We start from the raw sequence: 57,671 nt of genomic DNA on the forward strand, positions 1-57,671 counted from the left end.
GAGCAGGCGCTGGCCTGGCTGGCCGCGCGGCCCGGGGTGCAGACCGGGCGGCAGCGCTGGCTACTGCGCCTGCTGATGGCGCGGGTGGCCGAGCAATATGCCAGGAACGATCTGGCCATCCACCTGTTGGGCGAACTGGATGCCAGCGCACAGCGCCAGGCCCTGGCCGAGTGGGAGCCCGAGCTGAATTTCGAGGTCAAGGCACGCCTGCTCAAGCTGCTGCGCTTGAAAGCCCAGCGCAACGATGCGGACAAGCCGACCCTGGCCCGGCGGATGGAGGCGCTGCTGGCTGCGCTGGTGGCCATCGACCCGGTACGCGCTGCAGTGCTCTGCGGCTGAACCTTATTCATCAGGATTTTTTCTTTGAGCATGGACAATCTGACACTGCACTATTTCGACGCCGAGATGCGCTATCTGCGCGAGGCCGGCAAGGAGTTCGCCGAAGCCTTCCCGGACCGGGCGGCACAGCTGAACCTGGATAAGCCGGGAGCGCGTGACCCTTATGTGGAACGCCTGTTCGAGGGCTTTGCCTTCCTGATGGGGCGCCTGCGCGAGAAGCTCGACGATGACCTGCCGGAGCTGACCGAAGGCCTGGTCAGTCTGCTGTGGCCGCATTACCTGCGCACTATTCCATCCCTGTCGGTGATCGAACTGGTGCCTGAGCTTCAGCAGATGAAGCGCAGCGAGCTGATCGGCAAGGGCTTCGAAGTGCTGTCGCAGCCCATCGGGCCACAGCGCACCCGTTGCCGCTACACCACTACCCAGGATCTGACGCTGCAGCCGCTGGCCCTGGAGTCTCTGCGAGTTGCCCACGAGGCGGACGGTCGTTCGGTGCTGCGCCTGCGCTTCGCCTGCGGTGCGTTGCTGGACTGGAGCGAGGTCGATCTGAGCCGCCTGCCGCTGTACCTGAATGCCGATGCCCCGCTGGCCAGTGCGCTGCATCAGGCACTGACTCTGCACACTCAGGCGTTGTACGTGCGCCTGCCGGGGCAGACGGACCGTCATGGGCTGGACGGCCATTTTGCGCCCAAGGGTTTCGCCGATGAGGATCGCCTGTGGCCCAAGGGCGACAGCGCCTTCAGCGGTTATCAGTTGCTGCTGGAGTATTTCACCTTCCCCGAGAAATTCATGTTCGTGACCCTTTGTGGGCTGGAACACTTGAGCATCGTCCCAGGCATGCCCTGGTTCGAACTCGAAGCGGTGCTTCGCGAGCCGTGGCCGCACGCATTCGAGCTGAGCAACGAGCACCTTCGCCTGCATGCCGTGCCGGTGATCAATCTGTTCCCGTTGGAGGCCGACCCACTGACCCTGGCGCCCTTGCAAACCGACTACCTGCTGCGGCCCATGCGTTTGCAGGACGGTCATCTGGAAATTTACTCGGTGGATCAGGTCACCGCCTCAAAGAACGCCGAGCGCCAGGACTATGTGCCGTTCACCAGCTTTCGTCACAAGGGCGGCATGCTGCGCTTTGATGCGCCCGAGCGTTACTTCCATACGCGCTTGAAGCGTGGCGCCAATGGTTTGCACGACACCTGGCTGATCCTCGGAGGCGAGGGCTTCGACGAGGATCAGCTGCACCAGAGCGAGAGCCTGTCGTTGCGCCTGACCGGCACTAACGGGCAGTTGCCGCGCAAGGCGCTGCAAAGCACCTTGCTCGATACCCTGGTGCAATCCACCCAGGCGGGTTTGCGGGTGCGCAATCTGTGTGCACCGACCTTGCCGTGCTACCCGCCGAACCGCGATCGTTTTCACTGGCGAGTACTCAGCCACCTGGGGTCGAACTTCTTGCCGATGCTCGATAACGCCGAGGTGCTGCGAGGCACCCTGGCGCTGTACGACTGGACGGGCAGCGAGCTGAATCGACGCCGCCTGGCGGCGATCGTCGAAGTTAGCCACCACCTGATCCAGCGCTTCGAGAAAGGCTTCCTGCTACGCGGAGTGGATATCGAAGTGACCCTGGATGCCAATGGCTTTTCTGGCGAAGGCGACATCAGCCTGTTCGGCGAAATGCTCAATCGCTTCTTTGGCCTGTATGCCGACATTCACTTGTACAACCAGCTCACGCTGATCCTGCAACCTACTGGAAAGTGCCTGCGATGGAACGAGAACCACAGTCAGCGTATTCCCGGCTGAAAGCCGGCGGTTTACTGAAGGCACTGGAGGGACGGGTGGCCGAGGCCAATCTGTTTCGCTTCTGCCAGTTGCTGGAACAGGCCTTGCCGAATCACCCGCCACTGGGCAGCACCACGCACCCGGCGGATGACCCTGTGCGCTTTCGGCCGGATCCTGGCATGGGGTTCCCTGGCGGCGAACTGAAGGCCATCGAAACCGCTGAGGATGACCCGGAGCACCCGGCCACGGTGCGCACCCGCCTGCTCGGTTTGTACGGTGTCGACTCGCCGTTGCCGACGGCTTTTCTGGATGATATCGCCCAGCGGCGGGAGGGGCATGAGGCACTGGAAGCCTTCCTCGACATGTTCAACCACCGGATCTTCACCCAGTTCTACCGCATCTGGCGCAAATACTCGTACCCGGCCACGTTCGAGGCGGGTGGTACTGATGCGACTTCGCAATGCCTGCTGGGGCTGATCGGCCTGGGGATTCCCGGCACCGCCAAGCACATTGCCACACCCATATCACGCTTCCTGGCGCTGCTCAGCGTGATGCGCCTGCCCACCCGCAACGCTGAAGGCATCATCGCGCTGGTCAAGCTATTGGCACCCAACACCGAGGCGCGGGTGACGCCACACTGGCCGCAGAAAATTCCCCTGGCGCAGCCGGCCAGTCTGTCCAGGTGCCATCCGGTGAGCTTGTCCCAAGGCACGCCTCTGGGCAGTGTCGGGCACGACGCCAACAGTCAGTTGCACCTGGCGCTGTTCACCGAGGACCCAGACGAGGCCCGTGGCTGGTTGCCGGATGGCCAGTTGTGCTGCGACCTGCTGGTGCTGCTGCGGGTGTACCTGGGCTGGCGTTGCACCGCCAAGCTGCAGTTGTCGTTGCCGGTGACCAGCCTGCCCGAGCCGGTGCTGGGGCGAGCGCCGATCCTCCTGGGCATGACCGCTGTACTGGGCCTGGGTGGCGACGCCTGGCAGGTCGCGGAGCACGACACAATCACGATCAACCTCGGCCGCTATCAAGGCCTTTCGAACAACCCCCGGGACAGGGAGATACAGCATGTCGCGTACCTTTTTTAAATCATCGATGCTGGCTGCTATCGGTGCACTGCTGGGCGGTTGCGGACTGACCCAGACCGTGACCGACAGCACCACATCCACCGCCAAGGCGATCTTCTACAAGCAGGTGGAAACCCTGCACCTGGACTTTAGCGGGCGAGCAGCGATGAACACCGATGTGGCGAACATGGGCGCGTTGTCAGTGCCGACACTGGTGCGGGTGTACCAGTTGCGTGATAGCAAGGCGCTGGAGAAAGCCACCTACGACAGCTTGCTGAGCGATGACGACAGTGTGCTCGGAGTCGATCTGCTGGACCAGCGAGCAATGGTGGTCAAACCCGGGGAGGGGGCGCAGTTGAACGTGCCCATGGACAAGAACGCGCAGTTCGTCGCGGTGGTCGCGTTGTTCCGCCAACCCGATACCCGGATGCATACGTGGCGCCTGACTATGGCCCGCGATGACCTGGAGCCGGACCGGGCGCGGGTGATCGAGCTGGGGGACAACCGGCTGGCCCTGCGACCTTTGGCGAAGGAGTAAGCAATGCCCGAACTCAATCCTTCCCTCTACGAAATGCTCCTGCAGAATTTCGACGGCGAGCTTGACCTGTATCGAGTCGGCGAAGAGGACCAGTACACCCTGTCGGTGCTGGACAACCTGCAACGCATCCTCAACAGCCGGGCTGGCACGCTCAGTCATTTGCCGGACTACGGTCTGCCGGATATGGGCCTGATCCTGCAGGGGTTACCCGCCACGGCCCATGGGCTGATGAGGACCATAGCCGTCACCCTGCTCAAGTACGAGCCGCGGTTGCAGACTGTGAACATTGAACTGCTGCCGCAGGCTCAGCCGGGTCATCTGGAATACGCCCTCGACATGCAACTGAAGGGAGGCAAACGGGTGACCTTCGGCACCACCCTGGCGCCCGAGGGCAAAGTATTGGTGCGCCACCTGAAGCGGCAGAACTACCTGTCGCAGTCGTGAAACCTCTAACGGAAAGCATGCGCGATGACGGCGTTGTTTGAAATGCGTATTCGACTCGGCGGTGATCCGCGTGGCTTCGCCGAGTTTATGGCGCTGCACGATGAACTGGCCAAATTGAGCCACCCGGCGTGTCCGGACGTGGACTGGTTAAAGGTGGAGCAGTTGTGCCTGACGTTATTCCAGAAGAACGGAGCGGAACTGCAAACCGTGACCTCCTTCGCGCTGGCTCGCAGCCAACGCCATGGTCTGGATGGCCTGGTGCAGGGAGTGGCGCTGATAGCGACGCTTGTCTGCGAGTGGCCGAACGTGTGGCCAACTGTGGCGTCAGTGCGCCTGGATATCCTGGCCTGGTTGTTCGCTCAACTGCAGCCGTTGCTGCGCAGCCTGGAGCTGAATGCAGGTCGTCTGCCAGCGCTGGTGCAGCTGGACACCGAGCTGGAGCGCTTGAGCGATCGGTTGGATTGCCAGGTCCAGGTCCCTCAGGTCGCGCTGCAGGCGCTGCGCCAGCAGGTCGGCAGCCTGATGCAACGCCTGGAGCGAAACATCTCTTCGGGCGAGACAATGCCACAGTCGATGAGGGTGCCTGAACCGGCATTCGTGATGCCTGTGGTCATTCTGCCGATCCTCCATGAGCCTGAAGTGTCGGCCTCTCACCTGAAAACCAGGAGGCGTCGTATCGCCCTGTGGTTATTCGCAGTGGCGGCGACTATCGCCTTGGCCGGCTGGTTTGGGTGGAAGGTCTGGCTGGCAGGTCCGGACACTGAGGGTTTATTGCCCGATCCGGTGCGCCTGGACAGTCTGTCGCTATTCGATGCAGGCAGCGCCGAACTCAAGCCTGACTCGACCAAGGTGCTGATCAATGCTCTGGTCGACATCAAGGCCCAGCCAGGCTGGCTGATCATGATCGCCGGGCATACCGATGCCACGGGCAACGCTGAGCAGAACCTGCAGCTGTCCCGCGCCCGCGCCTTGGCAGTGCGTGACTGGATGCAGCGCATGAGTGATATCCCCGACAGTTGCTTTGTTGTCCAGGGAATCGCGGCCAGCCAGCCGATCGCCAGCAATGATACCGAGTCCGGGCGAGCGGCCAACCGTCGTGTCGATATCCGCCTGGTGCCGCAAGTGGGGGCGTGTGGACCAATGCCAGTCAGTTAAGCACTGGATGCCCCCAAAAGATCGCAGCCTGCGGCAGCTCCTACACGTTTTGCGCACACCCGTTATCACAACGGTGAATCGGCGCAGCGTAGGAGCTGCCGCAGGCTGCGATCTTGGCGATATTACACTCGCCGAAAGGCTCTGGTTTATGTCGAAGTACTGTGCATTTCTCTTAACTGACCGGCCTGTGGACAGCCAATAATTTTGGGTTGGCTTTGAGGCGAAAAACGCGAATCCCGCCATAAAGGCGGGATTCGTTTGCAGCCATACGTGCTCCCGAGGCCGGGAGCCGTGCATTCAGGCCGGGAACAATTCGCTCAGCTTCATCGCCAGCATCATGTCGCCTTCAGCGCGCAGCTTGCCGCCCATGAACGCCTGCATGCCATCGGTTTCGCCGCTGACGATGCCTTTCAGGGTTTCGCTGTCCATGACCAGGGTCACGCCGGCGTCCGGGTTTTCACCTTCTTTCAGCTCGCACGTACCGTCTTTGACGACCAGCGAGAAGTTCTGTTCTTCGTCGATGCGAAAACCGAATACCAGGTCCAGGCCCGCAGCAGCGGCTGGGTTGAACTTGGCTTTCATTGCTTGTACGGCGTCAGCTACGGAGGTCATGGTTCGATCCTTTTTATGGGTTGTTACAACAGGGTCACAATGGCCCGGTACTCAACGGAAGGTGATGAGTTCCGGGGTCTTCAGCAGTTGCAGATGCGCATGACTGTTGAAGGAAGCCAGGGCCACCTCGCGACCGCGAAACTTGAGCAGATTGAGCGAGGTGTTGACGATTTGCCAGTTCAGTTCAAAGGCCTGTGCGGCAGGCATTTGGGTGATCAGGTGGAGCAGGGCGGTGATGGTCCCGCCGGAAGTGAACACGGCGATTTTCTGGGTGTTGTCCGCTTGCTCGAGGATACGCTGCAAACCGGCCTGGACCCGACCGACAAACCCCAGCCAGCTTTCCAGTCCTGGCGTGTCGTAGGTGCCATTGAGCCAGCGCTCGATGATCAAGGCGAAGATACGCTGGAACTCTGTGCGGTTCTGCGTGGCATTGCGCAGGATGTTCAGCGCCTCGGGTTCGTCCGGTAGCAGGCCGGGAAGCAGGGCACGGATGATGGCGTCGGCATCGAATTCATTGAAGGCCGAATCGACTTCCAGCAAGGGTACCGGCATACCGACGGCACTGAACTGCTCGAGCGCGCTGGTGGCGGTGTGCTGTTGCCGGTGCAAGTCGCCAGACAGACAGCGATCGAAGCTCAGGCCCAGTTCAGCCAGGTGCCTGCCCAGCACTTGGGCCTGGCGCACACCGGTCGGCGACAGGACGTCATAGTCGTCTGCACCGAAGGAGGCTTGGCCATGTCGAATCAAGTAGATGCTGCCCACGTGCGCGTCATCCCGGTGCGTTGTAAGTTTTGCGAGGTTATGGGGATGGCGGTGGGCTGTCAATAAAAAAACATACGCTTGTTTGAAATGTCCGTTAGAGGCCAGTAACAGCAGGTTTCACGGCTGGCCGCGAGGCGGGCGCATGAGTATGCTTGAGGTATCCCGCGACCGATTGTCCAGCGGCGCACAGTATTTAAGGAGTCCCTGTGGAGTTTTTTGCGGAGTACGCAACTTTTTTGGCTAAAACCATCACCCTGGTGATCGCTATTCTGGTGGTCCTGGCCAGTTTCGCGGCCCTGCGCAGCAAAGGCCGGCGCAAGGCTGCGGGCCAGTTGCACGTCAGCAAGCTCAACGATTTCTATAAAGAGCTGCGTGAGCGCCTGGAGCAGGCCTTGCTCAGCAAGGATCAACTCAAGACCCTGCGCAAAGTCGAAAGCAAGCTCGAGAAAAAACAGAAGAAACAGCATGACGCCAAGCCTCGGGTGTTCGTGCTGGATCTCGATGGCGACCTCAGGGCTTCCGCCACTGAAAGCCTGCGTCACGAAATCACCGCGCTGCTGAGCCTGGCGACGCCCAAGGATGAAGTAGTGCTGCGTCTGGAAAGCGGCGGCGGCATGGTCCACAGCTATGGTCTGGCCTCTTCGCAACTGGCGCGGATCCGTCAGGCCGGGGTGCCGTTGACCATCTGCATCGACAAGATTGCAGCCAGTGGCGGTTACATGATGGCTTGCATCGGCGAGAAGATCATCAGCGCGCCGTTTGCCATCCTCGGCTCGATCGGCGTGGTGGCCCAGTTGCCCAACGTCAATCGCCTGCTGAAAAAGCACGACATCGACTTTGAAGTGCTGACTGCCGGTGAGTACAAGCGCACCCTGACCGTATTTGGCGAAAACACCGAGAAGGGTCGGGAAAAATTCCAGGAAGAACTGGACATCACCCATCAGTTGTTCAAGAACTTCGTTTCGCGCTACCGCCCGCAATTGGCCATCGACGAAGTGGCCACCGGCGAAGTCTGGCTCGGTGTCGCGGCGCTGGACAAGCAACTGGTCGATGAACTGAAGACCAGCGATGAATACCTCGCCGAACGGGCCAAAGGTGCCGAGCTGTACCACCTGCACTACGCCGAGCGTAAAAGCCTGCAAGAGCGGGTCGGTCTGGCGGCGAGCGGCTCGATTGACCGTGTATTGTCGAGCTGGTGGAGTCGATTGACTCAGCAGCGATTCTGGTAAGTACAGGGGCCGGCTGGTGGAGTGGAAAATGGCCAGCCGGCCATTTCATTTGAGTGTTCTGTCTGCTGTTATCTTCGGCTGTACTGCATCTACTATCGATAAATCCTACGGACTCCATCTCTACGGAGCAGGGTTTATTATTTTTTGATTTAGTTAAACTCGGTTTTACCTAAATAGCAGCAAGGACGTTGCAATTATGTTGGAATCAAACAAGTACAATACCAATGAGGATGTTTTTCCGATCTTCGAAAAGGCCCTGCCCAGGCCTTCCATGTTTCTGATCGATAGCGTGTTGACCCATGATCCCAAGGTCGTCTATCGCTCGCGATCGGGTGACCTCGAATACACCTACATCAGGTACCATCGAAAAAATGAGTGGGAGTCTGATATCAAGATTTTTATTGAAGGTGAATACTGGGGGAGCTTGAACAGGAAATTATTTGATGATGTGCCTGCCTTGGCCGCGGCGCTCAGAAAACGTGGACTGGAACAGGTCGAATTATAAGATTTTGCAATTTAATGTTTTGATCGTCTGAGTGGATAGCAGACTTTTTTGGTCAATCGTAAGCCCTGGATTCAAGAGATTATCATGTTTCAGGGCTTTTAATGTCTGCCGGCCTGTGGTGGTATTTGTATATAGTCAGTATCTCTATTGTTGATGTGTTAATGGTTGTTTTGATCGGCTTTTAGATCTTTTATTTGAAGGTTCGGGCGATAGACTGATTGCTCTTATCAGTCGCAAGGATGCTCAATCATGCCTACTGTTGCAAACAATCCAATTACTGCCCCGATGACGCCAGAGCAACAAGGTGTCTTTTATGAATTGGTTAAAGCTCAAAGTCCTCAATGGCTGATGGCCGCCAGCGCTCAAATGCGCAACGCGCTGTATAAAAGCCTCACTGCCAGCCATGCCTCAAGGGCCGAGGTTGTCAACGCCCTGAGTCAAATGAAGTCCCCCGAAGATTTTTGTGCTCCGCTGTTGGCCAAGGCAATGTCCGACAAACTGGGCGAGGAGCTGGATATTGCCGGTATTGTTTTTCAGCATATCCGGTCCACCTCGAGCCTGCTGGGTTTGCGCAAGAAACTCATTACCCCCATCGACAGGGATCTATTGAGCGCTGCGTGCGAGAACTTTGAGGTCGGCGAAACACTTCCAGGCAACTATCACGAGGATTCATTGATTTATCAGCCAGAGAGGATCTCTGGACATGGCAATAAAATCCTCGCGATCAAACCTTATGAATTTGCCGGTCTCTGCAGAACGCTGGATTTGGGGAAGCAATATCAAACGCATCTGAACAGCCTGTTCGCACCGGAGCCAGCCACGGGTGAAGTCCGTGACAAGTGTATCGCTCATTCACAGCGTTGCTTTGAAGTGGATAGGCACATTGCGCTGATGAAAAAACACATCAGTGCCGACGTTTATAAAATGCTGGAATCGGTGCGCAACAATCAGGGTCAGATCAAGCTGGGTAACAATTCCCTCGCTTATCAGAGACTGGAGTTGCTTGACCTGGAACTGCGAGGAGCGATGTTCATCGGTCCGGTCAGTGACCATGCCGATGATGACTATCGCTGTGTGGTTTATCTGCCAGGTGATCCGCTGCAGCCGCTGAAAGAGTACGCATCGTTCACGCATTTTGAGGTGGAGTTAAGCAGGCGCCTGCGAGTCGAGGAGTTCCGGGCTTTTTTTATTCGTTTCATTGCGCTGGGCGACAGGTTTGCGTTTCTACAGGGGCTCGATAGCGGACTGCTGAATCCACCCAACAATCCGCTTCCCTCAGACTCCCTTTATCTGTCGTTGTCAGGCTTCGATGTCAAAGGTGATTTGTTCAGCGAGATGTATCGCCAACATATGGCCCGGGTCATGGCTGACGCGCGACTGCTGGTGGTTCCCACCGACGATGAAGACCAGAAAACCCGTCTGGACCGGCTTGAGCGCTACAAGGGAATCGGGCTCAACCTTCTGTTGCTGGGTGCTTCGTTTGTGCCCCTGTTGGGTGAGATCATAATGGCGGTGGGCGCCGCTCAATTGTTACTTGAAGTTTATGAGGGAATAGAGAGTTGGTCTCAAGGCGAACAGGAGCAAGCCACGGATTATCTGTTCGACATCGTCGAAAACCTGACGCTGGCTGCAGCGTTCTCCGCCGGGGCTGGCGCAGTCGGCAAAACCTATAAAAGGATCAGGAATTCGACATTCATCGACGGCTTGAGGGAGATCCGGCTGCTAAACGGCCAACGACGATTATGGAAGTCAGACCTTACAGCCTACCGCCACAGCCTGGTGTTGCCACGCAAGCTTAAGTTCGATGAAAGAGGGCTGGGCTGGATTAACGGTCAGGCCTATCTGCCTATTGGCAACGATGTCTACGGGGTCCGCCCCAGGCCGGAAACCGATCTCTGGGAAGTGCGTCAACCTGCCGGACGCGATGGCTATGCTCCGCTGCTTGAGACCAACGGCCTGGGAGCCTGGCGTCACGACTCCGAGCTACCGCAGGAGTGGGATCGTCTGACGCTGTTCCGTCGGCTGGGTTATTCGGCGGTGGATATACCCGACGAAACCGCGCTCCAGGTTCTGGCAGCCAGCGGGATCGAAGAGAATCACTTGCGCCAGATACTCCTTGACCGAACCAGCCCCCCGGCATTGCTGGTGGATACTGTTTATCGCTTCCGTGCGGACCACGCCGTCAGCCAGTTCATCGAGCAGCTTCAGGTCGCGGAGTCCGCGTCATTGGCTGACAGCGAGTTACAGCTACGCCTGCTGACATCCCTGGGCGACTGGCCAGGCGATACCAGCCTGAACATCGTCGATACTGCCGGGAAACAGTTGAAAGGGTTCGGCCCTGCCAGCGCAAGCAAGAAAATCAAGCTTGAGCAGGGGCTGGTCCGCAAGGGGCAATTCTTCCCGGTCATATTGGCGGCCTTGAACGCCGCGCAGCGTGAAAGACTGCTGGGTTCGTCGATCAATGATTCGACTGCACAAGCGCTGGAACTGGCCCGGTTGCTCGCGAAGGAGGCAGACCTCCATAGGCTCGACCTGTTCGCTTGGGTTTATCAGCGAAACGAAGCGCTCCAGGGCACTCAGGCGGCTCCCTTGCTGGCCGAATTCCCTGGTCTGCCGGTCAGCATCGCCGATGAGCTTGTGCGCAATGCCGACACCCATGAATGGAATGAACTGGACGCTGCCAGGGTGCCTTTGCGCCTGGCAGAAGAGGCCCGCCGGTACATGCAGGTGGTGCGCCAGAGTCGAGCCTACGAGGGCCTGTATCTGAACGCCACGGGATGGCTGGACACTGACCGATTGGTGTTCGCCACCCTTGAGCAACTGCCTGGATGGTTGGGGGGCATCTACGTCCTGATGTTTGAAGGGACGTTCTACGTGGAGGAAGCGGCGAGTATCGGAACCAAGGATGCGCCGGAGCGGCTGGTGATCTATGCCAACGCGGATAGTTATAGTGCCCGGGATGACGATTCCACATTGGCCTTTCTCCCCAAGCGGACCCGTGAACATTACTTCGAGGCGCTCTGGAAGGGGCTTTCGGCGCAACGTCGCAAGGCCCTGGGGGTAGAAGCCGAGGATCAGGGTGTTGCCTTGAGGGAAAAAATTACCGCCCTTGTCCTGCAACGGCGTCTGTCGGCGGATTCCATTCTCGGCATTCAGGCAGTGCGGCCGGGTTACATTTCACCCATGCGCCTGGCCGACCCCGTTAATGACATTCGCTTGGTTGAATCCTCAACCCACCTGCAGGCCCCCTCGCCGAGATCGCCCGCAATCGTACACCGGGCAAAAGAGCTTTACCCGATGCATTCGCCAGAACAAATCAACAGCTTTCTGCGCACTTTGGGGAAGGACGAGGTGCTGGCGCTGAGGAAGCTTGAAAGTCTGCGGCTCGAGTTCCAGACCCTCAGGGAAGCGCTGGAAACCTGGATCAATCGGCAAACCTGGCAGCAGGACCCTGACGGCCCGCGACTCAAGGTTCCCAGGCTCGGCAAGTCCCGAGCGGCGCAAGCGATTATCCGTAGCTGGCGCAGGGAAACCCCTGGCACGCTCACCCGTGAAGGGATGCTCTATGATCTCCGGTTCCCCGCGTTGCGTCTGGGGGAGTTGCCGGTTATCAAGGGGGATTTCAGCCATGTCGGCACGCTGGTCATGGAGCGGGTCGGAACGAGCGCAGGCATGAGCGTTTTCCTGCAGAACTTCAGCAATCTGCGAACCTTGTCCCTGACCGGTAACTTCCTGACGCGCTTGCCGCAGGCGATCGGCAGCATGTCCCGGCTTGAGCAGCTGGACCTGAGTGAGAACCAGATCCGCTTGACCGTGGAATCGGTCAAGCTATTGGCCGATGTCAAACAGTTGCAGGCATTGAACCTGAACTTTAACCCGGCATTGAATCTGGCTCCGGACGTCACCCATCTGCAGCACCTCGAACTGCTGGCATTACGTGGCACGGGCATCAGTGAATGGCCAATCGGCACCTCCGGTCTGTCCAGACTGCGCACTCTGGATCTGCGTGACAACCAGATCGGCCGTATCCCTGAAGAGGTGTTCAAGGCCTCCCTGGAGTTGAATCGGGGGACCAACATTCAGGGCAACTTGCTGGTACCTGGAAGCCTGCAGCGCGTAGCGACCTATCAAGAGTTGAGCGGGATCAGCCTCGGAATTATCACCTCTGATTTTCGTCGGGAAGCGGCGCGAGTACTCAATGGTCTGGCGCAGCTTGCGCCATGGCTGGCTGGCGCGAGTACCGAACAGGTCTTGCGTAAAAATGCGCTATGGACTGCTCTGGCCGCCTATCCGGACTCCAGGGCATTTTTCAGTCTTTTGGATCGCCTGCGCGGTACGCTCGATTTTCGGGCGGTCTACGTTGACTTGAACCAGCGTGTCTGGGACGTGTTGGAGGCGGCGGGTGAAGACGACGCGTTGAGGCGATCGCTGTTTCGGATGGCCAGTATTGGACGGATCAGCGCCGATGGGGCCTCATTGCTGTTCAGTGATCTGGAAGTGCGGGTCCTGTGTTTTCGGGCAATGGCTGCCGCGACAACCGACAACAGGGTTCTGGAGGGGGCAATGATCGTACTGGCACGGGGCTTGTTCCGTCTGCAGGAAGTCGAGAGGCTGGCCTTGAGTGAAATCAACGCGCGTGCCCGTACCGAGCCAGAGACCAACGAGCAAGCGCTGGAGATAAGCCTGGCTTATCGCGTGGGATTGGCTGCACGCCTGGATTTGCCCGCTCAACCACGAGAAATCAATACCCGCTTGAGTGTCGAGGTCACACCTGCCCAGCTCGATGAGGCTTATGACGCAGTGTTGGACGCTGAGCAAACCTCTGCATTGCTTGAATCGATCAATGCCCAAGGGTTCTGGATCGAGTTTCTGGAGCGCGCCTACAGCGACCAGTTCCTGGCTATTTCCGATCGCTCGGCGTTGGCTTTTGTACAGCTTGACGGCCAGCTTGAACTGACACGGGAAGCGTCTGCGCAGCGGATGAACAGGATAGTCGATAACTTTAAAAATGAACGTCGCGAGTTGTTGAAAAGCTTGACCACTCGCGCCCTGACCAGGAATCCCGGCCCCCAGATACCGGGAGCGGTCGGAGGGTGAGCGGCTCGATCGAGATGGCGTTCGCTCAAGCTGAACACTCGTGGATCAATTGCAAAGGAATTGCACAATGACGGACTCACAAGAGAATGACGTTTTCGGCAAACACTTGTTACCTGCCGCGCCGATGCGCGAAAAACTGAAGGCAATCGTCGAGACGGCGCTGCCTCTATCGCCTGGCCAGTTCGGTGGTCGACTGATTCAAACGAAGTGGGGCAACGACATCGATCCCCAGACTGCGCAGTTGGTGACACTCGACTACAACTACAATGGCCACCCAGTGCACAATGGTGTTCAGCAGGGGCGGGTAGCCAGCTGTCAAAACCTGACACAAATGTTGTTAGCCAATTTTCAAACCGTGGGTGATGGACGTTTTGGGGAAACCGCTTTCGGTTTGTACACCCCCCCCGACATCGGCCCAGAGGTGCGGATGGTCGATAAGGTCGATGAGTTTGCCTATGTTGGCAGCGGCAACCATCAAACCTATGAAGGCATCTATCGTCGAACCGACCCGCAAATCTATGGCCCGCTTACGCAAATTGCGCTGCGGCCCGCCGACTTCAAACAGTGGATATGGGAACTCGGGTTCAAGGATCAATACCGTGACTATGTGCGCCAGGCCTGGCCGTCGGATGAGGTGATCGTTGCACCTGCAGCCTATGGGCTGCGGACATCGGTCAAAGCGGCGTGGGTCATGACGGCTTTTTTGCAACGCCAGGAGCACAGCCTCACCCAGGAGGGTCTTGAAGTGGCGCTGCGCGCGGCAGGGTTGGCGCCCGATCAGCAATGGCAGCACCTGACTGTCGAGCAGTTGCGGGCCCCGACACGCGCCTCCCATCTGCTCGAAGTTTCCCGGCTGGTTGTCTATCGCTACACCGCCAGGGATATCTGGAGCTTGCGTCACCGCACAAGCGCCAGGATCCTGTTGTACATTCCGGGCAACGCTTCGCCATTACATTACTTTGCCGATGCCAAGGCGTTGCGCGACTGGATGGTGGAACAGGGCAGGGACCCGGACAAGAAACAGGCATTGGCCGCTCACTTTGCCGAAGATGATCGCAATGACGGCACCTTCCATGCCGGTGTGCTGACGGCACTGGAGGGCATGGCCATTTATCCTCGCCAGCACCATCTGAAGAAAGGAGCTGGTTTTTTCAACGATGATGGCTATTGGGATCCTGCCGACTATATCCATCTCGAGGAGGCACCTGCAGGCACCGATCCTTTCGCGCAGCTGGTGCTGACCATGAAACAGGCAGCGCAAGCCAGCATTGAAACCATCCGCGATGATGCCCAGGTCAATCGGGATAACCTGAGTGCAGTGGTCGAGCCCATTGTGCAATGGGTCAACCAATACGGAGCATTGGCCTTGTTTGTTCCCGGAGGCGAAGGTTTGCTGGCGCTGGCCGGGCTGATCGATGCGGGTTACGGTCTGGACCAGGCGCTCAACGGCGAGCAGCCGAACGATCGATCGGCAGGCGTGACGCGTACGATATTTGGTTTGCTTAATGCGCTTCCTCTATTGGGCGCTGGTGCAGCACTCAAGGGCGAAGGTACTGCCGAGGCGCTGACAGAGGCTGGAGAAACCCCGGGGGAGCCCGTGATCAAGCCGAAAACAGGTGAAACACCGCAACTCAAGGATGATTTGTCCGGTGATGTGGCGCCTGCGGCACCAGCACCTACGGGACCCAGGACGCGCCTGGAGTTGCTGCGAGGAATCGGCTCCAGCGTTGCGTCATTCAGCGATGAGGTGCTGGCACAAATAGGCAAAGTCAGTGCAGTCGACGACGACATGTTGCGCCTGATGCAGGCCGGACGCCCACCGACACCGTTGTTGGCCGACACCATCAGCCGCTTCAGGATTGATCAGGAACTTCAGCGTTCTACCCAGCAGATGAGTCTTGGGGCCCGGGCTGAGCGCTTCCAGACTCGTTACGAGACTCTCCAGCACTCCGATCATGCTTGGGTCAGGGTGTTTCAACGCCAGTACCCAGGCCTGCCGAAAAATGCCATTGAGCAAATGCTCGACAGGTCAGGCGTGGACATTCAAGTGCCACCTACCGTGGCGGAGACCAGGCGCCTGCTCGGTCGGTTGAATGGCAAGGCGACTCAGTACCAGCAACACGTAAGGCTCAATCGCGCCTATGAAGGGCTTTACCTGCAATCAGTGGACAATCCGGAAACCGACACACTGGTCCTGCATTCCCTGAAAGCGCTACCCGGGTGGCCCAAGGCGGTTCGTTTCGAAGTACTCGACGGTTCGGCGTTCGGTAAAGTCCTGGACCATATCGGGCCAACTGATTCGCCCGTTTGCAGACGCCTGATCAAAACGGGAAATCGATATCGCGGGTACGACGTTCAGGGGCTTGGTCCACAAGACCCAAGCGATATCTATCAGGCCGTTCTCGATTCTCTGCCTGAGCCCGAACGCGCAGCGCTGCAGTTGCAGCCGCTTGATGCAGTGCGCGACCTGAAGCTGAAAATCAGCGAGCGAGCGCTCTCGCGTTCCGAACTCATTTCCGGCTTTCACCGAATGGACTCCGGGTTGTCCTTTGACGCTGAAGGGCTGCGAGGCGGTGGTTATCCGAGTACCTCGCAGGGAGAGGCGTTATCACGCGATGTGGTGATACTGCAGATCAAGGAGCTTTACCCCGAATTCAGCACCGCGCAGGCCGATGAGTTTCTGCAAAACCTGGGTGTCGGGGCTCCGGCGGGGCTGACGCGCCTGCAAATCCAGTTCACACAACTCGACCTCGATTTACACGGATGGATCAACCAGGTCCTGCAGGAAGTTGGCGATATGGAAGTTGAGCTTCTGGTCGAGGGCGAAGAGGCGGCACAAGGGATGGATGCTGCGCAGATCGAGGAGGAGAACCTCGAGCGAGTCGAAACGGCAGTACATTATGAGCGGAAGGCGAGAATTGAACTGGCAACCGAGCTAATGAGCTTCTGGCAAAAGCGCGGCCATGAAAGCAGCCGCGTCTATGCGGGGGAGCAGTTGCTCGGTTTCAAGCTGGAGATGGACTTTGAGGAGTTTCATCGCCTGCCGACATTGACCGCGAAGTTCACCGACGTCGTCGAGCTGTCCATGAAAAACTTCCAGCTGACCCGCCCTGAAGGACTGAACGCTTTCCTGGAGTATTTTCCCAATCTTCGAACGCTGAACATGGAGGGTGTCGACCTGCGCCTGTTGAATGGGCAGGGTGTGTGGCAAGGCGTTTTGCCGCAGGCCATTGCTCGTATGCTCGACCTCACCACACTGAACCTCAAGTCGACCAGGTTGGTGTTGACCGAGCGAGCAGCAGGCCAGCTGTCTGACCTGGTTCGCCTGCAAGTACTGGACTTGAGCGATAACCCGTTGGGTGATCCTCCGCTGATCCAGGGGATGACTGAGTTACGCAAGCTGAACCTGAGCAACACCGGCATCACTCGCTGTCCGTCAGGTATCCCCGACCAGCCGCAGCTGGAGTCGCTGGACCTGCGCAATAATCAGATCACCCGGATACCTGCGGCTGTTCTGACCCAGGCGGTGGACAGAGACCATGTTCAGTTGTGGGGGAATCCGCTGACGGATGAAGACAGTTTGCGGCGCATTATTGCCCATCGAGAACAAACCGGCATCAACCTCTGGTTGAGCGCGCCAGCAGCGGATTTCAGTCAACCCGCCGTCTGGTTGCAAGGCCTTGCGAAAAAGCACGTGATACTCAAGCGCCTGATGTGGCAACGTCTGGAAGCGAGGCTTGGGTCTACACGTTTTTTACGAGTGTTCGAGGGCCTGAGCCGCACCGCCGATTTCCAGGTGAGCTACCCGGTGCTTCAGGCACGGATATGGCGCTTGCTGGAGGAGGCAGATGCCTCGGAGGAATTGTGGGGCCTGTTAAGCAGGGATATGGCGTTATCGACTCTGGATGCTGAGAATCCGTTCGCGAGCTTCACGCGTCTGGAAAACCGGGTCAGGTTGTACAAAGACTGGGTACAGATGGGCAGGCCCATTCCGATAGATGATCTGCAGTAGGACTGATTCGTGCAGCAGGCCTTGAACCCGGGGCCGGGTTCAAGGTTTTACCCATTAACGTCGACGAAACAGCGGCAGCGGTTCGTCGGCGGCGGCCTGATAGGTCACCGAGAAGTCCCGGAGGCTTTCCAGGGCTTCGTACGGATCTTTGTCTGCGCGCAGGGCGTAGGCATCGAAGCCGCAACGGTGCAGGTAGAACAGTTGGTCACGCAGCACGTCGCCGATGGCCCGTAGTTCGCCCTTGAAACCAAAACGATCGCGCAGCAGGCGAGCGTTGGAGTAGTTGCGCCCGTCGGTGAAGGCCGGGAAGTTCAAGGCTATCACCTGGAAGAATTCGACGTCGTCACCGATTTCCTCGGCTTCTTCATCGGCATCCAGCCACACCCCCAGGCCGCCGTCGCGGGCCTTGAGGGCGTGAGCGTGGTCACGCCACAGGGCCAGCGGGACGATCAGGTCGTCGCAGTTGGAGATGCCGTCGAAGGTCGCGTCCTTGGGCAACAAGTGCCAGGTTTCGTCGATGACCTCGTTGTTCTTAATTATTCGCTGCATAGACGCGCTCCTTGAAGAGGTCAATGCCGATACGTTGGTAAGTGTCGATGAAGCGTTCGTCTGGAGTACGTTGTTCCAGATACACGTTGATCAACTTCTCGATCACGTCGGGCATTGCATCCTGGGCGAAGGAAGGACCGAGGATCTTGCCCAGGCTGGCATCGCGACTGCCACTGCCACCGAGGGAGACCTGGTAGAACTCTTCGCCTTTCTTGTCGACTCCGAGAATGCCGATGTGGCCAACGTGGTGGTGACCGCAGGCATTCATGCAACCGGAGATGTTCAGGTCCAGCTCGCCGATATCGAACAGGTAGTCCAGGTCATCGAAGCGACGCTGGATCGACTCGGCAATCGGGATCGACTTGGCATTGGCCAGGGAGCAGAAGTCACCGCCCGGGCAGCAAATGATGTCGGTCAGCAGGCCGATGTTCGGCGTGGCGAAACCTTGCTCGCGCAGCTCGCCCCACAGGGTAAACAACTGGCTCTGCTCGACGTCGGCGAGAATGATGTTCTGCTCGTGGGAGGTACGCAGCTGGCCGAAGCTGTAGCGATCGGCCAGGTCGGCAATCCCGTCGAGTTGCTTGTCGGTGACGTCGCCCGGGGCAACTCCGGTCGGTTTCAGCGACAGGGTCACGGCGACATAGCCCGGCTTTTTGTGCGCCAGGGTGTTGCGGGTACGCCAGCGGGCGAAACCTGGATGTTGCTTGTCGAGTTCGGCCAGCTGCACAGCCTGGTCGTCCAGGGCTTGGTATTGCGGATCGACGAAATGCTTGGCGACACGATGAACTTCGGCGTCGGTCAAGGTGGTCTGGCCACCACGAAGGTGGACCATTTCCGCGTCGACTTTCTCGGCGAACACTTCAGGAGTCAAGGCCTTGACCAGGATCTTGATCCGCGCCTTGTATTTGTTGTCGCGACGGCCATAGCGGTTGTACACCCGCAAAATGGCGTCGAGGTAGCTCAACAGGTCCTGCCATGGCAGGAACTCGTTGATGAACGCGCCGACCACCGGGGTCCGGCCGAGGCCACCGCCTACCAGCACCCGGAAGCCCAGCTCGCCAGCGCCGTTGTGCACCGGCTCCAGGCCGATGTCATGGACTTCGATGGCTGCGCGGTCAGAGGTCGATCCGTTGATGGCGATCTTGAACTTGCGCGGCAGGTAGGCGAATTCCGGGTGGAAAGTCGTCCATTGGCGAACGATCTCGCACCACGGGCGCGGGTCGATCAATTCATCGGCAGCGACACCGGCGAACTGGTCGGTGGTGACGTTGCGCAGGCAGTTGCCGCTGGTCTGAATGGCGTGCATCTGCACGGTTGCCAGTTCAGCCAGGATGTCCGGGATGTCTTCCAGCGCCGGCCAGTTGAACTGCACATTCTGCCGGGTACTGATGTGGGCATAGCCCTTGTCATAGTCGCGGGCAACCTTGGCAATCATTCGCGTCTGACGCGAAGTCAGCTGGCCATAGGGCACGGCAACCCGCAGCATCGGGGCGAAACGCTGGATATAAAGGCCATTTTGCAGGCGCAGGGGGCGGAATTCTTCTTCGCTCAGTTCACCTGCCAGATAGCGTCGGGTCTGATCACGGAACTGCTTGACGCGGTCCTCGATGATCCGCTGATCGTATTCGTCGTATACGTACATATAAGTCCTGTTCTCAGGCTGCTTTGCCACAGCAAATCCGCGCGCACGGCCGCGCACTCCCAACGGAGCCGAGGCACGATACCAGTTTGCAGTTATGCGCAAAAGTGATGTTTGAGTATATGCAAAGAACTAAAACGACTAATGGAGTCCGTGGGGATAAAACCCACATTTGTGGTGCGGGCAATACTGGACTTTACTGTGCTCGAGTCTTCGTGCAATTACCGATAAAACCGACAAGAGGCGTTGCAATGAACAACACGACCAAAGCCAGTAAAAGCGACAGCAGTGTCGATGCATGGGCAATTCTGTTTCTGATCGTCCTGGTGGTCTCGACCGCGGTGTACTGGGTCAGCCATCAATAAGTAACCCGGTCCGGGCCCTGATCCGACCCTTGTCGGACAAAACGGAAATCAAGCACAAGGGCATTTCGCCAGTAACCTGCGCCGCTGATTTTCGGGGCCCGGATGACCTTGTTGAAGTTTTTTTTTGCGGTGTATTGCTGGGGATCGGCGCGATTATCGGGCCGGATGCGGATGCGGATGCGGATGCGGATGCGGATGCGGATGCGGATGCGGATGCGGATGCGGATGCCGCGTCGGTGCTGTTCCTCAATCCGGGGGCCAGGCTACGGGTGCATTGATCTGCGCTTCAGACGCCGGCCAGGTGCAAGACCAGTTTCACAATGCCAAACAGCGCCAGTGCAAAAACCACCGTGAACACAATGCCCAGCACCACGAAATGACTGGGTTTGCCATGGGTGAAATCCCGCGCGCGGTTTTTCCCGCTTTGCACGCCAAATGCCGCGGCCACGATGCTATGCAGCATCTGCCACAGGGTCGGTGGTTTGTTGTTGGCAGGGTCGTCCATAAAGCCCTCGACACAGGTTGTGTGCACAGAGCATAGCCAATTTGTGGCAAGGGTGGTGATTGCAAAAAGATCGCAGCCTGCGGCAGCTCTTATAGAACAAACGCTAATCCATTGATCCTAAAAAGGAATTTTTTCGTCCTTTTTAGGGATTTAACAATGTAGCGTCCCCAGTTCTTTGCGCGACAGCGCGGCGTCGAAGACGGGGCGGACCCTCTTATAGAACAAACCCTAAGTCATTGATCCTGATCGGCAGCAGAAGCAACGGCAAGATCAAAAGATCGCAGCCTGCGGCAGCTCCTACAGTCAGGCCGGCCGGTCGGCCGCCTCGCTTTGGCTTCTGCGGTGCACGCCCCCTCGAGAGGCTGAGCGCAGGTTCTGCGTAGTGGGCAACCCGGTATGGATGCCGGGTTAGCCGCCCCCGGCCATGGATGGCCGATGGCGGCGGGCCCACGGAGCAGGACCGGAGCGAGGGCATGTCGAGCCTAGGCGAGGCACCGAACGAAAGGGGCAAGAGCCCTTGGTTACTTGGGGCTTTTCCAAGTGACCCGCCGTAAGGGCGGAACCCTAAGAAGCTGTGACCGCAGCAACGGATATGCCCACGATCAAAAAGCCGGGACGGCCATCAAAACGTCATCGCGAGCAAGTCGGATCGCCGCACCGCACGCACCCACAGAAAGCGCCCCCAATTCTATGCACGACAGCGCGGCATCGAAGACGGGGCGGCCCCTCCTACGGGGATTTGCGTGCACCCGCGATATCGGGGGGTACGCAAACCCCCGACCGCGTACGCCCGCGATGTCGGGAATGTACGCAAATCCCCTGTAGGAGCTGCCGCAGGCTGCGATCTTTTGATCTTGACCTTAGTTGTCGTAACCCAGGTTAGGCGACAACCAGCGTTCGGTAACGCTCAGGTCCTGGCCTTTGCGCGCGGTGTAGCTCTGCACCTGGTCCTTGTCGATCTTGCCCACGGCGAAGTACTGCGCTTGCGGGTGGGCGAAGTACCAGCCGCTGACCGCCGCCGCCGGGAACATCGCGTAGTGTTCGGTGAGGAACACCCCGCTGCGGCCGGCCTTGAGTTCGCTGGCCTCTGGATCCAGCAGCTTGAACAAGGTGCCTTTCTCGGTGTGATCCGGGCAAGCCGGGTAGCCGGGAGCAGGGCGGATGCCGGTGTATTGCTCTTTGATCAGCGCGTCGTTGTCGAGCTGTTCGTCCTTGGCATAACCCCAGTAATCTTTGCGCACCTGCTGGTGCAGCCACTCGGCGCAGGCCTCGGCCAGACGGTCGGCCAGAGCCTTGACCATGATCGAGTTGTAGTCGTCGCCAGCATCCTGATAAGCCCTGGCCACTTCTTCGGCGCCGATCCCGGCGGTGGTGATGAAGCCGCCGACATAGTCGGTGATGCCGCTGTCTTTCGGCGCCACGAAGTCGGCCAGGGAGAAGTTCGGCTTGCCGTCGGTCTTGATGATCTGTTGGCGCAGGTGATGCAACCTGGCGATGGGCTTGCCGTCGTCGCCATAGACTTCCAGATCATCGTCCTGCACCTGGTTGGCCGGCCAGAAGCCGAACACCGCGCGGGCGCTGATGAGTTTCTCGTCGATCAGTTTGGCGAGCATTTCCTGGGCGTCGGCGAACAGCGAGGTGGCCGCTTCACCGACCACTTCATCGGTGAGGATGCGCGGGTACTTGCCGGCCAGGTCCCAGGAGATGAAGAACGGCGTCCAGTCGATGTATTCGGCCAGCACCTTGAGGTCGATATTGTCCAGGACCTTGGCGCCAGTGAAGGTCGGCTTCACCGGCTGGTAGCCGCTCCAGTCGAACTGCGGCTTCTTGGCGATCGCCACCGGGTAGCTCAGGCGTTCGGTGCGGGCGCTGCGGTTGGCGGTGCGCTCGCGAACTTCGATGTATTCCAGGCGGGTCTTCTCGACGAAGGCCGGTTTCAATTCCCTGGACAACAGCTGAGTCGCCACGCCCACGGCGCGGGAGGCGTCGGTGACGTAGATCACCGCGTCGTTGCTGTACTTGGGCTCGATCTTCACCGCCGTGTGGGCCTTGGAAGTGGTGGCGCCGCCGATCATCAGCGGCAGATGAAAATCCTGCCGCTGCATTTCCCGGGCAACGTGGACCATCTCGTCCAGGGACGGGGTGATCAGGCCGGACAGGCCGATGATGTCGCACTTCTGTTCCTTGGCGACCTGGAGGATTTTCTCCGCCGGGACCATCACGCCCAGGTCGACGATGTCGTAGCCGTTACAGCCCAGCACCACGCCGACGATGTTCTTGCCGATGTCGTGCACGTCGCCCTTGACCGTGGCCATGAGGATCTTGCCCTTGGCCTCCGGTTTGTCGCCTTTTTCCAGCTCGATGAACGGGATCAGGTGGGCCACGGCCTGCTTCATTACGCGGGCGGATTTCACCACCTGCGGCAGGAACATTTTGCCGGCGCCGAACAGGTCGCCGACGATGTTCATGCCAGACATCAGCGGGCCTTCGATCACCTCGATCGGACGGGCGAACGACAGTCGGGACTCTTCGGTGTCTTCAACAATGTGCGTGGTAATGCCCTTGACCAGCGCATGCTCCAGACGCTTGTTGACCTCCCAGTTGCGCCACTCGCCGGTTTCGGCTTCCTTCACACTGCCATCGCCCTTGTACTTGTCGGCGATCGCCAGCAGTGCATCGGTGCCGTTCGGGGTGCGGTTGAGCACCACGTCCTCGACGGCGTCGCGCAGTTCGGCCGGGATCTGGTCGTAGATCTCCAGTTGGCCGGCATTGACGATGCCCATGCTCAGGCCGTTGCGGATCGCATACAGCAGGAACACTGAGTGGATCGCCTCGCGCACCGGGTTGTTGCCACGGAACGAGAACGACACGTTGGACACGCCACCGCTGGTCAGCGCGTAGGGCAGATGGTCGCGGATATAGGCGCAGGCGTTGATGAAGTCGACCGCGTAGTTGTTGTGCTCTTCGATGCCGGTGGCAATGGCGAAGATGTTCGGGTCGAAGATGATGTCTTCCGGCGGGAAGCCGACTTCGTTGACCAGAATGTCGTAGGAGCGCTTGCAGATTTCCTTCTTGCGCTTTTCGGTGTCGGCCTGGCCGGCTTCGTCGAAGGCCATCACCACCACCGCGGCGCCGTAGCGCTTGCACAGTTTGGCATGCTGGATGAACTGCTCGACGCCTTCCTTCATGCTGATGGAGTTGACGATGCCCTTGCCCTGGATGCACTTGAGGCCGGCTTCGATCACTTCCCACTTCGAGGAGTCGATCATGATCGGGACGCGGGAGATGTCCGGTTCACCGGCGATCAGATTGAGGAAGGTCACCATGGCCTTCTTCGAATCGAGCATGCCCTCGTCCATGTTGATGTCGATCACCTGGGCGCCGGCTTCGACCTGCTGCAGGGCGACTTCCAGGGCTTCGGTGTAGTTGTCTTCGCGGATCAGTCGGGCAAAGCGCGCGGAACCGGTGATGTTGGTGCGCTCGCCGACGTTGACGAACAACGAATCGCGATTGATGGTAAACGGCTCCAGGCCCGACAGGCGGCAAGCCTTGGGGATATCCGGAATCGGCCGCGGCGCGTAGTTGGCCACGGCCTTGGCGATGGCTTCGATATGCGCGGGGGTGGTGCCGCAGCAGCCGCCGACGATATTCAGGAAACCGCTTTGGGCGAATTCTTCGATGACCTTGGCGGTTTCTGCCGGCAGTTCGTCGTATTCACCGAACTCGTTTGGCAGGCCGGCGTTCGGGTGCGCGGACACATAGGTGTTGGCCTTGTCCGACAGCTCTTCCAGATACGGGCGCAGCTCGCTGGCACCCAGGGCGCAGTTCAGGCCGACGGAAATCGGCTTGGCATGGCTGATGGAGTTCCAGAACGCTTCGGTAGTCTGGCCGGAGAGGGTGCGGCCGGAAGCATCGGTGATGGTCCCGGAAATCATGATCGGCAGTTCGACCCCCAACTCTTCGAACACACCTTGCACGGCAAAGATCGCCGCCTTGGCATTCAAGGTGTCGAAGATGGTTTCGATCAGGATCAGGTCGGCGCCGCCTTCCATCAGGCCTTTGGTGGCTTCGCTGTAGTTCTCTACCAGTTCGTCGAAGGTCACGTTGCGGTAACCGGGGTTGTTCACATCCGGCGACAGCGAACAGGTCCGACTGGTCGGGCCCAGCACCCCGGCGACGAAACGCGGCTTGTCCGGAGTTTCCAGCGTCTTGGCGTCGGCCACCTTGCGCGCCAGGCGTGCGCCTTCTACGTTCAACTCGTAGACCAGCGCTTCCATGCCGTAATCGGCCTGGGACACCTGGGTGGCGTTGAAGGTGTTGGTCTCGAGAATGTCGGCCCCGGCATCCAGGTAGGCTTTCTCGATCGCCCCGATCACATCCGGGCGGCTGAGAATCAACAGATCGTTATTGCCTTTGACGTCGCTCGGCCAATCGGCGAAGCGCTTGCCGCGGTAGTCCTGCTCCTCGAGCTTGTAGCTCTGGATCATCGTGCCCATACCGCCATCGAGAATCAGGATGCGCTCTTTGAGAGCTTGGTGAAGGGCTTGAAGGCGAGCGCTGCGATCGGACATAGGACTACCTGGTAAGGCCAATACAAAGAGGAGCGATGATAGCAAACCTGTGCGCTTTTAGAGCATGGCAGGGTTTTGCATGAATATCGCTCATGTTGAAGGTGGAGCTGGGCGGTAGAATCGTTCAAACCTCGATCATTTGTAGTTCATCCGTCAGTGCGTCAGCCAGTGCCGCCAGGTCGATGAAGCGTCGATTGCTCACACTGCCAAATTCGAAGTGGTTGACATAGGCTTGAGTGCCATCGGCAAGGACCGGGACATCGACGTGATTACCCTGGGCGTTCATGTAGTGCACAAAAGCCTGGCCGGGGGGCGGGTTGATAATCGCAAACAGGTTGGGTCGATAGACTCGCATGGCAAGAGACGGCCCGTTAGCCTGGTTACCCAGGCTGATGAGCAGATCACAGTGGATTCTGAGCTGGTAAGTTCCGGAAGGGGAACCGATCAGGACGCCTGGATCACTTTTGATCCGCGAAGGCAGCGTCGGGATACGCCCCCCCAGACGGATGCTGGAAGCACCGGTCAGTTCGGCCAGCCCCGGAATACCTTGAAGCGTGTTGCAGTGTGCTGTCCCCACAAGCGCCACCCAGCGGTGTGAGCCCTGGGCCAGTTGATCGAAAGCAATTCTTTTGTAGGCAAAAAAATTGAACAGGGTGATCCGGTCAAGATGATCGGACAGAGTCGGCGTGGCTGCCGGGGGGAGGAGGTCTTGCGGAGTACACAGTGAGCTGGCGGTAATATCCAGGGCCATGACGTGGACCCCCTGGGCATGTGCCACGTCGACCAGCCGCGTGTAGCTATAGAGGCCGGTCTGGGCATTCAGGGTATCTGCCAGCTGCAGTCGGTCTCCCAGTGGTGCAGGCAGTGGAAGCGTTTCTGATGCATTAAAGCGGTCCAGATGCACTTGATGAAGGTCTGTGGTGAAGACCTCGAGGTAGAGATTCCTGAGGCCCTGAGTTTTCAGTGCCGCCATGTTTTCGATCAGTAATCTTCGCGCCAGCGCAAAGATATGGGATTCGCCTATCACCAACCCATTGTGTCGATTGAACAGATGGTTGAACAGTTGCTCGGGTAGCAGGTCCCGCGCCGGTAGCGCAAGCGGCCTGGCAGGCGCGGTGAATGTTCTGAAGTAGCTTCGGGCATGTCGGCGCAATCTTGATTGAATGGCAAAGAGATGCAGCACGCCTGCCGAGATATCCAGCGGTAGGGACGGATGCAATATATCCAGGCTCAAGGACCCGGGACGCGACAGATTGGGCAGCGGGAGCGAGGTCAGGTCCGCGACCGGCAGCTCATAATCCAGGTGGGTGGTTTCCAATGGGCCTTTTTCAATCGGGTCCATGCCGCCCGGCAATCGAGGGCGAGGCTGGGGCGTCCAGTTCTCCAGGGTTGCATCCAGGACCAGCGGGTGACGCAGGGTTTCGGCGCCCCGGCCGTATACGAAACGCTGCTGTTGAGCCACATCGCAGAGATAATGCTTGTCGTTGAGCAGCAAATATTGCTGGGCGGACACCTTGCTTTGAAACAGATTGCCTTTGAGTCGATTCAGTTCCAGGGGATTGACCGTCACTTCCAGGCCTGAGAGATCGGGCCCACGCAGCAGCGATGGAATGGCGGCGGGCCTGGGTCGCAGGAGGATTCGACCGCGGGCGCCAGTAATCGACCATATAGCCCTGGCCGCGGATGTCGAACTGCCCAGTTGTTCGAGGAGTAACAGCGTGCGGATTACGCTGCTTGTCGCCCTGAGGGTTGCCGTCAGGGGAATGAAGCCGATCAGATCGATAGCCAGTTCCACGCCGAACATGATCTTGTTCCAGAGTGACTGTTGTTCGACCTCGGCGTTACTGGTCGATTCATGGTCGGCATTGCGCCGCAACGTATGGACTTGTTGCTCGTACAACGCATCGTGGAGGGGGACGGTAATCGCAAATACATGCAGGGTGTCGAATGGATTGCCGATTCTGCTTCGGGCGCCAAGCACCAGTTCACTCAACAACACTGTGCGTGACAGCTTGCGTTCGGTCAGCGACGCCTGTCCTGGTGTTGACAGGCGTTGCATGAAGTAGCGCTGCCAGGCGGGGGAGGAGGCCCATTGCTGCTTGAGGAAGTCCTGCATCGAATTCATATTGGTAAACTCCTTGAACACCTGTGCAGTGGGCGCTCCGGGGGTATACAAAACGACATTGGGCACAGATTGGCGTTTTTTGACGCTGATCATCAAAACGTCATTGAGCTCGTAACCGTTTCTGGCGCCACCTGAACCGGCAATGACCAGCGCGCTCGCCACGATCTTGTGGCCATCCACCGTTTTGCGCCCGGCCGGACTATTTCCATCAATGAGTGTCTGGATCCATTGGCATCCACGGTTTTCCCGGTCTTCGATAAATGAACTGTTATCCAGCCGGGCTGCCAGCGCATGGGTCGCCATGCTTGCCCGGTGGCTATCGATCCAGGCCTGGCGCAGAGCTGCCCTATCATCAATCAGGCGTTTTTGCAACAACACGTCGTAACCCGTGCTCACGTCCAGATCTCCTATCAGTGACCTCAGGTAGCTCTCGTCCAGTACTGTAGTGTTCCCGGCCTTGTCCATGATGGATGCGGACATCGAGGTTTCTTCTGCGGTATACAGCTTGAAAAAGGTGAAATCCCAAGGATTGCTGTTTCTTAATGCCAGCTCTGTCAGTGACAAGGTTGATGTGTAGCTGATTCTGGACGTCTGATCGTCCGAGACGGCGACGTGATCGGGTCCAACACCACCGCCCAAGCTGGCGGGGTTGAGGCTGGTAACCATCTCGACGGTCACTTGATCCGGGTTGATTGCCCTTTGCGGATAGTCGATGTCCAGTCGCCTGGCCAGTTCCTGTTGAGCAAATGCGCGCAGTGAGGGAATAGCTGCCTGCTTGAGCCGGGTCACCAGAATGTTGCTGGACTCCTGTTCGGCATTCAGCAAGCGATTCAGTGCCTGCTGGTCCTGGGTGCTCGCGTCCTGATACCACTTCGGCAAAGTCGCGCTGACAAACCGCCTGATGCGCTCCACCACCAAGTCCTGGATATCCAGGAATGAACCGATATGCGCCAGGCGATTGAATCGTTCATCGAGCTGCTCTATGTCGACCGAGTGTCGAGGCAGCAAACGCCAGATGTGTTCGATGTCCTGCTTCTGCAAGTCCAGCAGTGAGCGCACGCTGTTCTCGAACAGGTTTGCGTGGATCAGTGTGTAACCGATAAGGGGGGCTGCCTCCTGGTATCTTTGGGCGCGCGCCTGGTCTTGCCAGGCGATGTTGAGCCGCAGGTATTTGCCTGAGTCGATGTTGGCGAGCCTGATGCGCAGTGCTTGATCAAGGGCCCGGAGCGAGGCGAATGACTCAATACCTCTGTTGGGGGTATAGAGCGCAACCGCACCGATATCGGCACTGGCGTCCATCTCCCCAGGCGGGGTTTTGCACGAAAAGACCAGAATCCTGGTTAACGGGATATCAGGTTCGTTGTTCTGGCCCTTGAGGCTCAGGGCGAAGGCCGCGGGCCGTTGCTCGGCGGGCAGGTGAGCCCGTGAGTCGCGTGACGGGCTGGCAACCAATTGACCGATCAAGGCCTTGCAGGGGGCGTCGAGGGTACGATCCTCCACACGCAGGGAAGCTTCGGCCAGCAGGGCCTTGCCCAACTGTTCGGCCAGCCATTGGCTGCGGGTCATCGGGCTGCCGGGGGTAAAGGCCCCGCCCCAGAAACGGTCCAGTTGGGCCTGGTAGTAGCGATCCGGGCTGTGGAGCAGTCCTTGCACGAAGGTTTCGAACTCGGGGGTGCTGCCGGTTGTGCGCTTGATCGTGCGCATTGCGTTGAGACCGGACGGATCTTTCACGGCGTAGGTGGCTTTGGTGTAATAGCGGTAGAGCCGGTTGGGCGCCTCGAAACTTTCTCCACCCCAGGGTTTTTGTTTGAAGAGGTCGGACAACAGGCACTGTGGCGTGTGGGGCACTTCCACCCTTTGCGAACCTGAATGGGTAGTGATCCGGATGCTCTCTTCAACGGTCACCGCATCCAGGGCAATGGGCAGGGGATGGTCGGAGAACGAGCGCTGAATCGTTGCATGGAGCAGGTCCGTCAGGGCCTTGCCGGCCGTGGGCTGCTGTTCGAGCAGTTGCTTGAGCGTCTTCTGATACTCGAGCAATTGTTCCAGATAATCTTGCTGTCGAGCCTCGGCTGAAGATGCCTGGACAGTGGAAAGGGTCATGCTGCCTCCTGGGGGCGAGTGCTTTAAGAGGAGGCTAGCGACAATGCTCACATCAGCGGTTATACATACATACCGCCAGAAAACTGAAGAGCCATGGTTTCACAGTCGAGGATTTCCTGACCTAAATACTAGGACTTTGTCCGGCGCGATGATTGGCGTAAACTGCGTCCAAGCCTGTGAGGAGTCTCCATGACCGCCATAACCATTACCGACGCCGCCCACGATTATCTGGCTGATCTGCTATCCAAGCAGAACACCCCGGGGATCGGGATCCGCGTTTTTATCACCCAGCCGGGCACCCAGTACGCCGAAACCTGCATTGCCTACTGCAAGCCGGGTGAGGAAAAACCGGAAGATACCGCGCTGGGGCTCAAAAGCTTCACCGCTTATATCGATGCCTTCAGCGAAGCCTTCCTCGACGATGCCGTGGTTGATTACGCCACTGATCGCATGGGTGGTCAGCTGACCATCAAGGCGCCAAACGCCAAAGTGCCGATGGTCAACGCTGATAGCCCGATCAACGAACGCATCAACTATTACCTGCAAACCGAAATCAACCCGGGGCTGGCCAGCCACGGCGGTCAGGTCAGCCTGATCGAAGTGGTTGAAGACGGTATCGCCGTGCTGAAATTCGGCGGTGGTTGCCAGGGTTGCGGCCAGGCCGATGTCACCCTGCGCGAAGGCATCGAGCGCACGCTGCTCGAGCGCATTCCCGAGCTCAAGGGTGTCCGTGACGTCACCGACCACACGCAGAAAGAAAACGCCTACTACTAAGGCGTTCGCTGCAAACAGAAAAAACGGCTGTGGCGAGGGGGCTTGCCCCCGCTGGGGTGCGAAGCAGCCCTAAAATCTGCGACCGCGATTTGTCAGGTAAAACGCGTGCCTCTGGTTACGACTGCTTCGCAGCCGAACGGGGGCAAGCCCCCTCGCCACAGGTTCTGCGCTCACTCGGGCAATGGCTTACGGCCTGTACAAATGCGCATGCCCGGCGCGATACAGCGACGACTCGCTGAAATTGTCACTGGCCAGCACCCGACCCACCAGAATCAGCGCTGTACGGCGAAAGCCCTTGGCCTGAACCTTTTGCGCGATATCTGCCAGCGTCCCCACCACCCAATCCTGATCCGGCCAGGTGGCGCGATGAATCACCGCGATCGGGCAGTCCAGGCCGTAGTGCGGGAGCAATTCGGCGATGATTTTTTCCAGGTGATTGACCCCCAGATGAATCGCCATGGTCGCCCCATGCTGCGCCAGGCTGGTGAGTTCTTCTCCGGCCGGCATCGCGGTTTTGTCGGCATAGCGGGTCAGAATCACAGTCTGGGACACATCCGGCAGCGTCAGCTCCGCACCCAGCAGCGCCGCGCAGGCGGCCGTGGCGGTCACGCCCGGGACGATTTCGAAGGGGATGTTCAGCTCGCGCAAGTAACGAATCTGCTCGCCAATCGCGCCGTACAAGCTCGGATCGCCGGAATGCACCCGGGCCACGTCCTGGCCTTTGCCATGGGCGGTCTTGATCAGTTCAATAATCTGTTCCAGGTGCAGCTCGGCGCTGTTGACCACCTGTTCGGCCTGGTGGCCATCCAGCACGGCCGCGGGCACCAGTGAGCCGGCATAGATGATCACCGGGCAGCTGCGGATCAACCGCTGGCCTTTGACGGTGATCAGTTCCGGGTCGCCGGGACCTGCGCCGATAAAATAGACGGTCATGCCGGTCTCCTGTGCAAAGTCGGGTCGGCAATGCTTCAGATGAAGATTGCTCATGATCGAGGGCGGGGATTATCGGGATTCTACGCGCTGGAGGCTAATGCCAGGGTTGCCTGGCCATATTTTTGTCGCAGGATCAGCAACCTGGCCGGGGTCTGCGCCAGTTGTTCGGCCAGTGCCAGGGCTGCGCTCTCGGCCACGCCGTAGCAGCCGGTGCGCTCGAAGGCGATCTGCGAGTGATGGCTGAGGTGTGGCTCATAGGTGGCGAGTTGCGTGCTATTGAACAGCGTCAGTGGCAGCGCCAGTTGCTCGGCCAGTTCCAGCAGGCCGGGCTCATCGCGTTTCAGGTCGAGGCTGGCCAGCGCCCGGATCGCTCGAAGCTCGATGTTATGAGCCTGCAACGCCTGGTCGAGCAGCGCCCGCAACGTGCTGGCGGGGCAGCCGCGCTGGCAGCCCAGTCCGACCACCAGGGTCGGCGCTGTGCTGATTGCAGTCATGAGTGTTACTGACCTGCGCTTTTGCGGCGGAACAACCAGGCGCTGATCAGGCCAAGGGCCAGCCAGAACGCCGCATTGGTCAGCTGCGAGGCGATTTTGAATTGGGCTTCGAGCGCTTCCGGGGCGAGCATCGAATGCACTTCAGGCTGTGGCGCGCCAATGATGTGCGGCACGGCCAGAGTCGCCACGCCGAGGATTTTCAGCGCCCAATGCTTGCCGAATACGATCAGCGCAATACCGACAGCGGTGGACGCCGCGGTACCGACCCACCAGATCTGCCGCTGTGCCAGGTCGGCGGCGGCGGTACCAGGCAGTTCGGCCGGCAGGCCCAGGGTCGGCGCCAGGCAGAAGGTCGCGTAACCGGCCAGGCCCCAGAGCAAGCCCTGAGAGGTACGGCTCGGGGTGCGCAGGGTGTAGAGACCGGCGAGCATCAGGGCGAAACCGACCGCCACCACCAGATTGCCACCGGTGGTCGACAACACGCGCTGCCAGCCGTCTTCCGGCCCCCAGGCTTCGGCGTCATGGGTGTGAGCGGCAACCGCGCCTTCAGCATGTTCGTGAACTTCGCCAGCCGGGGCATTTTCGTAGGTTTCCGCCTGGAGAATCAGCGGCGCGACCCAGAAGCTTTGCAGCAGGGTCAGCAACAAGGCCGCGAGCAGCCCGGTGAAACCTGCGGTTTGCGCAATACGCTTGATCATTTAGGCAGGTCTCAGTGGCACGGAAAGGCGGAGCTGTGACGGGTGTCGTGGGCGGCATTGTGCACCGCTTCGATGTGCGAGAAACCGGCGAAATACACCAGGCACGCGCCGAGAATCGATGCGCCGATAGCGGCAATCAGGCGTTGGCTCAGGGTGGAGGTGGTGCTGCTGGTGCCTGCGTGGCGGGTGCTGCTGATGATCGACATGGCGCTTCCCTCTGGTGTGTCAGCGGGTGAGTCGAGCGCGTGAAAACCCCGCGAGACAGGCCCGCAGAGATCCGAACAGCGCCCGCCCACCGCGGGTTTTTGATCTATCTATTGCGGGCCGGTCTCCGGGCTCGCGAGGGGCGGGCTGGCGCCCGAACCTGCAAGAATCACCTTCCCATGCCGAACTGCTGGCACAGTGGATCTGACTCTTCGCTCGCTTACCGTTGCGGGGGCAGCACCGGACTGATCAAGGCTTGAGTAAAGCACATGACTCACCGGTTTCCCGTTTCACCCTGTGAAGGGCACCCGTAACAAGGCGTGTAGGAGAGCATGGGCGGGGGCTGGGAGTCAATTGGCAAGGGTTCTCAACTGAAGATTGCGCAGGTCCCCTGTGGCGAGGGGGCTTGCCCCCGCTCGGCTGCGCAGCAGTCGTAAAACCGGCTGATGCGTTGTACCTGAAAAACCGCGACTGCCGATTTCAGGGCCGCTGCGCGCCCCAACGGGGGCAAGCCCCCTCGCCACAGGGGAGCGCAATCGCCGATGGACATTGACCCGCCCTCAAGCGATGCGTAGCCTTGCGCTTTCGAGGTTCTTCGGCACTCAAACCGAAGCTAAGAAGGGAACGCGGTCAATGCCGCGGCTGCCCCCGCAACTGTGAACGGTCAGGTTTTCTGCCATGCCACTGCTCTCTCTCTATCCGTAGGGCGAGCGGGAAGGCGCAGAAATCGCCAGTCGAAAGACCGGCACACCGTCAGCCAGGAGACCTGCCTCGTACCAGATTCTCACTACAACCGGGCGGGGTGATCCGGTGGCGAAATCTTCCGCGCTTGTGCGCGCGGTCAAGTCGTCCCGTATGCCCGCCACCTTGCCAAAGGGCATCCGATGAAAACACTGGCCAAACTTCCCGTCACCATCGTTACCGGCTTCCTCGGCTCGGGCAAGACCACCTTGCTGCGGCATATGCTCGACAACGCCCAGGGCCGGCGCATCGCGGTGATCGTCAACGAATTCGGCGAGTTGGGCATCGACGGCGAAATCCTCAAGCAGTGCGCCATCGGCTGCACTGAAGAAGAAGCCAGCGGTCGGGTTTACGAGCTGGCCAACGGCTGCCTGTGCTGCACCGTTCAGGAAGAATTCTTCCCGGTGATGCGCGAGCTGGTTGCCCGCCGCGCGGACCTGGACCACATCCTCATCGAAACTTCCGGTCTGGCTCTGCCAAAACCCCTGGTGCAAGCCTTTCAGTGGCCGGAGATCCGTAGCGCCTGCACCGTCGATGCGGTGATCACCGTGGTCGACAGCCCGGCCGTGGCCGCCGGCACCTTCGCCGCGTTCCCGGACCAGGTGGATGCCCAGCGCAAGCTCGACCCGAATCTGGACCACGAGTCGCCGCTGCATGAGTTGTTCGCCGACCAATTGGCCAGTGCCGATCTGGTGATCCTCAACAAAGCCGACCTAATCAGCCCTGAAGACCTGGCCCGTGTGCGCCTGGAAGTCGCCGAAGAACTGCCGCCGGCGGTAAAAGTCATCGAAGCCAGTAGCGGTCGTGTGCCACTGGACGTGTTGATCGGCCTGGGTGCCGGCTCCGAAGAACACATCGACAGCCGTCACAGCCACCACGACCATCACCACGGCGACGCTGATGGTGCAGGGCATGATGACCATGACCACGACGCCTTCGACTCCATCTCCATCGAACTGCCGCAAGCCGACGAAAGCCTGCTGCTCGACGCCCTGACACAACTGGTGGTCGAACACGGCATCCTGCGGATCAAAGGTTTCGCCGCGGTGCCGAACAAGCCGATGCGCTTGCTGATCCAGGGTGTGGGCACGCGCTTTGACAAACACTTCGACCGCGCCTGGCGCGCCGAAGAATCCCGTGCGACCCACCTGGTGCTGATCGGCCAGCAGCTGGACGCGACCTTGATCGAAGCGCAATTGCGCGCCGCGCTCAGCGTCTGATCCATGCACCTGCTCAGGACCCAACCCGGCGGTTTCGTCTCGGATGACAACATTGCCGACCTTGGCCAAACCCCCGCCGAGCTGGTGATCCTGTGCAGCGGCGATTCCAGCCTGGCACTGCTCGCCGAAGCCGCGCAGCAGTTGCCGGATGACTATCCGAGCCTGCGCCTGGCCAACCCGATGCAGGTGCAGAACCACGCCTCGGTCGACCTGTATGTCGATGAAGTACTGCGTCACGCGAAAATTATCCTGATCTCGCTGCATGGCGGGATCGGCTATTGGCGGTATGGCGTGGAGCGGCTGGTGCAGCTGGCCGAGCGGGGCGTGCAACTGATTCTGGTGCCGGGCGATGATCGCCCCGACCCTGAGTTGAGCGACCTGAGCACCGTGGCCGTCGAAGACCGTGATCGGCTTTGGCATTACCTGCGCCAGGGCGGCATGGGCAATGCCCTGGACCTGTATCGTTGCCTCGCCAGTCGCTGGCTGAATCGCGATTACCCCTGGGCCGAACCACAAATCCTGCCGCGCACGGCGATTTACCATCCGCACAAAAGTCCCGCCGCACTCAGCGACTGGCAAGCTGATTGGCACGCCGATCAGCCGGTGGCGGCGGTGTTGTTCTATCGCTCACACTTGCAGGCGGCCAACACCGCGTTCATCGATGTGTTCTGCCAGCGTTTGCAGGCGGCGGGGCTCAACCCGTTGCCGATTGCGCTGGCCAGTCTGAAGGAGCCTGGCTGCCTGACGGTGGTCGAGGACTGGCTGGATGAAGTCTCGGCCTCGGTGATTCTGAACACTACCGGTTTTGCCCAGTCCAGCCCGGAAGCCCCGCACCTGCGACCGTTCCGGCGCAATATTGTGGTGATCCAGGCCATCTGTGCCCAGGACAACGAGCCCGCCTGGCGCGCCAGCGAGCAGGGCCTCGGGCCGCGGGACCTGGCGATGCATATCGCCTTGCCGGAACTCGACGGACGGATCATCAGCCGGCCCATCTGCTTCAAGGACCTGGCCTGGCGCAGCGAGCGCAGCCAGTCGGATGTGGTCTGCTACCGCGCTGCACCTGCGCGCATGGACTTCGTCGCCGAACTGGCGCGACGCTGGATTGAACTGGCGCGGGTACCGAATGGCGAGAAGCGTATCGCGCTGATCCTTGCCAACTACCCGACTCGCGATGGCCGGATCGGCAATGGCGTGGGTCTCGACACTCCGGCTGCCGCGCTGAATATCCTGCGGGCACTGCATGCCGAGGGCTATCCGCTGCCGGCTGAGCTGCCGCAAAGCGGCACGGCGCTGATTCAGCAATTGCTCGGTGGCGTCAGCAACGATCTGCAGACCATCGACCAGCGGCCATGCCAGCAAAGCCTGGCGCTGGACGCCTATTACGCGATGTTCAACGCCTTGCCCGAAGCCAATCGCAACGCGGTGCTGGAGCGTTGGGGCAGGCCTGAAAGCGACCCGATGTTCCGCGGCGGGCGGATGATGATTGCCGGTCTGCGCTTTGGCCTGACCTTTGTCGGCATCCAGCCTGCACGCGGCTATCAGGTCGACCCGAGCGCGGTCTATCACGACCCGGACCTGGTGCCGCCCCATGGCTATCTGGCGTTCTATTTCTGGCTGCGGCAAACCTATGGCGCCCACGGGGTGATCCATGTCGGCAAGCATGGCAACCTCGAATGGCTGCCGGGCAAGGGTGTCGGCCTCTCGGAAAACTGCTGGCCGGACGCACTGCTGGGGCCGTTGCCGAATATCTATCCGTTCATCGTCAACGACCCGGGCGAGGGCGCCCAGGCCAAGCGGCGCACCCAGGCAGTGATCATCGATCACCTGATGCCACCGCTGAGCCGCGCCGAAACCTACGGCCCGCTACGCGATCTCGAGCTGCTGGCCGACGAGTATTACGAAGCCCAGCTGCTGGATCCGCGCCGCGCCCGGGAGTTGCAGCGCGACATCCTGAAACTGGTCCGCGACACCCACATCGACCGCGAACTGCAGCTGGACGAACAACTCGACAGCGACGCCGACGCAGCGATCTGGCTGCCGCGCCTCGATACCTATTTGTGCGATTTGAAAGAATCGCAGATCCGCGACGGTCTGCATGTGTTCGGTGAATCGCCTGTCGGCCGGCTGCGGATCGATACGCTGCTGGCGTTATTGCGCATTCCCCGAGGGGATGGACGCGGCGCCCAGTCAAGCGTGCTGCGAGCCCTGGCCAAAGCCTTCGAGCTGGATTTCGATCCGCTGGATTGTGTCCTGGCCGAGCCCTGGACCGGGCCGCGGCCGGTCGCGCTGCAAGCACTCAGCGGTGAGCTTTGGCGCAGCGCTGGCGACAGTCGCGAACGCCTCGAGCTGTTTGCCGCGCGGTTGATCGAGCAAGCGCTAAGCGCTGATGTCGACCTATTGAATACACCTGGCTGGAGCGAAGTGAAGGCGATCATCGACAGCCTGCGCGAAGTCGTCGCCCCACGCCTGGACGCCTGCGGCCCGGCAGAAATGCGCGGCCTGCTGGATGCCCTGAGCGGGCGTTTCGTTCCGGCCGGGCCCAGCGGTGCGCCGAGTCGCGGACGGCTCGACGTGCTGCCCACCGGGCGTAACTTCTTTTCGGTGGATGTGCGCAATCTGCCGACCACCACTGCCTGGCGCATCGGTTTTCAGTCGGCCAACCTGATCCTCGAGCGGCATTTGCAGGATCACGGCGACCATCTGCGTCAGCTCGGGCTCTCGGTCTGGGGCACCGCGACCATGCGCACCGGCGGTGATGATATCGCCCAGGCCATGGGATTGATGGGGGTGCGCCCGGTGTGGGCCACGGGCAGCCAGCGGGTCGACGATTTCGAAATCCTCCCGCTGAGCCTGCTCGACCGGCCACGGGTGGACGTCACACTGCGGGTCTCCGGGTTTTTCCGCGACGCCTTCGCCAACCTGATCCGCTTGTTCGATGCCGCGGTGCAGGCCGTGGCCGCGCTGGACGAGCCGGATGACATGAACCCGCTCGCGGCCAAGGTTCGCAGCGAGCGTGCAGCACTGTTGTTATCCGGGCTGGATGAGGAAGCCGCGGCGCGTCAGGCCGGCTGGCGAATCTTCGGCGCCAAGCCCGGTGCCTATGGCGCGGGCGTGCAGGGCGCCATCGACGGTCGTCTGTGGCAAAGCCGCGAGGACCTGGCCGAGGTCTACCTGAACTGGGGTGGCTATGCCTATGGCGGCTCCGATGAAGGCACCGCGGCGCGCGAGCAATTCGCTCAGCGATTGAGCCAGGTTCAGGCAGTCCTGCAAAACCAGGACAACCGTGAGCATGACCTGCTCGATTCCAATGACTATTACCAATTCCAGGGCGGCATGCTTGCCGCCGTGGAAAGCCTCAGCGGCGAACAAACCGCCAGTTACCATGGCGACCACAGCCAGCCCGACCTGCCGAAGATCCGCACCTTGAAGGAAGAGCTGAACCGGGTGATCCGTTCCCGCGCGGCCAATCCCAAGTGGATCGAGGGAGTCAAGCGCCATGGCTATAAAGGTGCTTTCGAACTGGCGGCGACCGTGGATAATCTGTTCGCCTTCGACGCCACCACGCAGTTGATCGACGATCATCAGTACGCCTTGCTGGCCGATGCCTATTTGCTCGACCCGGCGACCCGGGAATTCGTCCGGCAACACAATCCCCACGCCTTGCGCGACATGACCGAACGCCTGCTCGAAGCCCAGCAGCGGGGGATGTGGAGCGAGCCGGGCGAGTACCGCGAGGCGCTGGAAAACCTGCTGCTGGATATAGAAGAAGACACCTGATGCGGTAAACCTGTGGCGAGGGGGCTTGTCGGAACGCCGCATCGCCCCGTTCGGCTGCGTAGCAGTCGTAGACTCAGGCAGCTCGGTGTAGCTGAAAAATGTAGGGGGCCGCTTCGCGACCCAGCGGGGGCAAGCCCCCTCGCCACAGGTGTGAAGTTTGCCTGTGATATGTACTGATTGCCCCCGACCATGATGAGAGAACCGAATATGAGCCACACCCCACATTTCCCCCTCTGCGCCGTGGTCGGTGCCGACGCCCTGAAACTCGCGCTGTGCCTCACCGCCATCGATCCGAAGATCGGCGGGGTGCTGATCGAAGGTCCGCGGGGCATGGCCAAGTCGACCCTGGCCCGAGGCTTGGCGGATCTGTTGGCCAGCGGGCAATTCGTCACCTTGCCCTTGGGCGCCACTGAGGAGCGGCTGGTCGGTACCCTGGACCTGGACGTCGCACTCGGCGAAGGCCGCGCGCAGTTTTCCCCCGGAGTGCTGGCCAAGGCCGATGGTGGCGTGCTCTATGTCGATGAAGTGAACCTGCTGCCTGACCACCTGGTTGACCTGCTGCTGGACGTTGCCGCCAGCGGCACCAACCTGATCGAACGAGACGGCATCTCCCATCAGCATTCGGCGCGCTTCGTGCTGATCGGCACCATGAACCCGGAAGAGGGCGAATTGCGTCCGCAATTGCTCGATCGCTTCGGGCTGAACGTGGCCTTGAGCGGGCAGACACCACCCATCGAACGCGGCCAGATCATCCGTCGGCGCCTGGACTTCGACAGCGATCCCCAGGCGTTTTGCGCGCATTGGGAAAGCCCGCAGCAGGCTTTGCGCGAACGTTGCCAGCAGGCGCGCTCGAGCCTGGCCAGCATTCCTCTCGACGATCAGGCCCTGGCGCAGATCACCGAGCGTTGCTTTGCTGCCGGCGTCGACGGCATGCGCGCCGATCTGGTCTGGCTGCGCGCCGCTCGGGCCCATGCCGCATGGCGAGGCGCATCGGCGATTGGCGAAGAAGATATCGATGCGGTGGCGGAATTCGCCCTGCGTCATCGTCGCCGTGAGCAGTCGCCGCCTGCGCCGAACCAGGCCAGCGCACCACAGTCGCAATCGGCACACAATCCGGACCCCGGCGAAGGCCAGGGTCAATGGGGCGAAATGCCCGCCCAGGCACTGTCGGTCGGCGCGCGACGTGAAGTCCCGAGCTGGCCAAAAAAGTCCTAGGCATTCGTCCCCGGTCCGACGCGGGGGCGGATGCCAAACCCCGCGCAGGACGCCTGAAAAATGGCCGCCAAGGCCAGAGCCGCACAGCGCAAAGCGGCTCGATCAACTGGCCCGGCACCTTGCTCAATGGCCGTCCGCGCCAGCGTGAAGACCTGTTGTACCGGCTGCGCAGTCGTTCGCCCCATGAGCTGTGGCTGGTGATCGTCGATGCGTCGGCTTCGACTCGCCGGCATCAAGCCCTGAGCGACGCCAAAGGCCTGTTGGCGCAGTTGTTCGATGACGCTTACCGGCGCCGGGCACGCCTGGCGTTGCTGACCGCCAGTGGCCACTTGCCGCAATGGCAGGTGCAAGGCCTGAAAGCCTCGAGTGGTCTGCGGGGCTGGCTCGAAGCACTCGGCGCCGGTGGCGGCACACCGCTGTTGGCCGCCCTGGATGAGGCGGTCCGCTGGCTGGCGTTCAGGCAAAAGCGTTTTCCAGCTGAACAGCAGCGCCTGTTGCTGCTGACCGATGGCCGGTTGAAAAACTGGCCGGCGCTGCCGACGCTCAATTGCCCGGGGTTGCTGGTGGATATCGAAAGAGGCCCGATCCGGCTCGGTCGGGCCAAGGAACTGGCCAGCGGACTGCAAGCGCAGTATCGACATATCGACACCCTGTAACTGCTTGTCGCGTATTGCCGCGCGTCGAAGCTGGAGTGTGCAAGCGATCTGCTCGTATGCTGTCGGCTTCGCGAATCACAGGAGTGAAGCATGCGCGTACTGGTCAGCAATCTTAAGGACGATTTTCGCGTCAAGGCCTATGCCGGCACCAACGGCGTATTGCTCGCCATGGACCTGGCCGAATCCCGGCGCGCTGGCCTGCTGGGTTTCGCCATCGAGAAGCAGCAAGGCCGCAAACCCTGGCTGTTTCTGTTCAACAGCCTGACCTTTCCCGGCAAGGCCCATACCTTCCCTCAATACAACGCCACACCAAGCAATATCGCGCCGCTGCAGAAGTTTCGCTGGGCCGATTATGCGATCAACTCGGGAACTCGCAGCCAGTACCGGGTGTATCTGGTCTATGGCAGCGCCGATGCACCGCAGCTGGGAGAATGCCTCGAGGTTGCGGTGCTCACCGACAATGGCGCGCCCCAGGGTCAACGAGTGATTTTCAATCGAGCGGTGGCCGCCAGCCAGGCGTTCTCGCGTAAATTCAGCGAGCTCGACGCGCTGCTCGGCGCCAACAAGAACCTGCCGATCGAAGCGTGGCCCGACGCACCGCGCCAATGGCTGGAAAACGGTTTGCTGGATCAGGTCCTGGGGTTTATCGAGCGCGCCGAAGACGGGCAATGGGCACTGGATATCGCCATCTACGAATATCAGTTGCAGGCGATCGTCGATGCGGTCAACGCCGCCTTCAGTCGTGGGGTTCAGGTGCGGGTGCTGTATCACGCCAAACGCGGCGACAAGGACACTGCGATCAACGAAGCGAGCCTGGCGCAGATCCCGGCGTCGAACAAGCGTGGACGGGTCACCAGCCGGATCTTCCATAACAAGTTCATGGTCCTGAGCAAACTCGACGCCACCGGCCGGCACCAGCCGCAGTCGGTATTGGGTGGCAGCACCAACTTCACCGCCAACGGCATCTACCGCCAGGCGAACGTGGTACATGTGCTGGACCATAGTGCCCCGGCCACCCGCTATTGGCAGGTCTTCGAGCAGATCTGGGCGGCTCCGGGCGATGTCGGCGCGACCCGCAAATGGCTCACCGAGAACAATCCGATGCGGCCGGAGCAGGCACTGTTCGCCGGGTTCTCGCCGCGCTCGGGGCAGGGTGATCTGCAAGCGTTCGTCGAAATCGTCAACGCGACCAAAAAAGACCTGCTGTTCGCCACCGCCTTCGCGCTGCCGGAAAGCATTCTCGATGCCTTGCTCGGCCAGCCTAACGACCAGGTGCTGCGTTATGGCTTGCAGAACAAGGCCAGTCGCATCAGCGGCTACCACGCCGATCGCACGGCCGAGTTCACTGCCACGGCCCTGTTGAACAATGGTCTGGAGGGTTGGCTCAAAGAAGGCCTGAAGGGCCAGAAGGGCAACCTGCTGGTGCATACCAAGGCGGTGGTCTGCGACTTCACCAGTGATACTCCGGTGATCATCAGCGGCAGCCACAACCTCAGCGCGAGTGCCAGCAGCGGTAATGACGAAAACTTCCTGATCATGCGCGGTGATACCGATCTGGCCGATCGTTACGGGCTGGAGCTATTGCGCTTCTACGAGCATTACCGGTTTCGTTACTACGTGAAAAAGCTGGCGTTGAAACAGGTGCGGCCGCTGTCCGTGGACAATGGCTGGAGCGACGACTATTACCGCCCGGGTGATTTGCGAATGATGTCGAGGTTGCGTTTTTCCGGGCGGTGATTGTATGTACCTGGTGATCTGTGGCGAGGGGGCTTGCTGTGGCGAGGGGGCTTGCCCCCGCTGGGGCGCGCAGCGGCCCCAAAACCTGCAACTGCATGTAATCAGGTACACCGCGGTTACAGGTTTTTACGGCTGCTGCGCAGCCGAACGGGGGCAAGCCCCCTCACCACAGCAAGCCCCCTCACCACAGGGATTGATCGGACTCACCCTCAACTCTGATCAATACACCCATCCCCATACGCCTGATAACGCAAGATCCGAATCACTCCTGAACTGTCGACATAGGTCATTTCCCGTGTCCCGATCCCGCAATAACTGGTGTCCGACACACTGATGATTTTCGCCACATCCAGCTGCATGGAATAACGGTAATCCTCGACTACCGGCTGTTTGCCGTCATCGGTCGAAGCGGCCAGTGCCGTGCCGCTCAGAGTGAACAAAGCCAGGGCGAACAAGGTGCTTTTCATGATGAGCTCCCGTAAGTGGCTACTGAAGGATTTCAGTAGCCGTACGACGAGCCCCGTGGCGATTTATTCCATGCTCAAGGACAAACTCTGCGGCTGTGGAATCGGATTGCGCATCAGCGTACCGACCACCAGTGCGGCCAGCAGCGCCAGCACACCGGCGACCCACAGCACCAGGCTGAAACCGCCGACAAAGGCTTGGCGAGCCAGCGGTTCGACCACCAGGCGCGCCGATTCGGGTAACTCGCTCAAGGCTGCCGGCATATCACCGGCGACCACCCGCGAGGCGATGCTTTGCGCTTGTCCGAGCCATTGCGCCGCCTCGACCTTCAGGCTGCCTTGCAACAGTTGCTCGGTATGGCTGCTGAGCAGCGCGCCAAACACCCCGATGGTCAGCACGATCGCACTGAAGCGCATGGTGGTGCTCATGCCCGAGGCCATGCCGACACGATCACGTGGCACACAGGCCATGATGTTCTTCTGGGTATCGCCATTGAGCAACCCGGCGCCGGCCCCGGTCACGGCAATCGCCAGGGCGAAATTCAGGTAGCCGCCGCTGGTGACCGCCCAGGCGCTGAGCAGGTTGCCAGCCCCCACCAGGGTCAATCCGGCGGCCATCAGCGTCGCCGGGGCGAAGCGGCTTGCCAGACGTGCGCCGATGCGCGGGCAGATCAACATGGTCAGCGCAAACGGCAGCATACCCAGCCCGGAGGCGATCGCCGAAAAGCCCAAACCGTTCTGCAGGTAAAACGGCAGCAAGGTCATCATTACCTGGGCGCAACCGGCATAGGCGAACATCCCCAATAGCGCACCGATAAAACGCGGATGGCGGAACAACTGCAGATCGACCATGGGCCGCTGTTGCAGGCGTTCGATCACCACGAACAGAATGAGCAGCAGCGCGCCACCCAACAGGCGGGCATAGGTCAGCGGGTTGTCCCAGCCGATCCGGTTGGCTTCGATCAACCCCCAGATCAGGCACAGCAGGCTGGCGCTGAAGGCCAGGCTGCCCCAGGGGTCGAGACGGGCGGCCTGGGTGTCCCGAGACTCCGGCACCGCGCGCCAGACCATGGCCATCAACAGCAGGCCCACCGGCAGGTTCAGGTAAAAAATCCAGCGCCAGCCCATGAATTCGGTGATCAGCCCGCCGACAGTCGGCGCGGCAGTCATCGCCACACCCATGCAGGCGCCCCAGAATGCCCAGGCCTTGGCCCGTTCCACTTCATCGTGAAAGCTGTGGCCGATCGAGGCCAGCGCCGAGGTCAGCAGCAGCGCCGCGCCGACCCCTTTGACCGCGCGGGCGATATCGAGAAACAAGGCATTCGGTGCCGCGCCGCAACCGATGGAGGCAAGGATGAAAATGCTCAGCCCCCAGAGCAGGGTTTTCTTGCGCCCGAAGCGGTCGGCGATACTCCCGGCCGGCAGCAGCAGGGCGGCGAAGGCCAGCATGTAGGCACTCACCACCCATTCGATATCGGCGAAGTTGGCCCCCAGGTCGCGGGCGATGCTCGGCAGGGTGACGGCGACGATATTGGTGTCGAGCACGATCAGCGAGCAGACCCCCGAAGCGGTCAATAGCGTAAGACGTGGGCTGACGCGATTCATGGCGTCACCCGGTTTGGCGTTGCCTTGCAGGCAATGTCTGCCACGTTGGCGCTGACAAGGGTCGATTTCATACAGATCAGCAACAGAGCAAAGGGTTTGACGCGCATGGCATAGGCTCACTACTGTGAAGTCTCACCAGCTTATCCTAGGCACTTCAGTGCTTTATTAGCTGGAGACCAGCACTTCATTACTTTTGAGCTAATGCCGCTATGGAAATACGTCATTTCCGCTATTTCCTGGCCGTTGCCCGGCAGCGCAACTTCACCCGCGCCGCCGAGCAATTGGGCATCGCGCCACCGACCTTGACCCGGCAGATCCAGGACATGGAAGGCGCCCTGGGCACCCGTCTGTTCCTGCGCCAGCAGCGTGAGGTCAGCCTGACCGAGGCCGGCGCCGCCCTGGTGATCGAGGCCGAGGCCACCGTGCGCCAGTTCGAGTTCGCCCAACTCAGTGCCCAGCGCGCCGGGCGCGGTGAGATCGGCCATATCGAATTGGGTTACGTGGCCTCGGCGGTGTACTCGGGCTTGTTGCAAAAACAGGTTCAGGGCTTTAGCCGTGAGTACCCGGATGTCAGCCTCAGTGTGCGGGAATGTCCGATGGCCGCTTTGCCGGGACTGGTCGCCGAGGGGCGTTTCGACATTGGCTATATTCGCTCGCCCATGGCCTTGCCCGAAGCGCTGGAAGCGATCCGCCTGAATGCCGAAGGCTTCGTTCTGGCATTGCCGAGCGAGTCCTGGTTGAGCCGCTTGGCGGATATCACGCCTGAGCATTTGCGTGATCAAACCTTCATTCTCCCCGAGCAAATCAGCGGCACCTTGCAGGTCGCCGCCCAAGGTGGCTATGCGCCGAAACTAGGGCCGCAACCGGGCGGGCTGGTGGCGGTGATCGCGCTGGTGTCATTGGGGCAGGGCGTGGCAGTGGTGCCCGAGTCGGTGGTCGGGCACGTCAGTTTGCCGGATGTGTTGTACCGGCCGATCAAGGGCAGCGAGGCGTGTTCCTGGTTGTCATTGATCCATCGCCGCTTCGAAAAGGCCCCGGCGGTTGCGCGGTATATCGAGCAGGTCAAAGACCGGTTTCCAATAGATAAATGATGTGTGGCCCCTAAAAGATCGCAGCCTTCGGCAGCTCCTACACTGACCTTGTACACACGCGGAATGGAACGCATACGCAAATTCTGTAGGAGCTGCCGAAGGCTGCGATCTTTTGATCTTTTTGCACCCTAAACAGATTTTGTAATGATTTCGCGCTGTAGGAATTCTCGCTTCTGGCTGTACCCTCCAAGTCCGTTTTTTCTCTCAGGACTTGCATGAACACCCTTTCGGAGCCTCCCAGTCGCCCCTTCGCTTGGACACTCGATCTTCCATTCGCTCAACACCCCTCGCCCCAATCGGCAATTCTGAGGCTGTGCCGACAGACTAAACATCCAGTCTTCCGACTCTCTTTGGCCCGCATTCCCGGGCAGCCCGACTTCATTACCTTTCGCCGACCTTCAGGTCGTGCCTTGCCGTGCCCGGCATTCTGAATTCATTAGAGAGATCGAGTCGTTTTTATGGAATGGATAGCTGACCCCACAGCCTGGCTTGGCCTGTTGACCCTGGTTGTGCTGGAGCTGGTGCTGGGCATCGACAACCTGGTGTTTATCGCGATCCTGGCGGACAAGTTGCCGCCCGAGCAGCGCGACCGCGCGCGGGTCATCGGGCTGTCCCTGGCATTGCTGATGCGCCTGGGTCTGCTGGCCAGTATTTCCTGGCTGGTGACCCTGACCCAGCCGCTGTTCGAGGTGTTCGACAAGAACTTCTCCGGCCGCGACCTGATCATGCTGTTCGGCGGTGTGTTTCTGTTGTTCAAGGCCACCATGGAGTTGCACGAGCGGCTTGAAGGCCACGTCAGCCAGCGCGCCGGTAATGCGGCGTACGCGATGTTCTGGCCGATCGTCGCGCAGATCGTGGTGCTGGATGCGGTGTTCTCCCTGGACGCGGTCATTACCGCCGTGGGCATGGTCGATGAGCTGGCGGTGATGATGATCGCGGTGATTATTTCCATCGGCCTGATGATAGTCGCGAGCAAACCGCTGACCCGTTTCGTCAACGAACACCCGACAGTGATCATGCTGTGCCTGGGCTTCCTGATGATGATCGGCTTCGCCCTGAGCGCTGAAGGTCTGGGCTTCCACATCCCCAAAGGCTACCTGTATGCGGCCATCGGTTTCTCGATCCTGATCGAGGTGTTCAACCAGATTGCCCGGGCCCGGCGCAAGAAGTCCATGCAGGGCCTGCGACCGATGCGCGAGCGCACGGCTCATGCGGTGATGCGCTTGCTCGGCGGCCGCAAGCTGGCTGCAGAGGAGGTCGGTGAGGAGATTGCCGATATGCTCGAGGGCAGTGAGGGTGCCAGTGAGGCGCTGTTCGATCGCCGCGAACGGGTGATGATCAGCGGCGTGTTGCAACTGGCCGAGCGGCCGATCCGCAGCTTGATGACGGCGCGGGCCGAGGTCGACCACCTGGATCTGGCCGACAGTGCCGAAACTATCCGCACCACGCTGATGCACTCGTCCTATTCACGTTTGCCGCTGATTCGCGGCGGTGCGGTGGATGAGCCGCTGGGCTTCGTGCACAAGAAGGAACTGCTCAAGGAATACCTGGCCGGTGAGGAACCGAACCTCGAGCACCTGGCGCGCAAGACCATCAACCTGCTGGACAGCTATTCGATCCTCAATGCCCTGGAACAGATGCGCAAAGCCTCGACCCACATCGCCTTCGTGGTCAACGAGTTCGGCGACTTCATGGGTGTGCTGACCATGACCGACATCCTCGAATCCATCGCCGGTGAACTGCCCGACGCCAGCCAAATCGAAGGCCCGGACGTCGTCGAAGCACCCGGCGGGTTTATGGTCAACGGCGCGCTGAACCTGGCGCGAGTCAGCCAGCGAACCGGCTTCAAGGCCGCCGCGACCGACGATTACCAGACCCTGGCCGGGCTGGTGATGAGCCTGCTGGATCGCCTGCCGATGATCGGCGACAGCCTCGAATGGGAAACCTGGCACATGACCGTGGTGGCAGTCGAGGAGCGACGGGTGACGCGGGTGTTGTTGGTTCGTGCAGACGAGGAGTTCATCGGCGCCTGACAGGATGCCTTCGCGGGCAAGCCCGCTCCCACAGGATCTGCGCTGTACTTGTGGGAGCGAGCTTTCCCAAAGATCTGTCATGCAGATCAATTTGGGAGCGGGCTTGCCCGGGTCTCCCTGAAATGACACCGATTCTTATGACAAAAGGGTAGAAGCCAAGTTTTCTGAGAGGTGCTATTTTAAGCACTCTTAAAAGCACTCCAAAGGAGCTGTGTCATGACTCATATTGTGCTATCGCAAGTCGTCGCGAGCATATCCGAGCTCAAAAAAAATCCGATGGGCACCGTAGCTGCAGGCGGTGGGCTTTCGGTTGCAATCCTCAATCGCAATGAACCAGCTTTCTATTGCGTTCCGGCAAAAGAATACGAAGCCATGATGGACCGTCTTGAAGACATGGAGCTTGTCGCCCTCTGCCGCGAACGGGAGAACGATCCGACGATAAAGGTTTCGCTCGATGACCTATGAGTTGGAGTTTTCCGATAAGGCCTGGAAGGAGTGGCAGAAGCTTGGGGCTACATTGAGGGAGCAGTTTAAAAAGAAGCTTCAGGAGCGGCTCAATAACCCCCATGTCCCGGGAGATCGACTTAATGGGATAGACAAGGCCTACAAGATAAAATTGCGAAGTGCCGGGTATCGGTTGGTTTACCGGGTGGTGGATGAAGTATTGGTAGTAACTGTTATTGCGGTAGGGAAAAGGGAGCGAGGGGACGTTTATAAAGGCGTAGGAGATCGTTGAGTCTCTGCCTCGCGGAATTTCTCAAGGACACTCGTTTTCAATCAGTTTTCAATCAGGAGAAACCCCCATGAGCATTACCCGTTACGGCACCGGTAGCACCGCCGGTGGCGGCCAGCCTCGTCCTTTTGCTCGCGCAGTCGAAGCCGATGGCTGGCTGTACGTGTCCGGCCAGGTCCCGGCGCTGGATGGCGAGATCATCAGCGGCGGGATCGTCGAGCAGACTCACCAGACCATGCGCAACCTGATCGCCATCCTCGAAGAAGCCGGTTATGGCCTGGAAGATGTGGTGCGTACTGGAGTGTGGCTTGAGGATCCGCGGGATTTCTGGAGTTTCAACAAAGTGTTTTCCGAGTACTTCAAAAGCGAACACGCCCCGGCCCGGGCCTGTGTGCAGGCGAACATGATGGTGGACTGCAAGGTCGAGATTGATTGTGTCGCGTACAAGAAGAAGGTCTAGACCGCAGTGAATTCTTCGCGGGCAAGCCCTAATGTCAGTCAATTAAGGAGTTTCTGGCTACGCACATTCCTCTACGGTTCGCGTACCACCTTTAATGATTGGCATTAGGGCTTGTCCGCTCTCACATCGATCGAGTAATCCCTTGTGGGAGCGAGCTTGCTCGGTGTTTGCATTGAATAACAGCGGCTGCTGGCGGCCGCGTTTGTAAGGAATCGGATCATGCCTTCTGCCTTGAATATCGCTGCCGTGGAAAAGGGCGCCGCCCAGCCCGGGGTCAACCTGTTGCGTGACGTCAGCCTGCCGGCGCTGGTGCTGCATCGGGACGCGCTGGAGCACAACATTCGCTGGATGCAGGACTTTGTCAGCAACAGCGGCGCGCAACTGGCGCCCCATGGCAAAACCAGCATGACCCCGGCGCTGTTTCGTCGTCAGTTGGCGCAAGGCGCCTGGGGCATCACCCTGGCCACGGCGGTGCAGACCCGTGCGGCCTACGCCCACGGCGTGCGTCGGGTATTAATGGCCAACCAGTTGGTCGGCGCGCCGAACATGGCGTTGATCGCAGAGTTGCTGGCGGATCCGTCCTTTGAATTCCATTGCATGGTCGATCACCCGGACAACGTCGCCGACCTCGGGGCTTTTTTCGCCGCGAGCGGAGTGCGCCTGAACGTGATGATCGAATACGGCGTGATCGGCGGCCGTTGCGGCTGCCGTAGCGAACAGCAAGTGCTGGATCTGGCGCAGGCGATCAAGGCGCAACCGGCGCTGGCCCTGACCGGCATCGAAGGTTATGAAGGGGTGATCCACGGTGATCAGGCCGAGAGCGGGATTCGCCAATTTGCCGACTCGTTGGTGCGTCTGGCGGTGGAGTTGCAGGACAGCGGCGCCTTCGCTATCGACAAGCCGATCATCACGGCGTCGGGTTCGGCCTGGTATGACCTGATCGCCGAATCCTTTGCAGCGCAGAACGCCAGCGGCCGCTTCCTCAGCGTGCTGCGCCCCGGCAGTTATGTGGCCCACGACCATGGCATCTACAAAGAGGCACAGTGCTGCGTGCTCGATCGGCGCAGCGACTTGCACGAAGGCCTGCGCCCGGCGCTGGAAGTCTGGGCCCATGTGCAGTCGTTGCCGGAACCGGGGTTCGCGGTGATTGCCCTGGGCAAGCGCGATGTCGCCTACGACGCCGGGTTGCCGGTGCCGCTGTTGCGTTACAAGGCCGGTGCACTGCCGGCCAAAGGTGATGATGTCAGTGCCTGCAAGGTGACGGCGGTGATGGACCAGCATGCGTTCATGACCGTGGCACCCGGTTGCGAGTTGCGCGTGGGTGATATCATCTCTTTCGGCACTTCCCATCCCTGCCTGACCTTCGACAAGTGGCGCACCGGGTGTCTGGTGGATGAGCAGTTGAATGTCATCGAAAGCATGGAGACCTGTTTCTAGGCTTGAGACCGAGGTGCGGCCATAGCGAGCAAGCCCGGGATGCTGGGTTCTGATCCGAAATCCACCCCTCACCCCAACCCTCCCGAAACGTCGGACCGCCCCAGGGGGGCGAGGGAGCAGATCGTGCGTTTCTGAAGATGTGCTGCGACCTGAAAACACTGGATTGAATCCATAGTCGACTCGGCCTCACAGGTCGCAGCAACTCGATAGACACTCGGGATCAGCTCCCTCTCCCCCCTGGGGCGGTCCGACGTTTCGGGAGGGTGGGGGTGAGGGGTGGTTCCTGAGCCTGGCCAACAATCGGAAGCGCTCCTAGCAGAAATGCGGCTTAACTGACCGGCATTGGGACTTGCCCGCGAATGCGGACTGAGACAAAAGCTCAATCCCGATAAAACACCTGCACCAGGTGATAGCCGAACTTGCTCTTGATCGGCCCATGCACGATCCGCAGCGGTTTCTTGAAGATCACTTGATCGATGGCGCCGACCATTTGCCCGGGCCGTACTTCGCCCAGGTCACCGCCGCGCTTGCCGGAGGGGCAGGTGGAGTACTTCTTGGCCAACACATCGAAGGCTTCGCCTTTGGCGATGCGCTGCTTGAGTTGTTCGGCTTCTTCGGCCGTTTTCACCAGGATATGGCGGGCTTGAGCTTTCATCGGGGCAGTTACCTTGAAGCGGTGGTGTCAGCGGGGCGCGGGATTATGCCCGAAACTCAGCTTTTCTGGCTGATCATCGTGCGAATCTTGTTGGCCAGCACGTCGATGGAAAACGGTTTGGCCACCATGTCCATGCCTTCCTCAAGGAATCCCTGGCGTTCGAGGGCCTTCTCGGCGTAACCGGTCATGAACAGTACTTTGAGGTCTGGACGATACTGGCGGGCGATTTCCGCCAGTTGGCGGCCATTCATGCCAGGCAGGCCGACGTCGGTCACCAGCAGGTCGACCCGCAGGTCGGACTCCAGCAGCGGCAGCGCGGTTTTCGCGTCTTCGGCTTCATGGGCGTGGTAACCCAGCTCGCCCAGCACATTGAGCACCAGCATCCGTACCGCCGGGTCGTCCTCTACCAACACCACGGTTTCACCGGCAATGGCTGGAGGAGTGTCCTGGGAGCTGACCAGCGGGAGTTTTTCCACGGGCGCGAGGTAAAGCCTGGGCAGATACAGGCGCACGCTAGTGCCCTGGCCCGGGAGGCTGGAAAGGCTGACGTGACCACCGGATTGCTGGGCAAAACCGTAGATCATCGACAAGCCCAAGCCGGTGCCCTGGCCTATGGGCTTGGTGGTGAAAAACGGGTCGAAGGCTTTGGCCAGTACCGAGGGAGTCATGCCGCTGCCATTGTCGGTGACGCCCATCATCACGTAGTCGCCGGCCTTGACCGGTTCCAGGGTGCTGATATCCGTACCGTCGAGATAACTGTTGGCCGTTTCGATCAGCAGTTCGCCGCCATTGGGCATGGCGTCGCGGGCGTTGATCACCAGGTTGAGCAGGGCGTTTTCCAGTTGGCTGACGTCGGTGCTGACCGGCCAGACTTCGGCGGCCAGCTGCAGTTTGAGGTTGATGTGCTCGCCCTTGGTGCGGCTGAACAGGTCTTCCAGCGAGTGCACCAACTGATTGGGGTCGATGGGTTTGCGGTCCAGCGATTGCCGGCGGGAGAACGCCAGCAGCCGATGGGTCAGGGCCGCGGCGCGGTGGGCAGAGGACACTGCCGCTTCGGTGAACCGGCCAATCTCGGCGCTGCGGCCATCGGCGATATAGCGCTGCATCAGGTCAAGGCTACCGATGATCCCGGTGAGCATATTGTTGAAGTCATGGGCGATGCCGCCAGTGAGTTGGCCCACGGCTTCCATTTTCTGCGCATGGCGCAGTGCCTCTTCGGCGCGCTCGCGTTCGAACATTTCGTTTTGCAGGCGCAGGTTGGTGTCGGCCAGTTCCCGGGTCCGGGCGGCGACGCGTTCTTCCAGGGTTTCGTTGAGGTTGCGCAGGGCAGCTTCGGTCTGTTTGCGCTCGGTTTCATCGATCACAAAGATGTAGAAACCATTGACCGCGCCGTCGGCACCGTGACGCGGCAGGTACTTCATCAGCGCATGGCGCGGCCGGCCGTCACGGTGGAAGGACTCAGCCTCGAAGCTGCAAGGGTGGCCGGCGAGGGCCGCGGCGATCTGCTCGGCGCGACTGGCGTAGAGTTCTTCGCCAATGACTTCACGGATGGTCTTGCCGTACAGCTCTTGCGGGGTCATGCCGTACCATTCAAGGTAGGCGGCGTTGTTCAGCCGAAAGCGTTCTTCGTTGTCGACATAACCGATCAGCACCGGCATGGCATTGATGATCAGCTGCAGCTCGGTCTGGCTTTGGCGCAAGGCTTGCTCCATCTGCTTGCGATCGGTCAGGTCCAGCGCGGCACCGCAGAAGCGAATCGGCCGGCCATGGTGATCCTTATAGCAGCGGCCACGGGCAAACACCCAGCGCAGTTGGCCGTCGGGCAGCAGCAGACGGTATTCCTCGGCATATTCAGTGCCATGAGCGACGCAGTATTTGATGCTGCGGGCGACCATGCCGCGGTCCTGCGGGTGTACGCCGCTCAGGTACTCGCTGATGGGCAGTTGCCCGGCCAGGGCCGGATCGACACCATGCAGTTGGGCAAAGTGTGCGTCGGCAATAAAGCGATCCTCGCTGATATCCCAGTCCCAGGTGCCCACCGAGTCGGTGGCCGAGAGGGCCAGTTGCAGACGCTCTTCGGACTCATGCTGAGCCTTGATACTGGCTTCGGAGCGTAGTTTGAGTTCCAGCGCGACCCGGCGGCGTTCGTTGGTTTCGATGGCTGTGACCAGAATCCCGGCGACCAGCCCTTGCTCGTCGCGGATCGGGCTGTAGGTCAGGTCCAGCCAGAGCTCGGACTCGCGGCCCAGGTGTTGCAGGTTGAAGCACTGTTCGCTGTAGGTGCGCACCTGGCCCTGCAGGACGGCGTTGTAGATGGGCGCGGTGAAGTTTTCGAGTTCCGGCCAGATCAGGTGCGTCGGTTGTCCGAAGGCCTGCGGATGTTTGTGGCCGGCAAGCAGGGCGAAACCGTCGTTGTAGATTTGCGTGAGGTGCGGACCCCACAACAGCAACATGGGCATCGGTGAATGAATCACGATATCCACGGCTGTGCGCAGGCTTTGCGGCCAGTTGCCGGGTTCGCCCAGCGGACTTTGCGTCCAGTCCAGCCGGGCAATCATTGCCTGGGCTTCACTGCCGGTGGGCGAATCATTCATCTGGGGATCCTGAGGGAAGGCTTGCTGGGCCCGTTGTAACTAAGACGCTTTCAGACTTTAGACGTTCAATACCTCAAAAAGTCGCATTCGTTAATTTTTACTATTCAAATGGGTGTTTCAGGGGGCCGTATTTTACACCTTCAACTCTTCGCGGTCGCGAAACTGTTCCAATGCCTGCGGATTGGCCAGAGCATCGGTATTTTTCACCACCTCTCCATGCACCACGTTCCTCACCGCCAGTTCGACAATCTTGCCGCTGATGGTGCGTGGGATATCGGTGACGGCGAGGATTTTTGCCGGTACATGCCGGGGCGTGGTGTTGTTGCGGATCACCTGGCGAATTTGTTCCTCGAGCGCTGCATCAAGTTCTACACCTTCACGCAGGCGCACAAACAGCACCACGCGCACGTCGTCCTGCCAGTTTTGGCCGATGGCGATGCTTTCCAGCACCTGCTCGATTTTCTCCACCTGGCGGTAGATTTCCGCGGTGCCGATGCGCACACCGCCCGGGTTGAGCACGGCATCCGAACGGCCATGGATCAGCAGGCTGCCATGGGGCAATTGTTCGGCATAGTCGCCCTGGGCCCACACACCGGGGAACTGGCTGAAGTACGAGGCGCGGAATTTTTCCTGCTGCGGGTCGTTCCAGAAGCCGATCGGGATGGCCGGGAAGTGCCGGGTGCAGACCAGCTCGCCTTTCTCGCCGACGACCGGCTGGCCGGCGTCGTTCCACACTTCAATGGCCATGCCCAGGCCTTTGCCCTGCATCTCGCCACGGCGCACCGGCAACAGGGGATTGCCGGCTGCAAAACACGAAACGATATCGGTGCCGCCGGACATCGAGGCCAGGCACAGATCGCTTTTGATCTCGCGGTAGACGTAGTCATAGCTTTGCGGCGACAGCGCCGAGCCGGTGGACAGAATGGTCTTGAGGCTGTCCAGTTGGTGGCTGCGGCGCGGTTGCACGCCAGCGCTTTCCAGGCTTGCGAGGTACTTGGGGCTGGTGCCGAACACGTTGATCTGTTCGCTGTCGATCAGGTCGATCAGCCGCGCCGGCCCCGGGTGAAACGGTGAGCCGTCGTAGAGCAGCACGCTGGCGCCGACCGCCAGCGCCGAAACCAGCCAGTTCCACATCATCCAGCCGCAGGTGGTGTAGTAGAACAGCAGATCGTCACGCCCCAGGTCGACATGCAGGCCATGTTCCTTGAGGTGTTGCAGCAGTACGCCACCGGTGCTGTGGACGATGCATTTCGGTACGCCGGTGGTACCGCTGGAGTAGAGGATGTACAGCGGATGATCGAAGGGTACGGAGACGAATTCGGGCTCGCCGCCGGCCTTATAGAAATCATTCCACAGCGCCACCTTGGCCGGGCTCTGGTAATCCTCGACGCGGGTCTGGGGGCGCGCATAGGGCACGATGATCAATTGCTCCAGGGAGGGCAGGCGCTGGAGAATCTCGTTGATTTTCGCCGTCTGGTCGATCGCTTTGCCGGCATAGCGATAGCCGGCGCAAGTGATCAGCACCTTGGGCTCGATCTGGCCAAAGCGGTCGATCACCCCTTGGGTGCCGAAATCCGGCGAGGAGCAGGACCAGATCGCCCCCAGGCTGGTGGTGGCGAGCATGGCGACCAGGGTTTGCCAGCTATTGGGCATGCAGGCGGCGACCCGGTCGCCAAGGCCGACACCGGCCGCTTGCAGACTCTTTTGCAGGCCGGCGACATGTTGGGCCAGGTCAGCGTAGGTCAGTTGTTCGCGCTGGCCGTTCTCGCGGATGGCAATCACCGCCGCAGACTTGTCACGGCGACGCAGCAGGTGTTCGGCAAAGTTCAGCGTGGCACCGGGAAACCATTGGGCGCCGGGCATCGTCGGGCCTTCGACCAGTACTGCGCTGGGAGGGGTGTGAAATTCGATGTCGAAGAAGTCGACGATGGCCTGCCAGAAGTCCTCGCGCCGCTCGATGCTCCATTGGTGCAGGGCGGGGTAGTCGGCGATGTCGAGGTCGTGACGGTGATTGATGAAGCGCCGGAAGGCCTCCATGTGGGTCTTGCTGATTCGCTCGGCGCTGGGTTGCCAGAGGATTTCGGACATAGAGGACCCTTTTCTTTTATTGTTTTATTACATGCACACAGATTGATGTGACTGGCGAGCTTTTGTGGCGAGTGGGCTTGCCCGCTCGCCACAGTGTATGGCGGCCTATTGAGCCAACCACCCACCATCGATATTCCACGCCGCGCCACGCACCTGGCTGCCGGCTTCGCTGCATAAAAATAGTACCAGTTCACCCAGCTGTGGAGGAGTGACGAACTCCCGCGAAGGCTGTTTCTCGGCCAGCAGATCATGTTGCGCCTGCTGCGGGTCGACGCCTGCGGCAATGCGCGCATCGATCTGCTTCTGCACCAGCGGGGTCAACACCCAGCCCGGGCAGATGGCGTTGCAGGTGATGTTGCTGGTGGCGGTTTCCAGGCCGACCACTTTGGTCAGGCCGATCACCCCATGCTTGGCGGCGACATACGCCGCCTTGCCCACCGAGCCGACCTGGCCGTGCACCGAGGCGATGTTGACGATCCGTCCCCAGCCTTTGGCGCGCATGCCTGGCAGGCTCAACCGGGTGCCATGGAACACCGAAGAGAGGTTGATGGCGATAATCGAGTCCCAGCGCTCCAGCGGAAAGTCTTCCACGGGGGCCACATGCTGGATGCCGGCGTTGTTCACCAGAATGTCGACGCCGCCGAACTCGCGCTCGGCATAGGCGATCATCTCGGCGATCTGTGCCGGGTCGCTGACATCGGCCGGGTGATGGCCGACCTTGCCACCGAATTGTGAAACCTCGGCGATGACTGCGCAAGCATCACCGAAGCCATTGAGGACCAGATTGGCGCCAGCCTTGGCCAGGCTCAGGGCGATGCCCAGGCCGATGCCGCTGGTGGAGCCGGTGACGAGTGCGGTTTTGCCGGAAAGATTAGTCATAAGTTCCTCACACAATGCCGGTGGCGTAGAAGGTGCTGATCACCACGAAGACCGCGAGGGTCTTGATGATGGTGATACCGAAGATATCTTTGTAGGCTTCGCGGTGGGTCAGGCCGGTGACGGCCAGCAGGGTGATCACCGCGCCGTTGTGCGGCAGGGTGTCCATGCCGCCACTGGCCATGGCCGCGACCCGGTGCAGGACTTCCAGCGGAATATTCGCCGCATTGGCCGCCGCGATAAAGCTGTTGGACATCGCCGCCAGGGCGATGCTCATGCCGCCCGAGGCCGAGCCGGTGATCCCTGCCAGCAGGGTCACGGTGATGGCTTCATTGACCAGCGGGTTGGGAATGCTCTTGAGCCAGTCGGCCAGCACCAGGAAGCCCGGCAGCGAGGCGATCACCGCACCGAAGCCGTATTCCGATGCGGTGTTCATTGCCGCCAGCAGCGCGCCGCTGACCGCGCTTCTGCTGCCTTCGGCGAGTCTGCCGCGGATTGCCTGGAAGCCGAACACCAGCACCATGATGATGCCCACCAGCAGCGCCGCCTGGACCGCCCAGATCGCGGTGAGCTTGGCGATTTCGGTTTGCACCGGCACGGTCATGCCCGGCAGGCTGAGGCTGTGGGTCTTGCCGTACCAGAGCGGAATCCAGTGGGTGAACAGCAGGTTCATCACCCCAACCAGCAGCAGCGGCGAGAGGGCGATCCAGGGGTTGGGCAGCTTGATGTCCGCGGCGGTTTCCGGCTCGTTGCGCAGCTCCGTGCCGTAGCCTTCGCCCGAGCGCTGGGCCTTGTTGCGCTGGCGTTGCAGATAGAGCATGCCGGCACAGAACACGAAGATCGCGCCGATCAGGCCGAGCCATGGGGCGGCCCAGGCGGTGGTGTTGAAAAAGGTGCTGGGGATGATGTTCTGGATCTGCGGAGTGCCGGGCAGGGCGTCCATGGTGAAGGAAAACGCACCCAGGGCGATGGTCGCCGGGATCAGGCGCTTGGGAATATTGCTCTGGCGGAACATTTCCGCGGCAAACGGATACACCGCGAACACCACTACGAACAGCGATACGCCGCCGTAGGTCAGCAGGGCGCAGACCAGCACGATCACCAGCATCGCCTGGCGAGTGCCAAGCAAACGAATGGCGGCGGCGACGATCGAGCGCGAGAAGCCGGACAGCTCAATCAGCTTGCCGAACACCGCACCAAGCAGGAACACCGGGAAATACAGTTTGATGAAGCCGACCATTTTCTCCATGAACACCCCGGTGAAAGCCGGAGCGACAGCGGAAGGGTCGGTGAGCAATACCGCGCCGAGGGCGGCAATCGGGGCGAAGAGGATAACGCTGTAGCCACGGTAAGCGGCGAGCATCAGCAGCGAAAGCGCTGCTAAAGCGATGATCACACTCATGGTGTGTCTCCTGGATTGTTATTTTTGTAGAGGTGAAGATTTGGTGGCTGTGGATATAGCCAGTTTCGTGCCAGTACACTAACTATTTGAAATGTATGGATATTTTTCTTTTTTGTGGTGCGGGAAAGTAAATCTGTCTCTTTGTGGAGACGCGGGGCGCCGGAAAAGATCGCAGCCTGCGGCAGCTCCTACGGGTTTCCGGTCGCGTGCCATTGGCGTAGGAGCTGCCGCAGGCTGCGATCTTTTGATCTTCAGCAATCTAAAACGCCATCTCTATTATGAGATTTATGTCTCTTTATTGAGACTCTGCAATCCCCAACGCCACCATCTTCTTGTACAACGTCGACCGCCCCAACCCCAATCGCGCCGCAGCCGCTATAACCTTCCCACCACATTGCGC

At 60.2% G+C, this 57,671-nt stretch carries 42 protein-coding genes and 2 riboswitches (1 of these 44 running past the window's edge); of the genes, 23 read left to right on the forward strand and 19 right to left on the reverse strand.

The window, feature by feature from the left end:
- From F8N21_RS14735 to F8N21_RS14760, 6 genes are all read left to right on the forward strand, one after another.
- On the forward strand, positions 1-339 hold a 339-nt coding region (locus tag F8N21_RS14735), incomplete at its 5' end, for a type VI secretion system domain-containing protein (RefSeq protein WP_191624329.1).
- A gap of 24 nt (positions 340-363) precedes the next feature.
- On the forward strand, positions 364-2,133 hold the full coding sequence (gene tssF, locus F8N21_RS14740) for a type VI secretion system baseplate subunit TssF (protein WP_150642833.1): 1,770 nt from the start codon (positions 364-366) through the stop codon (positions 2,131-2,133).
- Positions 2,097-3,194, forward strand: a complete 1,098-nt coding sequence (gene tssG / locus F8N21_RS14745; protein WP_150642834.1) for a type VI secretion system baseplate subunit TssG — start codon at positions 2,097-2,099, stop codon at positions 3,192-3,194. Before tssF ends, tssG begins: the two co-directional genes overlap by 37 nt.
- Positions 3,175-3,711 carry a type VI secretion system lipoprotein TssJ gene (gene tssJ / locus F8N21_RS14750; protein ID WP_150642835.1) on the forward strand — a complete coding sequence of 179 codons (537 nt, stop codon included), beginning with the start codon at positions 3,175-3,177 and terminating at the stop codon, positions 3,709-3,711. Before tssG ends, tssJ begins: the two co-directional genes overlap by 20 nt.
- Positions 3,712-3,714: 3 nt before the next feature.
- Positions 3,715-4,155 (forward strand): type VI secretion system baseplate subunit TssE, encoded by a 441-nt coding sequence (gene tssE, locus F8N21_RS14755; protein ID WP_150642836.1) that lies wholly within the window; start codon positions 3,715-3,717, stop codon positions 4,153-4,155.
- A gap of 42 nt (positions 4,156-4,197) precedes the next feature.
- On the forward strand, positions 4,198-5,310 hold the full coding sequence (locus F8N21_RS14760; RefSeq protein ID WP_318184172.1) for an OmpA family protein: 1,113 nt from the start codon (positions 4,198-4,200) through the stop codon (positions 5,308-5,310).
- A gap of 297 nt (positions 5,311-5,607) precedes the next feature.
- Here F8N21_RS14760 and F8N21_RS14765 read toward each other — a convergent pair whose 3' ends face one another.
- Both F8N21_RS14765 and F8N21_RS14770 read right to left on the reverse strand, forming a co-directional pair.
- Positions 5,608-5,922: an SCP2 sterol-binding domain-containing protein gene (locus F8N21_RS14765; protein ID WP_150642838.1), complete on the reverse strand. Its 315-nt coding sequence runs from the start codon at positions 5,920-5,922 to the stop codon at positions 5,608-5,610.
- A gap of 51 nt (positions 5,923-5,973) precedes the next feature.
- The gene (locus F8N21_RS14770) at positions 5,974-6,684 is read right to left on the reverse strand and encodes a histidine phosphatase family protein (protein WP_150642839.1); all 711 of its coding nucleotides are present in this window, start codon (positions 6,682-6,684) and stop codon (positions 5,974-5,976) included.
- Between the two features lie 206 nt (positions 6,685-6,890).
- Between F8N21_RS14770 and sohB the strand changes: the two genes are divergently transcribed.
- The 4 genes from sohB (at position 6,891) to F8N21_RS14790 (ending at position 17,527) form a co-directional block, all read left to right on the forward strand.
- On the forward strand, positions 6,891-7,913 hold the full coding sequence (gene sohB, locus F8N21_RS14775; RefSeq protein ID WP_150642840.1) for a protease SohB: 1,023 nt from the start codon (positions 6,891-6,893) through the stop codon (positions 7,911-7,913).
- A gap of 196 nt (positions 7,914-8,109) precedes the next feature.
- Positions 8,110-8,418, forward strand: coding sequence for a hypothetical protein (locus F8N21_RS14780; protein WP_150642841.1), 309 nt, complete (start codon positions 8,110-8,112; stop codon positions 8,416-8,418).
- 249 nt (positions 8,419-8,667) lie between these two features.
- Positions 8,668-13,515 carry an NEL-type E3 ubiquitin ligase domain-containing protein gene (locus F8N21_RS14785; RefSeq protein WP_224788225.1) on the forward strand — a complete coding sequence of 1,616 codons (4,848 nt, stop codon included), beginning with the start codon at positions 8,668-8,670 and terminating at the stop codon, positions 13,513-13,515.
- A 67-nt stretch (positions 13,516-13,582) separates the two neighbouring features.
- A complete protein-coding gene (locus tag F8N21_RS14790; protein ID WP_150642842.1) occupies positions 13,583-17,527 on the forward strand; it encodes a leucine-rich repeat domain-containing protein in 3,945 nt (1,314 codons plus the stop codon).
- A gap of 54 nt (positions 17,528-17,581) precedes the next feature.
- Here F8N21_RS14790 and F8N21_RS14795 read toward each other — a convergent pair whose 3' ends face one another.
- Both F8N21_RS14795 and F8N21_RS14800 read right to left on the reverse strand, forming a co-directional pair.
- Positions 17,582-18,076, reverse strand: a complete 495-nt coding sequence (locus F8N21_RS14795; protein ID WP_150642843.1) for a DUF934 domain-containing protein — start codon at positions 18,074-18,076, stop codon at positions 17,582-17,584.
- Positions 18,060-19,718 carry a nitrite/sulfite reductase gene (locus F8N21_RS14800; RefSeq protein WP_150642844.1) on the reverse strand — a complete coding sequence of 553 codons (1,659 nt, stop codon included), beginning with the start codon at positions 19,716-19,718 and terminating at the stop codon, positions 18,060-18,062. Before F8N21_RS14800 ends, F8N21_RS14795 begins: the two co-directional genes overlap by 17 nt.
- A gap of 391 nt (positions 19,719-20,109) precedes the next feature.
- Here F8N21_RS14800 and F8N21_RS14810 point away from each other — a divergent pair, with 391 nt between their 5' ends.
- Entirely contained in the window at positions 20,110-20,358 is a 249-nt protein-coding gene (locus F8N21_RS14810; protein ID WP_150642846.1) for a hypothetical protein, read from the forward strand.
- A gap of 8 nt (positions 20,359-20,366) precedes the next feature.
- Here the strand turns inward: F8N21_RS14810 and F8N21_RS14815 are convergent, their stop codons facing one another.
- From F8N21_RS14815 to F8N21_RS14825, 3 genes are all read right to left on the reverse strand, one after another.
- Positions 20,367-20,585, reverse strand: a complete 219-nt coding sequence (locus F8N21_RS14815) for a DUF2970 domain-containing protein (protein ID WP_150642847.1) — start codon at positions 20,583-20,585, stop codon at positions 20,367-20,369.
- Between the two features lie 860 nt (positions 20,586-21,445).
- Complete coding sequence (gene metH / locus F8N21_RS14820; protein ID WP_150642848.1) at positions 21,446-25,156, reverse strand: methionine synthase; 3,711 nt, start codon at positions 25,154-25,156, stop codon at positions 21,446-21,448.
- Positions 25,157-25,280: 124 nt separating this feature from the next.
- The gene (locus F8N21_RS14825; RefSeq protein WP_150642849.1) at positions 25,281-29,384 is read right to left on the reverse strand and encodes a membrane-targeted effector domain-containing toxin; all 4,104 of its coding nucleotides are present in this window, start codon (positions 29,382-29,384) and stop codon (positions 25,281-25,283) included.
- A gap of 189 nt (positions 29,385-29,573) precedes the next feature.
- On the opposite strand from F8N21_RS14825, the gene nfuA reads away from it, so the two are divergent.
- Positions 29,574-30,158: a Fe-S biogenesis protein NfuA gene (gene nfuA / locus F8N21_RS14830; RefSeq protein ID WP_150642850.1), complete on the forward strand. Its 585-nt coding sequence runs from the start codon at positions 29,574-29,576 to the stop codon at positions 30,156-30,158.
- A gap of 186 nt (positions 30,159-30,344) precedes the next feature.
- Here the strand turns inward: nfuA and cobM are convergent, their stop codons facing one another.
- The 4 genes from cobM to F8N21_RS14855 form a co-directional block, all read right to left on the reverse strand.
- Positions 30,345-31,091 carry a precorrin-4 C(11)-methyltransferase gene (cobM, locus tag F8N21_RS14840; RefSeq protein ID WP_150642851.1) on the reverse strand — a complete coding sequence of 249 codons (747 nt, stop codon included), beginning with the start codon at positions 31,089-31,091 and terminating at the stop codon, positions 30,345-30,347.
- A gap of 80 nt (positions 31,092-31,171) precedes the next feature.
- Positions 31,172-31,585, reverse strand: coding sequence for a cobalamin biosynthesis protein (locus F8N21_RS14845; protein ID WP_150642852.1), 414 nt, complete (start codon positions 31,583-31,585; stop codon positions 31,172-31,174).
- Between the two features lie 5 nt (positions 31,586-31,590).
- Positions 31,591-32,283, reverse strand: coding sequence for a CbtA family protein (locus F8N21_RS14850; RefSeq protein ID WP_150642853.1), 693 nt, complete (start codon positions 32,281-32,283; stop codon positions 31,591-31,593).
- 11 nt (positions 32,284-32,294) lie between these two features.
- Positions 32,295-32,489: a CbtB domain-containing protein gene (locus tag F8N21_RS14855; protein WP_150642854.1), complete on the reverse strand. Its 195-nt coding sequence runs from the start codon at positions 32,487-32,489 to the stop codon at positions 32,295-32,297.
- A gap of 98 nt (positions 32,490-32,587) precedes the next feature.
- Positions 32,588-32,814, reverse strand: a riboswitch (cobalamin riboswitch).
- Positions 32,815-33,058: 244 nt separating this feature from the next.
- Positions 33,059-33,276, forward strand: a riboswitch (cobalamin riboswitch).
- A gap of 95 nt (positions 33,277-33,371) precedes the next feature.
- Here F8N21_RS14855 and cobW point away from each other — a divergent pair.
- The 5 genes from cobW to F8N21_RS14880 all read left to right on the forward strand — a co-directional run bounded on the left by cobW (position 33,372) and on the right by F8N21_RS14880 (position 41,833).
- Complete coding sequence (cobW, locus tag F8N21_RS14860; RefSeq protein WP_150642855.1) at positions 33,372-34,448, forward strand: cobalamin biosynthesis protein CobW; 1,077 nt, start codon at positions 33,372-33,374, stop codon at positions 34,446-34,448.
- Between the two features lie 3 nt (positions 34,449-34,451).
- On the forward strand, positions 34,452-38,225 hold the full coding sequence (gene cobN / locus F8N21_RS14865; RefSeq protein WP_150642856.1) for a cobaltochelatase subunit CobN: 3,774 nt from the start codon (positions 34,452-34,454) through the stop codon (positions 38,223-38,225).
- Positions 38,226-38,432: 207 nt separating this feature from the next.
- Positions 38,433-39,440, forward strand: coding sequence for an ATP-binding protein (locus F8N21_RS14870; protein ID WP_150642857.1), 1,008 nt, complete (start codon positions 38,433-38,435; stop codon positions 39,438-39,440).
- On the forward strand, positions 39,422-40,096 hold the full coding sequence (locus tag F8N21_RS14875; protein WP_224788226.1) for a vWA domain-containing protein: 675 nt from the start codon (positions 39,422-39,424) through the stop codon (positions 40,094-40,096). Before F8N21_RS14870 ends, F8N21_RS14875 begins: the two co-directional genes overlap by 19 nt.
- Before the next feature lie 90 nt (positions 40,097-40,186).
- A complete protein-coding gene (locus F8N21_RS14880; protein ID WP_150642859.1) occupies positions 40,187-41,833 on the forward strand; it encodes a phospholipase D-like domain-containing protein in 1,647 nt (548 codons plus the stop codon).
- A 209-nt stretch (positions 41,834-42,042) separates the two neighbouring features.
- Here F8N21_RS14880 and F8N21_RS14885 read toward each other — a convergent pair whose 3' ends face one another.
- Both F8N21_RS14885 and F8N21_RS14890 read right to left on the reverse strand, forming a co-directional pair.
- Positions 42,043-42,300, reverse strand: a complete 258-nt coding sequence (locus tag F8N21_RS14885) for a DUF2790 domain-containing protein (protein WP_150642860.1) — start codon at positions 42,298-42,300, stop codon at positions 42,043-42,045.
- A 63-nt stretch (positions 42,301-42,363) separates the two neighbouring features.
- A complete protein-coding gene (locus F8N21_RS14890; protein WP_150642861.1) occupies positions 42,364-43,902 on the reverse strand; it encodes an MFS transporter in 1,539 nt (512 codons plus the stop codon).
- Between the two features lie 209 nt (positions 43,903-44,111).
- Here F8N21_RS14890 and F8N21_RS14895 point away from each other — a divergent pair, with 209 nt between their 5' ends.
- The 6 genes from F8N21_RS14895 (at position 44,112) to F8N21_RS14920 (ending at position 49,656) form a co-directional block, all read left to right on the forward strand.
- Positions 44,112-44,993 carry a LysR family transcriptional regulator gene (locus tag F8N21_RS14895; protein WP_150642862.1) on the forward strand — a complete coding sequence of 294 codons (882 nt, stop codon included), beginning with the start codon at positions 44,112-44,114 and terminating at the stop codon, positions 44,991-44,993.
- Positions 44,994-45,451: 458 nt separating this feature from the next.
- Complete coding sequence (locus tag F8N21_RS14900; protein WP_150642863.1) at positions 45,452-47,026, forward strand: TerC family protein; 1,575 nt, start codon at positions 45,452-45,454, stop codon at positions 47,024-47,026.
- A gap of 216 nt (positions 47,027-47,242) precedes the next feature.
- On the forward strand, positions 47,243-47,491 hold the full coding sequence (locus tag F8N21_RS14905; RefSeq protein WP_003182829.1) for a type II toxin-antitoxin system Phd/YefM family antitoxin: 249 nt from the start codon (positions 47,243-47,245) through the stop codon (positions 47,489-47,491).
- Positions 47,481-47,762, forward strand: a complete 282-nt coding sequence (locus F8N21_RS14910; protein WP_150642864.1) for a type II toxin-antitoxin system RelE family toxin — start codon at positions 47,481-47,483, stop codon at positions 47,760-47,762. The genes F8N21_RS14905 and F8N21_RS14910 overlap by 11 nt, the downstream gene beginning before the upstream one ends.
- A 67-nt stretch (positions 47,763-47,829) precedes the next feature.
- Positions 47,830-48,219: a RidA family protein gene (locus F8N21_RS14915; protein ID WP_150642865.1), complete on the forward strand. Its 390-nt coding sequence runs from the start codon at positions 47,830-47,832 to the stop codon at positions 48,217-48,219.
- Positions 48,220-48,438: 219 nt separating this feature from the next.
- Positions 48,439-49,656 carry an amino acid deaminase gene (locus F8N21_RS14920; RefSeq protein ID WP_150642866.1) on the forward strand — a complete coding sequence of 406 codons (1,218 nt, stop codon included), beginning with the start codon at positions 48,439-48,441 and terminating at the stop codon, positions 49,654-49,656.
- A gap of 379 nt (positions 49,657-50,035) precedes the next feature.
- On the opposite strand, the gene F8N21_RS14925 is transcribed toward F8N21_RS14920, so the two are convergent.
- The 6 genes from F8N21_RS14925 to F8N21_RS14950 form a co-directional block, all read right to left on the reverse strand.
- Positions 50,036-50,311: a peptidylprolyl isomerase gene (locus tag F8N21_RS14925; RefSeq protein WP_150642867.1), complete on the reverse strand. Its 276-nt coding sequence runs from the start codon at positions 50,309-50,311 to the stop codon at positions 50,036-50,038.
- A 56-nt stretch (positions 50,312-50,367) separates the two neighbouring features.
- Complete coding sequence (locus tag F8N21_RS14930; protein WP_150642868.1) at positions 50,368-52,905, reverse strand: PAS domain-containing protein; 2,538 nt, start codon at positions 52,903-52,905, stop codon at positions 50,368-50,370.
- Positions 52,906-53,037: 132 nt separating this feature from the next.
- Positions 53,038-54,993: an acetoacetate--CoA ligase gene (locus tag F8N21_RS14935; protein WP_150642869.1), complete on the reverse strand. Its 1,956-nt coding sequence runs from the start codon at positions 54,991-54,993 to the stop codon at positions 53,038-53,040.
- Positions 54,994-55,098: 105 nt separating this feature from the next.
- The gene (locus tag F8N21_RS14940; protein WP_150642870.1) at positions 55,099-55,872 is read right to left on the reverse strand and encodes a 3-hydroxybutyrate dehydrogenase; all 774 of its coding nucleotides are present in this window, start codon (positions 55,870-55,872) and stop codon (positions 55,099-55,101) included.
- 7 nt (positions 55,873-55,879) lie between these two features.
- Positions 55,880-57,271: a GntP family permease gene (locus tag F8N21_RS14945; RefSeq protein ID WP_150642871.1), complete on the reverse strand. Its 1,392-nt coding sequence runs from the start codon at positions 57,269-57,271 to the stop codon at positions 55,880-55,882.
- A gap of 295 nt (positions 57,272-57,566) precedes the next feature.
- Positions 57,567-57,671, reverse strand: partial view of a sigma-54 interaction domain-containing protein gene (locus F8N21_RS14950; RefSeq protein WP_150642872.1) — the final stretch only. It continues 1,311 nt past the right edge of the window; only the last 105 of its 1,416 coding nucleotides appear in the window; its start codon lies beyond the right edge, outside the window; its stop codon occupies positions 57,567-57,569.

This window comes from Pseudomonas fluorescens, assembly GCF_902497895.1.
Lineage (GTDB): Bacteria > Pseudomonadota > Gammaproteobacteria > Pseudomonadales > Pseudomonadaceae > Aquipseudomonas > Aquipseudomonas fluorescens_BP.

What these genes read in the sequence shown, in the direction of transcription:
- F8N21_RS14890 (WP_150642861.1), bottom strand. Translation starts at nt 43,902, where the DNA reads ATGAATCGCGTCAGCCCACGTCTTACGCTATTGACCGCTTCGGGGGTC.
- tssG (WP_150642834.1), top strand. Translation starts at nt 2,097, where the DNA reads ATGGAACGAGAACCACAGTCAGCGTATTCCCGGCTGAAAGCCGGCGGT.
- F8N21_RS14795 (WP_150642843.1), bottom strand. Translation starts at nt 18,076, where the DNA reads ATGCAGCGAATAATTAAGAACAACGAGGTCATCGACGAAACCTGGCAC.
- F8N21_RS14895 (WP_150642862.1), top strand. Translation starts at nt 44,112, where the DNA reads ATGGAAATACGTCATTTCCGCTATTTCCTGGCCGTTGCCCGGCAGCGC.
- cobW (WP_150642855.1), top strand. Translation starts at nt 33,372, where the DNA reads ATGAAAACACTGGCCAAACTTCCCGTCACCATCGTTACCGGCTTCCTC.
- F8N21_RS14760 (WP_318184172.1), top strand. Translation starts at nt 4,198, where the DNA reads ATGCGTATTCGACTCGGCGGTGATCCGCGTGGCTTCGCCGAGTTTATG.
- F8N21_RS14920 (WP_150642866.1), top strand. Translation starts at nt 48,439, where the DNA reads ATGCCTTCTGCCTTGAATATCGCTGCCGTGGAAAAGGGCGCCGCCCAG.
- F8N21_RS14825 (WP_150642849.1), bottom strand. Translation starts at nt 29,384, where the DNA reads ATGACCCTTTCCACTGTCCAGGCATCTTCAGCCGAGGCTCGACAGCAA.
- F8N21_RS14935 (WP_150642869.1), bottom strand. Translation starts at nt 54,993, where the DNA reads ATGTCCGAAATCCTCTGGCAACCCAGCGCCGAGCGAATCAGCAAGACC.
- F8N21_RS14925 (WP_150642867.1), bottom strand. Translation starts at nt 50,311, where the DNA reads ATGAAAGCTCAAGCCCGCCATATCCTGGTGAAAACGGCCGAAGAAGCC.
- F8N21_RS14915 (WP_150642865.1), top strand. Translation starts at nt 47,830, where the DNA reads ATGAGCATTACCCGTTACGGCACCGGTAGCACCGCCGGTGGCGGCCAG.
- cobM (WP_150642851.1), bottom strand. Translation starts at nt 31,091, where the DNA reads ATGACCGTCTATTTTATCGGCGCAGGTCCCGGCGACCCGGAACTGATC.
- F8N21_RS14880 (WP_150642859.1), top strand. Translation starts at nt 40,187, where the DNA reads ATGCGCGTACTGGTCAGCAATCTTAAGGACGATTTTCGCGTCAAGGCC.
- F8N21_RS14845 (WP_150642852.1), bottom strand. Translation starts at nt 31,585, where the DNA reads ATGACTGCAATCAGCACAGCGCCGACCCTGGTGGTCGGACTGGGCTGC.
- tssE (WP_150642836.1), top strand. Translation starts at nt 3,715, where the DNA reads ATGCCCGAACTCAATCCTTCCCTCTACGAAATGCTCCTGCAGAATTTC.
- F8N21_RS14940 (WP_150642870.1), bottom strand. Translation starts at nt 55,872, where the DNA reads ATGACTAATCTTTCCGGCAAAACCGCACTCGTCACCGGCTCCACCAGC.
- F8N21_RS14905 (WP_003182829.1), top strand. Translation starts at nt 47,243, where the DNA reads ATGACTCATATTGTGCTATCGCAAGTCGTCGCGAGCATATCCGAGCTC.
- nfuA (WP_150642850.1), top strand. Translation starts at nt 29,574, where the DNA reads ATGACCGCCATAACCATTACCGACGCCGCCCACGATTATCTGGCTGAT.
- F8N21_RS14790 (WP_150642842.1), top strand. Translation starts at nt 13,583, where the DNA reads ATGACGGACTCACAAGAGAATGACGTTTTCGGCAAACACTTGTTACCT.
- tssJ (WP_150642835.1), top strand. Translation starts at nt 3,175, where the DNA reads ATGTCGCGTACCTTTTTTAAATCATCGATGCTGGCTGCTATCGGTGCA.
- cobN (WP_150642856.1), top strand. Translation starts at nt 34,452, where the DNA reads ATGCACCTGCTCAGGACCCAACCCGGCGGTTTCGTCTCGGATGACAAC.
- F8N21_RS14855 (WP_150642854.1), bottom strand. Translation starts at nt 32,489, where the DNA reads ATGTCGATCATCAGCAGCACCCGCCACGCAGGCACCAGCAGCACCACC.
- metH (WP_150642848.1), bottom strand. Translation starts at nt 25,156, where the DNA reads ATGTCCGATCGCAGCGCTCGCCTTCAAGCCCTTCACCAAGCTCTCAAA.
- F8N21_RS14850 (WP_150642853.1), bottom strand. Translation starts at nt 32,283, where the DNA reads ATGATCAAGCGTATTGCGCAAACCGCAGGTTTCACCGGGCTGCTCGCG.
- F8N21_RS14910 (WP_150642864.1), top strand. Translation starts at nt 47,481, where the DNA reads ATGACCTATGAGTTGGAGTTTTCCGATAAGGCCTGGAAGGAGTGGCAG.
- F8N21_RS14800 (WP_150642844.1), bottom strand. Translation starts at nt 19,718, where the DNA reads ATGTACGTATACGACGAATACGATCAGCGGATCATCGAGGACCGCGTC.
- F8N21_RS14765 (WP_150642838.1), bottom strand. Translation starts at nt 5,922, where the DNA reads ATGACCTCCGTAGCTGACGCCGTACAAGCAATGAAAGCCAAGTTCAAC.
- F8N21_RS14930 (WP_150642868.1), bottom strand. Translation starts at nt 52,905, where the DNA reads ATGAATGATTCGCCCACCGGCAGTGAAGCCCAGGCAATGATTGCCCGG.
- F8N21_RS14900 (WP_150642863.1), top strand. Translation starts at nt 45,452, where the DNA reads ATGGAATGGATAGCTGACCCCACAGCCTGGCTTGGCCTGTTGACCCTG.
- F8N21_RS14780 (WP_150642841.1), top strand. Translation starts at nt 8,110, where the DNA reads ATGTTGGAATCAAACAAGTACAATACCAATGAGGATGTTTTTCCGATC.
- F8N21_RS14785 (WP_224788225.1), top strand. Translation starts at nt 8,668, where the DNA reads ATGCCTACTGTTGCAAACAATCCAATTACTGCCCCGATGACGCCAGAG.
- F8N21_RS14885 (WP_150642860.1), bottom strand. Translation starts at nt 42,300, where the DNA reads ATGAAAAGCACCTTGTTCGCCCTGGCTTTGTTCACTCTGAGCGGCACG.
- F8N21_RS14870 (WP_150642857.1), top strand. Translation starts at nt 38,433, where the DNA reads ATGAGCCACACCCCACATTTCCCCCTCTGCGCCGTGGTCGGTGCCGAC.
- F8N21_RS14945 (WP_150642871.1), bottom strand. Translation starts at nt 57,271, where the DNA reads ATGAGTGTGATCATCGCTTTAGCAGCGCTTTCGCTGCTGATGCTCGCC.
- F8N21_RS14815 (WP_150642847.1), bottom strand. Translation starts at nt 20,585, where the DNA reads ATGGACGACCCTGCCAACAACAAACCACCGACCCTGTGGCAGATGCTG.